This window comes from Streptomyces sp. NPDC008317 (assembly GCF_042955955.1).
In the GTDB taxonomy this organism is placed as follows: domain Bacteria; phylum Actinomycetota; class Actinomycetes; order Streptomycetales; family Streptomycetaceae; genus Actinacidiphila.
On record NZ_JBIBFQ010000005.1, the window covers coordinates 1 to 56,575 of the forward strand.

Consider the following 56,575-nt stretch of genomic DNA (forward strand, 5'->3'; position numbering starts at 1 on the left):
CCGGCCGCTTCACCAGCCAGGACGCACACTCCTTCCTCGCCGACCCCGCCCAGGGAAACCGCTACGCCTACGCAGGCGACGACCCCATCAACAACACCGATCCCACCGGGCAATTCGGACTGTCGTCGGTGACTAGTGGCCTCGCAAAAGGGCTCGACGCTTATGACTGGCTGCAGGCAGGCACTAGCCTGCTGAGCGGAGACATTTCAGGAGCGGGGTCTGGGTTCGCCAGCATCAGCGCAGGAGTGGTGGCCGGTGCCGTATGTGAGGCAGCAACAGCCCCTGAATCCGCCGGACTTTCCACCGTAGGCTGCTATGCGTTCGGTGTGGCCGCATCATATTCAGTGCAGGTAGCTCTGTCGTGAATTAGATCGCTGGGGAGCGCTCTCTCCAGGAGCTCCCCCCAGCCCCCTTCGAGAGGTGATATTAATTTCCGATAAAATCGAGAAAAACTCCGCTCGCGGCTGGCTGTACCTCGCTGCGGCTTTCTTAGGCTTCTACGTGATCGTTGGATTCATAATGACCGCCAGCGGAAAAAGCGCGGCTTCGGCCTGGGGCGGCACGCTCCCTGTATTGATCGCCCCACTCCTGGGCATCGGATTCGTCCGATACCGAAGGCAAAAGCAAAATGGCCTCCGATAGGCCCGACACGAGTAAGCATGGCATCCAATACAAGCGGCAGGAGTCAAAATGACGACAATAAACTTCGCCGCCGGAGGGACGAGCCTGCCCAGTAGCACCGGAACGGATATCGCAATTACCTGCGTGTGCGCCGTCGTAGCAGGCGTAATATTCTTCATCTTCAGGTTCAAAAATAAGAAGTAGCGCGACACTGCAACTCGGGTACGAGGCTGGTCTCGCAACATCGGGGTTAGTACTCCAGTCGTAGTTCGTGATCTTCAAGTCTGAGTTGCTTGTCGTCGGTAGCGGCTGGTCTGGGAGCGGGCCTGGTGGTGACGTCGCCAGTCGGACCAGCCGAGCCGGTGGTCCGTGCCGTAGACGGGTTGTTCGTTGCAGGTGAGCGGGGTGCGGGTGTCGGGTGCGGGGTGGCGGTCGCCGTCGTCCGCTCGGACGACGGCGAGGAAGGCGCACCCAGCAGGTGATCTGGCCAACCGTCCGGGGACTCCGTACTGGCTTTCTCGCCAATAATAGAAAACGGGAAAAATGAGCAAAGACGCAACACGAACGTTGGTAATATTTGTAATTGTTTGCGCAGCACTGGGAATCGCTGGCATCACTCAGGGGGTAAACGGAAATGCCGTAATCCTAGCAGCAGGGATCGTCGCTCTTGCTTGTGCCCTTGTGGTGCTTTTTCTGATTACTCGAGGACCCAAAAAAGAGTAGCTTTACTCCAATCGCGGATTCCAGAGCAGCCGCTGGTGCGTCGGCGGTTTCGATAGCAATGTCACCCACCACGCCGAAAAGAGTGCCGAATGGGAATACCGGGTCCGAATATGGCGCGGCGAATGGTGATCTTCATCATCATCACGTTCATTGCTGCCGTATTTCTTATCATCCAGGGAAGTAACGAGGAGGGCGCAGGCGGAGTGGCATTCATCTGCGTGGGAATCGTTACGCTCGCAGCCGCCGGAACGCTGACCTATCTCATGCTGCGCGGTCCGCGGCGTGAATGATTCGCGGCGGAAGCACTTCGCCGCGTGCTGCGGATATGCAGATGCTCCCGGTGCTCGGCACCGGGAGCATCGAAGAGCAGGGCCGCTCGCTCAGCCTTGCCGGGTCTCTCCAGGGCGGTCGACCCGGGTGACCACGGGCGGGTCGTCGCTCTTCTTCTCCGTGACGACGAGTGCCGGGTTGGCGAAGGTGTCAGCGAAACTCTGCTGCTGAGCCGGTGGCGGCGGTGCCTGACCGGGCTCCCTCGTTCTGTGCGTCGCTCATGGTCACCAGTGTGGACCATGAGGGCGACGAATTCACTATTTGGTTAGGTGAAAAAATTAATGCACGTATTATTCGAAGTGCTGTTGGTGGTTGCTGGAATAGTTTTCATCGGTGGAGCGCTCTTTCGATGGCGCAACCGTCAATCGTACGGCGTGAAGTCCCTTTCAGCATCTGTCATGTTGGGTTTGACAGGGTGCTTTGCCCTGGCAGCAGCGGCCTGGCCACCTCTGCTTGGAGGCATGGTTTTGACGGGAATCGCCTTCTGGGCATTCCAGCGAAAAGAGTGACTTTCCCCGGGTGCTGGCGCGGTGGTTGCGCCAGCACCCGGCCCTGCCTATGGCCGTGATCCCGTGCCGTTCGGATCCGTGGTCACCGCGTCGACCAACACCGGCACGTGCGTCTACGCCCCAGCAGGTGATCTGGCCAACCGTTCGGGGAGTCCGCACTGGCTTCTCGCCAATGATAGAAAACGGGAAAAATGAGCAAAGACGCAACACGAACGCTGGTAATATTCATAATTATTTGCGCAGCGCTGGGAATCGCTGGAATCACTCAGGGGGTAAACGGAAATGCCGTAATCCTAGCAGCAGGGATCGTCGCTCTCACTTGTGCCCTTGGCTTCAAGGTGCTTCCGCGGCGCTGGGTCGTCGAGCGGACGTTCGGCTGGCTCATGCACCACCGCCGGCCCGCCCGCGACTACGAAACTCACCCTCACCGCTCCGAAGCCCATGATCAACATAGCGATGATCGACCTCATGAGCCGCAGACTGACCCGGGAATCGATCCACAACTGGCGCGACAACTGAACGGCGGCAGAGCCGGCCTCCTGCGAATCACAGCAGGTAGGGCCACAGGCTGACGCTGTTCCGCTCCACACTGATCTCGACCCACGTTCCATCGACAGCAGTCGATGGCGGCGGGTCGGCAAGGTCGAACAAGATGTGGGTTCCAGCTACTTCCAGCATGGCTCCGCCATCGCCCGTCAGGCCCAGCCGCCCCCGAAAGACAATCCGACCGCCTTCCTCCTCATCCACCCCCGGTGAAAATGAAGTGGCCGGTCGAGTGTTGCCGCCCCAGGCCACGTCCTCTTCAACGGTCCACTCCACATGATGTTCGCGGCCCACTCCCGTCGGATCGCCGCACCAGAACGCCGCAGCGGCACCCACCTCCGAGCGCACCCGAACCGTCGCGCGCCCGTCGGCGACCTGCCTCACCGCTTCCACTTGGATCAACACCCCGCAATCATCCACGGCAGCACCGCGCTGCCAAACACTCCCGCCAGGACAAAACGCTCTTTCAGGGCAAAGGATGCCTTGGCGTCCACTTGCCCCGTCCACTCGCCGACGGCGCCGTGGATCCGCCAGGCGGTCTCCCGGGCGTCCTCACTGCTCACGGCTTGGACCACCAGGAGGACTTGTAGCCCTGCCAGCCGTCGAGGCCCGGCTGACCCACCGAGCGCCCCTTGCCGGCAGCTCGAATGCTGGGACCGGGGCGCCGTCGTACGGGCCAGGTCAGCCGATGCCGTAGTTAATAGTGCGGCGTTCGGGTGACGGGTTCCTGCGGGGCGGGCCCGCCGTACGTGTACTCGCCCTTGTTGCCCTCTTTGTACGGCGGCCGCGATGACGCTTGGCGACGAACATTCCCCGGTCGAACTGGGCGAAGACACCCATCATCTGGCGCATGGTGGTGCGCATCGGGACCTCCGGGGTCGTCGGGCATGATCTCGCCCTCTGTTATGAGTTCTTACGACGCCGATTTTTTCGGAAGTTCGCCCCCTTCCGTCTCATCAGCGGGCCCAAAAAGGCCGCTGCAGCGATCACTGCAATGATCACAATCAGAGTGCTCACGTGACTCCTTCAGATTGCGAAAGGAAGCCCGAAGGCGGCGCCTCCGGGCAGATGAATTGAATAGATATTCAGTGGTCTTGGTTATTTTTCTTTCTTTTCTTTTTCCGACCACAATAATAATGGCGAATATGACGATTAGGCACATAATTCCTATGAGATCGAATACGGGACCGCCCGGCATTCGGGTTCCGCCTACTGCAATATCAAAACCACTATTCAATTTCTACTCCTATGGTTAGCGGTGACGAGGGCGGCCACCGATGGTCGGGGCCGCCCTCACCTCGCAGGTTAGTCGGATACCAGGCCGGAGACGTAGTCGCCCGCCCTTTTAGCTTTCTACTGTTTGCACCGCTCAAGCCATGCATAGGTGGACCATATGGCGAACATCAGGACTGCAAAGAACAAGCACGTCCAAATTGCTTGATGTGCCCCATTGTCCGTGGCGAAAAAGTCCACGAGGCCGGCGACCACCCCGACCAAGAGGGCGAGTATTCCCCGCATGCTACTTTTCCAGTCATGTTCACCGCCGGTATAGTTGGTTCATTTGTTATGGACCGTGGCCAGGTTTTCGCAAATCCGGCCACGGTCCATGGAGAATCTTCTACAATTTCCCTACCATTTTGAGGACAGTGCCGCCGGCCCCGCCCCCAATTGCGCCGCCAGCGCCGTACCAACACACGGCTCAAGGTCACCTTTTGTGCTTCCACTGCTCATGGAGCTGGCAGTCATTCCGCCCACACAACCACTGAGGAATCCGGCGACATACGGGTTTTGAGTCACCACCACCGCTGTAACTCCGACTGCGGTTCCCAGTACGATTCCCATCGTATCCCCCAGACTGAATGTGCCGTTGGGGTCGGTGTGGTTGGTGGGGTCGTTGCCGAAGGCGGTGTAGGGGTTGGTTTCCTGGCCGGAGGGGTCGGTTTGGGTGAAGCGGCCGAGGGTGGGGTCGTAGTAGCGGGCGCCCATTTTGTTCAGGCCGGTGGGGTCGAGATAGGTGCCCTGGAAGCGGTAGGGCTGGGGCACCGCTTCGACGGGAGTCGAGGCCTCCTGGCCGTAGGGGCTGTGGGTGCGGGTGCGGGCGGTGTTGGCCAGGCCGAGGACGGAGCCGTCGACGTCGGTGAGGTAGTAGTACGAAGTGCCCCCGGTCCTCATGGAGTTGAGTGTGCCCTGGGGATCGCGGGTGTATCCGGTGTCGGTTCCTGCGGTGGTGGAGGCGGCGAGTCCTTCGGGTCCGTTGTGGAAGGTCGTCGCGCCGAGGCGGGTGCGTTCGCCGTTGTCGGTGCCGGAGTACGCGGCGGTGAGGGCGGTGAGCTGGTTGAAGTCCGACCAGGTCTCGCCGTTGCGGGCCACGGCGCTGATGCAGGGGTTCGCGGCTGTTTCGTCTCCTGCTGCGTTGTAGGACCAGCCGGTGGAGGAGCCGTTCTTGGAGATGAGCTGGCTGGCGTCGTTGTAGGCGTAGGTGGTCCTGGTGTCGGGGCACGTGGAGAGGGCGCCGACGCCGGTCATGTTGCCCGCCGCGTCCAGGCAGTAGTGAACGGGGGTGGGGGTGTCCGCTTCGGTGAGCCGGTTATGGCGGTCGTAGGTGTAGGTGAAGTAAGACGCCCTGCGGCGGCGTAGCCGTAGTCGACAAGGCCGGTGGGATCGGTGTAGGTGTCGACGTGGCCGTGGGGGGGTGTAGGTGAGCAGTGTGGTGGAGCCGTCGGTCAGGGTTCGCAGGGTCTCGCGGTTGAGCTTGTCCATCGCGTACGTGGTGGTGCCGGTGGCGTCAACGCGGGAGCGCTGGTTGCCGTCACCGTCGAAGGTGTAGGTGACACTGGCGCCGCCGGATGTGACCACCTTCGTCGTGCGGGTGTCGGTGGTCTTGACGAGGTTGCCGTAGCCGTCGGTGTCGAACACCGCGGTGCGGCCGTCGCTGCTCATCGGCGGCCGCGGTGTGCTGGTGGGGGTCGGTGCCGGTCAGCTGCCGGGCGCGGTGGAGCAGGCCGGTGCCGTAGATGCGTTCCGCGGCCGCTGCCCGGCGCATCTGCCGGATCTCTGTCGCGGTCGTGTCCTGCGGGCCCGCCAGCTCCGGCAGCCCCTCGATGCCGGCAGCCGGGGGCTCGGGTGTCAGGGCCTGTTCGAGCAGCTGGTCGGCGTCACGCCATGCGGTGGCGCTGTGCGGCTTCTGTCAGGTGCTCTCGCTGCGTTCTTGCTGATTGCGAAGCTGTGTGCTGCGGTTCTCGGGGGCGTCGACGGCGGCGTGGCGGTGGTCGACCTGTACGGGGCGCTGCTGGCGGGTGGTCCAGCCGGGCATGGTAGCCATGCCGCGCGGCCCGGCGGCGAGGAACCCGGACGCACGCCGTACGCCGCCGGGCGGTTCCTGGCGCAGGTCCAGGGTTGCCAGGACAACATCGGCGGTCCAGACCGCGTCGGAGACCTCGTTGACCGCCCACGCGATCCGGGCCTGGTCGGCGGCCCGCGGCCATGGCAGACGCCGCATCAGCTCTTCGGCCAGCGCGAACCGTTGGCCGACGTGGTTGTGCTTACGTGGCCCGCGCTTGGCCTTCTTCTGGTGAGACGACTTGCGCTTCCCGCTGGCGGGCTTGCCCTCGGAGGGATCAGGGGTACTACCGGCAGTGGAGACAGTTGAGGTACCACCCCGCAGTGGGGGTGCAACGGCCCTCGCCCAATCCGGGCCGGACACCGCTCCTGGCCGTGCTCCCCGGGCCTCCGTTGCACCCCGCGCCGACGTTGTCGGCGAGGTCTTCGCCGACCGCCTTGGGACCGTCTTCCTCGCCATCACAGCAAGCCGGACACCTCACCCACACGCCAACCGTACGAGCCAGGGTCAGGGAACCACGGCGCGGCGCGGAGTGTCCTTCAGGGCATCCGCACCCGCGGGAGACCCTGCGGGCAGAGACGAGGATGATGAGGATGCCGGTGAGAGGTCGTATGACGAGATGTGTGATCGCGGGGGCATCGCTGGCCATCGCCCTGGCCGCTCTGACCGGGTGCGCAAGCGACAGACGCGGGACCGGGGACTCACCCGTGGCGAACCACAAGGGTGACAACGCGCCCGCCGACGTCACCAACTTCCCCGACCACTACGCCAACATCGCCACCAAATGCGTCGCGGGCGCACCCGGCTACCGCGCGTTCGTCACCACCCGCGACGCCGCACCCGTCATACTTCCCGACCCCGGCTGCAAAGGCTGACCCCTCACCGCCGCGCCGGCGGGTGCGGGATCATGGGGGGATGCGCGCTGCCCGGCTGATCCGTATGGCCCTGCTGGTCCAGTCGAGTCCCGGTATGACCGCCGCCGCGATCGGCCGGGAACTGGGGGTCAGCGAGCGGACGGTGATCAGGGACGTACAGGCGCTGCAGGAGGCGGGAGTCCCCGTACGGTCGGAGCGGGGACGGGCGGGCGGATACCGGCTGGCGCCGGGGTACCGGACCCGGCTGACCACGCTCGGTCCCGGGGAAGCCGAGACGCTCTACCTCACCGGACTGCCCTCGGCCCTGCGGGACCTCGGACTGTCCGACGCCGCGGACACCGCACGGCTGAAACTGTCCGCGACCCTGCTGCCGTCGCTGCGCGCGGCGGCCGAGTCCTCAGCGCACCGCTTCCACCTCGACGCACCGGCCTGGTTCCGCGAACCGTCGGCCTGCACGCTGCTGCCCGAACTCGCCCGCGCCGTATGGTCCGACCGGACGGTCGAGCTCACCTACACACGGCCGGGACGCGATGGCACACCGCCCGCCACCGTGACGCGGCACCTGGAACCGTACGGCCTCGTCCTCAAAGCCGGGGTCTGGTACGTCGTGGGCCGCGTCCCCGGCCCACCGGCAGAACACGAAGACCCGTGGCGGACCTACCGCGCCGACCGGATCACCGCCCTGTCCCCCCGCGCCGGCGAGCCCTTCACCCGCGACCCCGCCTTCGACCTCGCCGAGCACTGGCGGGCCAGGGCCGCGGAATTCGCCCGGGCACTGCTGCGCACCACCGTCACCGTCCGCCTGACCCCCCGGGGACTGGACCGCCTGCCCGCCGTCACCGACCCCGCCGCGACCGGTGAGGCACTCGCCCGCGCCGACGCCCCCGACACCGCGGGCCGCGTCACGCTCCGCCTGCCCGCCGAAAGCGAAGACGTCGCCTTCACCCAGCTCACCCAACTGGGCGCCGACGCCGAGGTATTGGCCCCGCAGGGCCTGCGCGCCCGCTTCCGCGACCACGCGCAGGCCCTCAGCGACCTCTACGGCCCCCCGCCGCAGGATCAGCGGTAGTCGTCCGCCGTACCGGCCTTCCCCCCGTACCGCACATCCTCGAAATACCCCCACCCGTCCGGCTGGCTGCCGTCGACGTCCCGCACACCGTAAACCCTCGCCAACTCCCCGCTCGAAGTCGACGTGCCGTTCCACCGCGCCGACCTCTCCGGATCAGCCGCCAGGGCCGCCACCGCCCGCGCGAGATAGTACGGCGACTCCGCGACCGCGAAATCCGGCTCCGTCAGGACAGCGTCACGCCAGTTCTCCTCCGACACGCCGAAATGCGCCAGCATCTGCTCCGACCGCAGAAAACCCGGCGACACCGCAACCGCCGTACCGCCGAACTCCGCCAGTTCCTCACCCAGCCCGAACGCCATCCGGATCGGGGCGTTCTTCGCCAGGTCGTAGAAGAGATTCTCCCGGTAACGACGGTTCGACACCGCCGTGCCATCCGTCACCTCCACCAGCAAAGGCTCCGCCGACCGCACCAGCAACGGCAGCACCAACGCCGCGGTGATCACGTGCGAGCGCACCCCCAGCTCCAGAATCCGCAGACCGTCCTCCAGCGGCGTCTCCCAGCTCTTCTTCCCGAACACCGAACCGGTCAGCAGATGCTCACCGCCCCACAGATCGTTCACGAGAATGTCCAGCCGCCCCCGCTCACGCCCGATCCGCGCCGCAAGAGCACGGACCTGCTCCACCACCAGATGATCAGTGGGAACAGCCACGCCCGTACCCCCCGCCGCCGTCACCAGCTCCGCCGTCTCCTCGATCGTCTCCGTCGCCCGGCCGACCTCGCTGACGCGCCCGCGCGTCGTACGGCCCGTCACATACACCACCGCTCCCGCACGGCCCAGCTCAACCGCCAACGCCCGCCCCGCACCACGCGTGGCCCCCGCCACCAGAGCGATCCTCCCGTCCAAGGAACCCGCGGAAAAACCGGCAGAAGAGGGATCCTGAATGTTCGTGTTCTTGTCCATCCCCCCAACCTCCACCCCAAAGGTGACAACCCCCGTCACCCTTTCCCAGCGGTCACAGAAACCGCGACGACGACAGGTCCAACAACGCCAAACCCACAGCCCTGACACCCCTGGCATCCGGCCCGGGCGACAGCGCCCGGAGCCGCGCTCACCGTCGACCTGGGCAAGGCCACGCGCGTCGGACGCACAGTGGTCCAGGCGTCCGGTGCCACGACCGCGTACCGGATCGACGTCTCATCCGACGGCGCCGCCTGGACGCCCTTCGGCGACCCCGTCGCCGCGTCGGGCCCCGCCACCTCGACGGTCACCGCGACACCGGTGACCGCCCGCTATGTCGGATACACCGCGCAGGGCCCGGCGGCGCACCATGTGGTGAGTCTTGAGGTCTATACCGGGTAGCCGCGGGCGACAATGCGCACAGGCCGGGTGACCGTCCGCGGGACCACCGCGGACCGCGCCCCCGCACACCGGTCCGGGAGGCCGACGTGAAGCTCCTCGTGTTCGGGGCCAACGGCAGGACCGGGCGGCAACTCCTCGCCCAGGGACTGGCCGCGGGCCACGAGATGACCGCCTTCGTCCGCCCCCGGGCCACCCCGCCGGAACCCCGGCCCCGGCTCCGCGTCGCGACCGGGGAAGTGACCGGGGACCAGGAGGCGGTGCGCGCCGCCGTCGAAGGGCAGGACGCGGTCCTGACCGCGTTCGGCAGCCCCACCACCTGGCACGGCCTGACGTCGCCCACCCTGACCGTCACCGCGATCCCGCGGATCGTGCGGGCCATGCGCGACACCGGAGTCAACCGGATCGTCCACCTGTCCGCACACGGCGTCGGCGACACCGCCGACCAGGCGCCGGCGGTGTACTGGGCCGTCTACAAGGCCCTCGGACCGATGTTCGCCGACAAGGCGGCCGGAGAGGAGATCCTGCGCGCCAGCGGCCTGGACTGGACCCTGGTCTATCCCGTGATGCTCGTCGGCGGACCCCTCACCGGCCGCTACCGGACCGGCGAACGCCTCCCGTTGCGCGGCATCCCCCGTATCTCCCGCGCCGACGTCGCCCACTTCATGCTCCGCGAGGCCGCCTACCCGGCCCACCTCCACACCACTGTCCAGCTCGCCAACTGACCCGCTCCACAGCTGCGTCGGGGCCGGACCGCACGCGCGCCGGTGAGCGCGGCACGGGCCCGCGCAAAGGAACGGATTCCGGGCCGCCGACCCGCTAGTAGGCGACAGTGAGCGCGAGGGACGCGACCGCCAGGGCCAGATAGCCGCCGGGGAACGCGATGTTGTAGAGCACACGGGCACGCACATGGGTGAGGACAGCGCCCACGAAGAAGACGACGAGGCCCGCGGCGGCGGCGACCCCGACGGGCCGGACGCCCAGGAGCCCGAGGAGAAGACCGGCGGCGCCGGCGGCCTTGAGCGAGGCCAGCCAGATGTGCCAGCTCTGCGGGACGCCCACCTCCGCCGAGTTCGCCAGGACGAACTCGGCGCGGGCGAGGTCCGCGACGGCGATGCCCGCGTTGGCCAGGATGGTGACGACGGTGATGATCACATACGCGGTGAACACGATGCTTGTCCTCGGGGTCGGAAACGTCATGGGCTCGAAGAAGGTGCGGGCGCCCGCGACCACCAGCCTCGTCACACTCAACTTTCCCGTCCAATACCTGCACCTATAACCTGGGGGCATGGACGTGGACACCCGGCTGCTGCGCTACTTCGTCGCCGTCGCGGAAGAGGGGACCCTCACCCGCGCCGCCGAGCGGCTCTTCGTGTCGCAGCCCGCGCTCACCAAGCAGATCAAGCAGTTGGAGAGTCAACTCGGGGTGCGGCTGTTCACCCGGTCCCGTACCGGCATGACGCCCACGGACGCGGGCCGTCTGCTGGCGCAGCGCGCGCCCGCGCTGCTGGCGGACTGGGACCGCGTGCTGACGGAGACCAGGAGCGCGGAGCGCCGGGGCCTGCGGCTGCTGCGGGTCGGCTTCCTCGCCAGCGCGGCCAATGAGGCGACTCCGCACATCATCGCGGAGTTCACGCGTCGCCGTCCGCGGTGGCGGGTGGAGATGCGCCAGGCGTCCTGGGCGAATCCGACCGCCGGGCTCGCCGACGGGGATGTCGATGTCGCGCTGGTACGGCTGCCGTTCCCGGGCCAGGAGGCGCTGCGGGTGGTGCCGCTGTTCACCGAGCCGCGCTGGGTCGCGCTGCCCGAGGCGCATCCGCTGGCCGCGCGGGAGACGATCGCGTTCCGGGACCTGTGGGACGAGCCGTTCGTGGCCGCTCCGGCGGAGACCGGCCGGTGGCGGGAGGAATGGCTGGCCGCCGGGGAGCGCGAGGGCCGTCCGGTACGGATCGGCGCCGTCACGGATCTGCCCGACGACTGGCTCAGCGCCATCGCCAACGGTTACGGCGTCGCTCTCGCACCCGCGTCCGCCGCCCGCTTCTACGCCAGGCCCGGTATCGCCTACCGCCCGGTGAGCGGCGTCAGCGACAGCGAGGTCGGCGTGGCCTGGGCACCGGCCGACGACGCCAATCCCGTGGTCCGGGACTTCGTCAGCTGCTGCACCGACCGGCCGTGGCCGGACGCGTCAGGGGCCTGACCACCACGGGCGGGCGCGCGAACGCGGTGCTCGGACGGGGAGACCGCGCACCCGGGCACGGGGAACGCGGCGCTCAGCGAAAAGCCCACCTGCACATTATTCCGTTTCCGGCCGCTGGGGATACCCATGGTCTGACAACGGCTAACACAATGAGTTGATCTGTCGTCGCGTGATGAGGCAGCAGGCGAGTTTGAGGAACGCTTCGTGGACGGCGGTACGGCGCATCAAGGGCCGTACCGCCGACCGCCGTTCAGGGATCTGACCTGACGTCAGGCGGGCAGGACGGCCAACGATCCCGAGTGCACGGTCAGGGTGACCCGGTGGGCGGCGCCGTTCCGGTTCGGGACCTTCACCTGGACGTCGGCGGAGGTGGCGGACGTGGTGACGGCGTAGGCGTCGCCCGACGGGACCGGGAGGCGTACGGCGGTCGAGGCGGAGGTCGTCACCACGGCGAGGGTGTCCGGTGCCAAGCTGAAGCCGAGGTCGGCGCTGCTGGAGGTCACCGCGAAGTCGGCGTGGGAGGGGTGCAGCGCGTGGGCGGTGAGGCGGTCAGAGGCGACATTGACGGTGAGTCGGCCGCCGAGTCCTTCGAGCAGCGTCTCGCCCGAGGTCTGCCGCAGCCGCAGGCCGGTCTTCTCGGGGACGGTGAGGGTCAGGTCGCCGTCGCACGAGCCCGCCGTGTCGCCCCCGACGTCGCCGCCGTCGTCGTCACCGCCGTCGTCACCGGTGTCCGTACCGCAGACCAGGGTGAGAGTGCGCAGGCCCGCCGCGTCGTCGACGACACCGCGCACCCGCGCCGCACCGCCGTCGGGGCGGTGATACGTGCCCGAGACCGTGTGGGCGCTCGCGTCGGCGGTGATCCGCACGCGACCCGAGACTCCTTCGAGGACCAACAGGTCGGCGGCGTCGGCGTGCAGACGGGCCGTGGCGTCGGGATCGGTGCTGCCGAATCCGGCGCTTCCCTGGTCGGCACTTCCTTGGTCAGCGCTTCCATCGCCGGGCGCGCCCTTGTCCGCCGGGCCGCCGGCTCCGGCTCCGCCGTGGTCGCGGCCGTGTCCGGTGAGGACCAGAGCGGCGGTCACGGCGAGGGCGATCACCAGTACGGCGATGAGGACGCCCGGCCGGGCGGTCCGTCGTCCTGCGGGGTGTACGGGCTGGTCAGCGGTCTCCATGCCGCCCGTCTGCCCCGGGGGCCACGCCCGAACCCCACCGGGATGCCGGTCGGGTCACGGGCGGGCGGGGTGCGGGCGCGAGGTCCCGGCGGCCCTATCGGGCCAGCGTGACCAGGACGGTCTTGCCGCCTCCGGGGCGGCGGGTCACCGCCATTGAGTGGGCCAGCCGTTGGATCATCATCCAGCCGAAGCCGCCTCTGGCGCCGTTCCAGTCGGGCGCGCGGCCTTGCGGCGGGGTGTCGCTGGGGTCGTCGATCGCCACGCGAAGGGTGTTCGCGGCGGCGCTCAGACGCAGTTCGCGTACCGCTCCGGCGTGCCGGAGGGCGTTGGCGGCCAGCTCGGAGACCACGAGGGTCAGATTCTGCAGGGTCCGTACGGCCAGCGGAGGGTGGAGGGTGTCCGCGAACTCCGAGGCGGCGACGCGTGCTTCCGCCGCGCTCATGGGCCGGGAAACAGTCACGGCGTGGGCCACCGGCGTTGCCGCCGGTGCCCCGCCATCGGACGGATCGCTCACGTGAATCACCTCTGGAGGAGATCCCGCGGCGCGTGCGACCTGAGGTCAGCCGCGCCGCAGCATCATGACGACGAGTACGACGACGACGATGAGAACGATGGTTCCGATACCTATGTACATGTGACGCTCCTGAACCAGATTGTCCGGCGGTTTGCTTCCTCAGGTCGCTTGCCCGGCTCGGACCGGTCTACCGCGTTCTTTCGATACAGGGGTAAGGGACCGGATCCGGGGAAGGACGCCGGGTCGGTCAGCGCGTGGCCGGGGGCAGTTCGCGGGCGGACTGCGCGATGAGCATGTCCAGGGCGTCGGGATAGGCGCTGCGGGTCATCCGGGCGGCGAGCAGGGGCGCGGTCGCGGCGATGTGCGGGTGGGTGCGGGGCGACAGGGCCGCGTACGTGTCCTGCCAGATCTCCTCGTCGGCCGCGCGGGCGGCGGCGGGCAGCGCCAGCGAGGCCGCGTCCAGGGCGGCGAAGGCCAGGCAGCCGTCGATGAAGACGTGGTAGACGCGTACGAGGCCGGGGCCGGTGAAGCCGGCGCGGTGCAGGATGCCCAGGATGGCCTCGTCCGCGGCCAGTTCGCGCTTCCCCCCGCTGACCCGGCTGGCGGTCAGCACCGCCGCCTGCGGGTGGGCGAGATACGCGCGGTGGATCCGCAGGCCCAGGTCGCGCAGATCGCGCCGCCACTGGCCGGTGGGCGTCCAGCCCGCCAGGGCCCGGCCCATCAGTTCGTCGGCGATGGCCAGGACGAGGGCGTCCATGCCGCGGAAGTAGCGGTAGAGGGAGCTGGGGTCGGCGCCGAGTGCCAGGCCGAGCCGCCGCGCGGTCAGCCCCTGCGCGCCGTGTTCCGCCAGCATGCGCAGGGCGGTCTCCACGATCAGTTCGTGGCTGAGCACCTCGCCCTGCCGCGTCGGCCGACGTCGTTGCCGCGCGGCTCCGTCCACCACCTTCTTGGCCACGGCCGGGAGCTTACGCCAACGGCATTGACCTTACGGCGCCGCCGGCGGTTCCATCACTCCACGGCGCGAGCCCCCCCGTGCGAGGGCCCCGGCCGCACCGCTCACCCGCTCATCCACTCGACCAGCGGAAGGAACCCCGCCATGCGCGTACTGCTCATCGGAGCCGGAGGCGTCGGAAGCGCCATCACCCGGATCGCCGCCCGCCGCGGTTTCTTCGAGCACATGGTCGTCGCCGATTACGACCCGGGCCGGGCCGAGGCGGCCGTCGCAGCACTGGGCGAGGCGGCGGACCGGTTCAGCACGGCCAGGATCGACGCCTCCGACCAGCTCTCCGTGGAGGATCTGCTGCGGGAGCGGCGGTGCGACGTGCTGCTCAACGCGACCGACCCGCGTTTCGTCATGCCGTTGTTCCAGGCCGCGCACCGGGCCGGGGCGACGTATATGGACATGGCGATGTCGCTGTCGGTGCCGCACGCGCGGCGGCCCCACGAGGAGTGCGGCACGAAGCTCGGCGACGACCAGTTCGCGCAGGCGAAGGCGTGGGAGGAGGACGGGCTGCTGGCTCTGGTCGGCATGGGCGTGGAGCCGGGCATGTCCGATGTCTTCGCCCGCTACGCCGCCGACCACCTCTTCGACGGCATCGACGAGATCGGGGTGCGCGACGGCGCGAATCTCACGGTGGACGGCTACGACTTCGCGCCGTCGTTCAGCATCTGGACCACCATCGAGGAGTGTCTGAACCCGCCGGTGGTGTGGGAGAAGGACCGCGGCTGGTACACCACCGCGCCGTTCAGCCAGCCCGAGATCTTCGACTTCCCCGAGGGCATCGGCCCGGTGGAGTGCGTGAACGTCGAGCACGAGGAGGTGCTGCTGATCCCGCGCTGGGTCGACGCCCGCCGGGTGACGTTCAAGTACGGTCTCGGCCAGGACTTCATCGACAAGCTCCAGACCCTCCACGACCTGGGCCTGGACCGTACGGACCCGGTCACGGTCGCCACCGACCGGGGTCCGGCCCGGGTCTCCCCCAGGGACGTCGTCGCCGCCGTGCTGCCGGACCCGGCCGCGCTCGGCGACCGGATGCACGGCAAGACCTGCGCGGGCACCTGGGTGAAGGGCACCAAGGACGGCCGCCCGCGCGAGGTCTACCTCTACCACGTGGTCGACAACCAGTGGTCGATGCGGGAGTACGGTTCCCAGGCCGTCGTCTGGCAGACGGCGATCAATCCGGTGATCGCCCTCGAACTCCTCGCCGACGGCACCTGGAGCGGCAGCGGTGTCCTCGGCCCCGAGGCGTTCGACGCGCGGCCCTTCCTCGACCTGCTCGTCGCGTACGGGTCCCCGTGGGCGATGCGCGAACAGGCCGGGAACGCGCAGGATCGGGACGCGGCCCCGGCGCCGAACGCGTAGCGCCCGCGGCCGTCGGGGCGGATGCCCCGAGGTGCCCCCGGACCTGGGGCGCCTGTGTAGCCAGGGAGGACAGGGGCAGGCGTGGCATCACACGGTGATTGAGTACGACGGGGTCGGTCTTCCGGCCCCAGGACGCACGGAGGTCCCACGATGCGCAGCCTGTCCGTACGCGTGATGGTGCCCGCCGCGGCTCTGGCCACGGCGGCCCTGACCTTGACGGCTTGTTCGGACGACGGCGGGTCCGCCGCTCCGGCGGGCTCGTCCGTCTCGGTCAGCGCGGCGCCGTCCGACTCCCCGTCCGCCGGTGCGCCGTCCACGACGGACGACGGTACGCAGAGCGCGCCGGGCGGTACGCCCACGTCGTCGGCGGACGGCTCCGGCGGCGCGTCGGCCGAGGCGGCGGGGCCGAGCGCGTGCGCCAGCGACCACCTCAGCGTGGCGCTGAAGGACGCCGAGGTCGGCGCCGGGCAGTACCACGCGAAGGTCGTCTTCACCAACACCGGCAGCACGGCGTGCACGCTGACGGGCTATCCGGGCGTCTCGTACGTCAAGACGGCCGGGGCGCAGGCCGGTCCCGCGGCCGACCGTGACGGCGGTTCGCACGGCACCGTCTCGCTGGCGCCGAAGGCGACCGCGTACGCGGAGCTGCACGACAGCAACGGTCAGGGCGGTTACAGCGCCGACCAGTGCAAGCTGACGAAGGTCGAGGGGCTGCGGATCTATCCGCCGAACCAGAAGGCGGCGCTGTTCCTCGCCGACAAGACCGAGCACTGCGCCGGTACGGGCATCCACCCGCTGACCATAGGCGCCGTGCGGCGCTGACGACCGGTCGCCTGACGCACCGTCAAGGGCCCGCGCGGGCCCGGATGGTGGACCGCCGCGGACCCGCCGCTTCCCGGTCGCTAGCCTGCGTGCAAGGACGCGGCACCGTGATGTGCCAGGTCATGGCGGCGGACAGCCCTCGACGCGGGCAACGGGACGCGCCTTGACGGGAGTTGCCCGACCCGAGAGAGGCGCAGCGCATGTTCACGACCAGGCCGACCCTCCAAGGCACCTTCGGCATGGTGGCCTCCACCCACTGGCTCGCCTCCCAGAGCGCGATGGCCGTACTGGAGGGCGGCGGCAACGCGTACGACGCCGCCGTGGCCGGTGCTTTCGTGCTGCACGTCGTGGAGCCGCACCTCAACGGTCCCGGCGGCGAGGTGCCGATCATCGTCGGGCCCGCCGAGGGGGAGGTACGGGTGCTGTGCGGGCAGGGGGTGGCGCCCGCGGGCGCGACCGTCGCCCACTACCGCTCGCTCGGCCTGGACCTGGTGCCCGGTACCGGGCCGTTGGCCGCCGCCGTGCCCGGCGCGTTCGACGCCTGGATGACGTTGCTGCGCGACTACGGCACCGCGTCCCTCGCCGAGGTGCTGCGTTACGCGATCGGGTACGCGGCGGACGGTCATCCGCCGGTCGAGCGCGTCACGGCGACCGTCGAGACGGTGCGTGAGCTGTTCGAGACGGAGTGGACGACGTCCGCGGAGCTGTATCTGCCGGGCGGCAAGGCGCCGCGTCCCGGCGAGCTGTGGCGCAATCCGGCGCTCGCCGCGACCTGGCGGCGGCTGATCGCCGAGGCGGAGGCGGACGGCGGCGGGGACCGGGTCGCGCAGATCGAGGCCGCGCGCCGGATCTGGCGGGAGGGCTTCGTCGCCGAGGCGATCGTCGCCCAGGCCGCCCGTCCGACCATGGACACCAGCGGCGAGCGGCACACCGGGACGCTCACGGCCGGCGATCTGGCGGGCTGGTCCGCGTCGTACGAGGAGCCCGCCACGTATGAGTGGGACGGCTGGACGGTCTGCAAGGCGGGTCCGTGGAGTCAGGGCCCGGTCTTCCTCCAGCAGCTCGCCCTGCTGCCGTCGCGCGCCGCCGACCTGCCCGCGTACGGGTCCGCCGCGTATGTCCACCGGCTGGTCGAGGGCACGAAGCTCGCCATGGCCGACCGCGAGGCGTGGTACGGCGACGCGTCGGACGTCCCGCTCGACGCGCTGCTGTCCACCGCGTACAACACCGGCCGCCGCCAACTCATCGGTGACCGGGCCTCGTACGAACTGCGGCCCGGCGGCCCCGAGGGTCGGACGCCGAAGCTGAGCGCGTACGCGACCGCCGCGGGGCAGGGCGCGGGGGCGCGGGTGGCGCCGGCCGGGGCCGGGGCGGGCGAGCCGACGGTCGCGGTCGACGGCGGCACGCGCGGCGACACCTGTCATATCGATGTCGTGGACCGCTGGGGCAACATGATCTCGGCGACGCCCAGCGGGGGGTGGCTCCAGTCGAATCCGGTGATACCGGAGCTGGGCTTCCCGCTCGGCACGCGGCTCCAGATGACCTGGGTCGAGGAGGGTCTGCCCAACTCCCTGTCCCCCGGCCGCAGGCCGCGCACGACGCTCAGTCCGTCGCTGGCGCTGCGCGACGGGGTGCCCGTCCTCGCCTTCGGCACCCCCGGCGGCGACCAGCAGGACCAGTGGCAGGTGCACTTCTTCCTCGCCGTGGCGCTCCGCGACCGGGTGCGCGGCGGCTACGACCTGCAAGGCGCCGTCGACGCGCCGAACTGGCACACCGACAGCTTCACCGGCTCCTTCTACCCGCGGGCCATGGCGCCGGGCAGCCTCACCGTCGAGGAGCGGACGGGTCCCGATGTCGTGGCCGAACTGCGCCGCCGGGGGCACGCGGTGAGCGTCGGCGGCGCCTGGTCGGAGGGGCGGATCTCCGCCGTCGCGCGCGATCCGGAGACGGGCGTGCTGTCGGCCGCCGCGAATCCGCGCGGCATGCAGGGCTACGCCGTGGGACGTTGAAGCGTCCGGACGGCGGCGCGCGGCCCTGCGGAATCCTCAGCCCATGCCCACGCTCTGGTGCTCGGGCTCGATGAGCGCGACCACGAGCTCGTTGTCGCGCGAGTAGGGGCCGCCGGTGTACTTCGTCGCCATCCGGTCGATGATCTCCCAGACGGCGTCGCCCTCCAGCCATTCGACGACCTTGCCGCGGATGACGACCGGCTGGAAGGGGTTGTCGGCCGGGGTGAGGGAGAGCGCCACGCGCGGGTCGCGGCGCAGATTGCGGGCTTTGCGGGACCGCGGGCCGGTGAAGATCGTGACGCGGTCGCCGTGGGTGCCGATCCAGACGGGGACGGTGTGCGGGGCGCCGTCGGGCAGGACGGTCGCGATGTGGGCGAGTGAGGTGCCGTCGAGGACGCGGCGGACGTCGGGGTCGAGCATCGTGGTCAGCTCCTGATGGCTGGTGCGGGTGCGCCGGTGAACGGGTCGGCGGCTCTGGTGGTGTACGCGGACGGCCGCCCAGGGCCGCGTCCGGGGACGTATCCGTGGACCGACACGCGTGCACACTGAGAACCCTGCCAGGTCCGCGCGACCTCGGCATCCCGCGCGAGGCGCCGGCCGAGCGGCTGAACCGCCTCGTCGACGAGAACGTCCTGGAGCGGCGCCCGTACGGCCGCCGGGGGCGAGGCCGGTCCGCCGGGGCTCCGCGACCTGACGGACGCTGCGCGACCGCGGCGCGGTCATCGCTCAGGCGGTGTGCTCCGCCACGAGGCCGATGATCTCGGGCCACAGCTCACGGGGGCGGTCGTGGCCCATATCGGGGATCAGGACGAGTTCGGCCCCTGGCACCAACTCCGCGGTGCGCTCCCCGCCGCTGGGGCCGATCAGGGTGTCGTCCAGGCCGTGGATGACGAGGGTCGGCACCTCGAGCTTCCGGAGTGCGTCCGCGCGTGAGCCGCCGAGGATCATCGCGCCGAGCTGCCGGCCGACGCCGGAGGGGTGATAGGCGCGGTCGTAGCTGCGGGCGGCCAGGTCGCGCAGGGCGTCGGCGTCGCCGTAGCGCCGGGAGGCCCACACCAACTCCCTGTCCGCTGCGGCGACATAGCCTTCACGGTCGGCCGGTTTCGGGGCGAAGAGCACCGCCTGCGCCTCGGGGGTCGGCCGGCCGTATTGGGACTCGCCGGTCGAGGACATCATCGAGGTCAGGGTCAGCACCCGCGACGGCCGGTGGATGGCCATCGTCTGGGCGATCATGCCGCCCATCGAGGAGCCGAAGACGTGGGCCCGGTCGATGCCGAGCGCGGTGAGCAGGCCGAGGCCGTCGTCGGCCATGTCCTGGAGCGTGTAGGGGACCATGGCCAGGGCGGAGGCGATGTCCCCCGAGCTGACCGCGGCGATGAACCGGCCCATGTCGACGGGGTGGGCGTCGAAGGAGGTGGACAGCCCGCAGTCGCGGTTGTCGTACCGGATGACGTGGCGGCCACGGTCCGCGAGCGCGCGGCAGAAGTCCTCGTGCCAGGAGATCATCTGGGCGCCGAAGCCCATCACGAGCAGGACGGCGGGATCGGCGGGGTCGCCGAAGGTCTCATAGGCGAGGGACACTCCGGGCGCGACGTCTGCATGGGGCATGTGCGGAGTCTGCCAGTCGGCCGATCGCCTCGCATCCGGCTTTCGGCCGGGGCTGACCTGCGTCTTCTCCCGCACTTTCAGGTGCCGGGTCGGGCGGGCAGGGGGCGCGGATGCCGGTGGCGGCGCCCCCTGCCCGGACATCGGGCGGCTAGCCGGTGATCTTGACCGCGTCGATCACCCAGTACCAGTTGTTGGAACCGGTGTAGTGGAAGCGGAAGCTGACAGTGGAGGCGCCCGCGGGCGCGGTCAGGGTGAGGGACTCCACCTTGGCGACCGTGTCGGCGGTGTAGGTCTTGACGACCGTCGGGGTGCCGCCGTTCCAGGAGCCGAGGATCTCGGCCTTCTGGCTGCCTTCCTGGAGGTAGTGCGTGACGTAGTCGAGGGTCACCTTGGAGCCCGCGGTGACCGCGTGGGCGGGGGTGACGAGCGTCGAGTCGAACGTGCCGGAGAAGGACTTGTCGGCCCACTCGTCGGAGTCGGCGACCGCGAAGACCCCGCGCGAGCGGACGTTGAGTTCACGCGACTGGTCGGCCTGGGCGCGGGACCAGAACTCGTCGGTGGCGAAGGACCAGCCGCGCCACTCGGTGACACCGCCGGTGCCCATCGCGGAGTTGATGATCGACCAGCCGCTGGGCGTGGTGTGCGTGTAGCCCAGGACCCCGGCGGGGATGCCGGTCTCGTCGGTGCGCGGTGAGAGCGTCAGCGTGTCGAAGGGATCGGTCGAGCGCTCCTGAACGGGCTTGCCGTCCAGACCCCAGGAGGCGGCGGGGACGATGCCGAGCTGCTTGAAGACCGTGGCGGCCACGTCGACCAGGCGGGTGTCGATGGGCCGCAGGCCCGCCGCGATGCCGGGCCCCTGGGCGAGCACGAAGGTGCGCCGCTCCTCGATGGTGGAGCCGCCGTGGCCGCCCGCGTCCAGGTGTCCGTGGTCGGTGGCGACGATGACCGTCCAGCGCTCGCTCGCGTAGGTGGGACGGGCCTTGACCGCGGCGAGCAGGCGGCCGAGGTAGCCGTCCTGGGTGGCGATGGCCTTGAGGTACGCCTGGCTGGCGGCGCCCGAGGCGTGTCCGACCTCGTCGGTGTTGCCGAAGTAGACGAAGGCGACATCCGGGTTCTGATCGCGCAGGACGGATTCGGAGTCGGCGACGATCTGGGCGTCGGTGACGGTGTAGTCGGCTGTGTCGCCGTCGTAGACGACCTTGCCGTCCGCGCCGTCGGTGAAGGTGCCCTGCGCGTCGAGCGGCTTCCAGTCGACGGCCACGTAGGTGGACAGGGCCGGTTTCACGGACGCGATGCGCTTGATGAAGCCCGGGTAGGCGCCGTAGTTCTTGCCCGCGAAGGTGTTGTCCTTCACGCCGTGCTTGTCCGGCCACACGCCGGTGGCGATGGTCGACCAGCCGGCGCCGGAGACGGTGGCCGCCATCGGGCTCGCGTAGAGCAGGCTGGTGCCGTAGGTGCCGTTCGCCATCAGGGACTTGAGGTGGGGGGCGGTGGCCGCGTCGATCCTGTCGTGGCGCAGGCCGTCCATGCCCACGACGAGGACCTTGTCCTTGCTGGTGCCGTTCGGCAGCGTGGGGGCCGCGGCGGCGGCCGGGGTCGCAGCGGTGACGCCGCTGACGGCGACGGTCGCGCCGACGGCGGCGGTGGCCGCGAGGACGCTGCGGCGGGAGATCCCGTGGTCGGACATCTGTTGCTCCGTTCGACATGGCGGAGGTGGCGGAGACGCGCGGTGCGGGAGGGCACCAGTGGGACCGAACGCCCCGGAACATCGAGGCTGTTCGGTCCATACCTGTTATCTTTCCGTGACGCATGGGCGGAGGCCAGACCCCTGCGGAAGACGACCTGTTGAACGGTCGGCTACCAGTGGCCGACGTCCGGATTCGCCACGCTCCCCGTTCCGGGGCCGCCGGGGTACGCGGCGTTAGCATGCGTCCCATGCCCGATGCCCCGCCCCGCCCCGAACCCTTCACCCCGCGGGCCGACGCCGCCGCGCTCGACGACCTGCGGACCCGGCTGCGCGCGACGCGCTGGCCGGACGCGCCCGAGGACGCGGGTTGGTCGCTCGGAACCGACCTGGACTACCTCCGCGAACTGGTCGCCTACTGGGCGGACGGCTTCGACTGGCGGGCGCAGGAGGCGGCGCTGGCCCGGCTCCCCCGGTTCCGGGCCCCGATCGGCGGGCTCGGCATCCACTTCGTCCACGCCCGCGCCGTCGCGCCCACGGGGCCCGTCCTGCCGCTGGTCCTCAGCCACGGCTGGCCGGACTCCTTCTGGCGGTACGCGAAGGTCGTCCCGCTCCTCACCGATCCGGCCGCGCACGGCGCCGACCCGGCCGACGCCTTCGACGTGGTCGTGCCCGACATGCCGGGCTACGGGTACTCCGACCGCCCCGCCGCGGGACGGCCGCTCGACTCCGTCGCCGTCAGCGGCCTGTGGGCGGAGCTGATGGACGTCCTCGGCTACGCGCGGTTCGGCGCGGCGGGCGGGGACATCGGCAGCCATGTGAGCCGCTATCTCGGGCTCGACCACCCCGACCGGGTGGTGGCCGTCCACCGCACCGACGGCGGCCTGCCCGTCTTCGCGGGCGATCCGGCGGAGCTCACACCCGAGGAGAGCGCCTGGTTCCAGCAGACCGCCGCCTGGGGCGCGGCCGAGGGCGGATACGCCGCCATGCACCGTACGAAGCCGCAGACCGCGGCCGTCGGGCTCCAGGACTCGCCCGCGGGGCTGGCCGCGTGGATCGTGGAGAAGCTGCGGGCGTGGAGCGACTGCGGCGGCAACATCGAGCGGAGCTTCACCAAGGACGAGATCCTCACCAACGTGACGATCTACTGGCTCACCGGGACGATCGCCTCGTCGATGCGGATGTACCACGCGAATTCCGCGATCCCGTCGGCCCAGCTCACCCGCCGCGTCGAAGTGCCCTCCGGCTTCTCGCTCTTCCCCGGCGACATCGCCCGCCCGCCGCGGGCCTGGCTCGAGCGTACGGCCAACGCCGTACGCGTCACCGAGCCCGCGCGCGGCGGCCACTTCGCGGCGTTCGAGGAACCCGAGCTGTACGCGCGGGAGTTGCGCGAATTCTTCCGCCCCTACCGGGCGGCAGCGGGCTGAACGGCGGTCCTGCGTAAGGGCGTCAGGGCCGCGTCACAGACCGGTCACCGCGCTCGACGCGCTGACCTCGTAGACGAGGGTGATCTCGCGGCGCTCGCCGGGAGCCAGGCGCTGGACGTAGCGGACGATGCCGTCGTCGTCGGTCTCGTCGGGCGCCGGGCGGCAGCGGTCGGGCAGGGTGCGGACCTCGACGGCCGAGACCTCGGAGACGGGGACGCGTTCGCGGATCACGACCTCGCGGGTGAGGTCGGCGCCCGGCCGGTCGGCGTCGCCGGGGTGCTCGGCGCTCGGCTGGTCCAGGCGGGAGACGAAGAGCCGCACCTGACGGGTGATCACGGTGCGCTGGTTGATCCCGGCGAGACCGGTGGTGTCGCGCTGCTCCTCGGTGTGGCGGACGACCCGGAAGGTGTCCTGGCTGCCGAAGGACAGGCGTACGTCCTCGCCCGTACCGGCGAAGGGCATCGTGGCCCGGCCGGTGTAGCCGCTGTCGCGCACCAGGTCGACGGGGCCGGCCAGCAGGACGTGGCCCGCGGCGTTGGGGAACCGCGCGGTGGTCACGACCAGCGGCGACAGTTCGGGGGCGCAGGTGTCCTCGGTGCGGCAGGCGGCGGTGAAGGCCGACAGGTGGACGCGGTGCGGGCGCCGGTCGGAGGGGACGGTGACGGGGCGGGGCGCGTGCAGGACGCGGACCGCGCCGCCGTCGTGCAGGCCGGGCAGCGGTCCCGCGCCGCCCGCGGTGTCGGCGGCCGAGTCGCCGCCCACGGTCGTGACGTCCTCCTCGCGCAGGTCCACCTCGACGGTCCGGCGCTCCTCGACGGTGCGTTCCCTGAGGGTCAGGACGTCCTCGGTCAGCTCCGGCGGGGCCGCGGCGAGCGTCGGGCGCGCGGTGGACAGGGACAGCCGTACGCCGTTCCAGTCCTCGCCGGTGTCCTGCCACACGAAGGCGTCGGTCTCCAGGGTGACGCTGTCGCGGTCGGCGGCGAGCGTCGCGCGGTAGGCGGGGCGCCACAGCGCGCACGGGACGAGGCTCACGACGCGGATCCGCGCGGAACCGGCCTCGGGCGCCTCCACGACGAGTTCCACGAAGGCCGTGAGCACCGGGGGTTCGGTCTCGGTGGCCGCCAACGCCGTACGCGCCGTGCGCAGTTCCTCGTTCAGGTCGTGCTCGCGGCGGCGCAGCCGGTGGAGTTCGCCGATCCGGGTCTCGGCGTCCTCGTCCACGCGCTCCAGGCGGTCGGCCCAGCGCTCGGGGTCGGCGGCGCCCGCTCCCGCGCCCTGCACGATGTCGCGGTGCAGATCGGCCTTGGCCTGGTGGACCACGGCCAGCGCGCTCTCCAGGCGCTGCCGCAGCTGTCCGACCTCGCGCATCTCCCGTTCCAGGGAGTCGACTTCGCGGCGCAGCTCGGACGCGTCGGGACCCGGCGCGCCGGGAGGCGCGGGGGTGTAGGTGCGGATGACGCGGGCGTCGAACACGCGCGGACCGTCCGCGCCGAGGTCCGTGTCGTCGTCCCCCTCGGTGTGCGCGGAGATCTCGGCGCGCAGGGAGCGGTCGACGGTCAGCGGGGTGACCGGGCCGATCCGCAGGCGCTGGACGCCCGCGGTGAGCCGCGCGGTGCCGGTGCGTTCGACCTGGGCGCGGTCCTCCAGGCAGGTCACGGTGGTGACCGGGAGGAAGAGCGCGTCCGGCTCGGCGGGCGTGTCATCGGCGCCGGGCGCGCCGGTCCCGTCGGTCAGGGTCTCCGGGGTGGTCACGGTTCACTTCCTCCGGTTTCCGCCGACGACCGACTTGCCCGCGGGGAGGCGGACCTCGAACCCTCCGGTGAGCTTCGTGGTCCGGCCGGGTGCCAACTCCACGCGCCACACGCGCGCTCCGCGGACGTACGAGCCGTCCTGGCCCGTGAGCGGTTCCTCGGGTTCCGTCCAGGCCGGTCGCGCCCGGTGCTCCTCGATACGGACGTCCTTGTCGGTCGACACCGGTACGCGCTCGCGGACCTCGACGACGACGGGGTACGGCAGGCGGTTGGCGACCTCGATCTCCACGGTGTGGTCGAGGACGGTCGTGCCGCCGCGCAGTCCCGCGGTGGACTCGCGCATGTGGGTGCGGCGGGCCACCTGGACGCTCTCGGCCACGCCGACGCCGACCGCCTGCCGCTGTCCGGGGGCGAGGGTCGGCAGGGCCGCGGTGACGACGAAGTCGCCGTCCACCATGACGTCGGCCGGACCGGCGAGCAGCGCGTGCGGGGAGGTGTTGGTGACCAGGACGGTGCCGAAGACGGCCGTGTCCACCGCGGGGACGCACACGTGCAGCGACTCCGTGACGACCGGCACCTCGCTGACCGGCACGATGTGCCACGCGCCGTCGGACACCACGTCCGCGGGCGCGGCGGTGTCGAAGCGGTAGTCGAAGGAGCCGGCCGAGGTCCGTACGTCGACCGCGTGCGCGGGCCGCGGGAGGCGGCCGACGGTCTCGGCCCTGCGCCGGTACTCGGTGACCACGGTGGCGATCGGGGCGGCTTCCGGTCGCAGCGTGCCGCGCTCGGCGCCCGCGTCGGGACCCGCGACGGTCAGGCGGCCGTAGTCGAGCATGTCCGCGGACGGCGCGGTGGACGGCGGCGGTACGGGCGGCGCGGAGGCTTTGCGCCGGGCGCTGCGGGCGACGGGCGCCGACCTGCCGCGTGCGCGGTCCGTCGCGGGCTCGGCGTGCGCCTGGGACATGGGCGCCGCGGCGGCGAGCGGAGCCGGGGGCGGCGCCGCTCCCGGTGCGGGCACCGGGCCGCCGAACGAACCGCCGTAGCCGACGGCCTCGGCCGCGCCGCCGGGCTCCGCGGGTCCGTACGCGCCGCCCGCCGCCAGGTCCGGCGAGAGGTCGGCCTCTTCCAGGTCGTCCTCGACGCCGCCGAGCCACGCGTTCATGGACCTGGGGGCGCCCGGGCCCGACGGCCGGGCCGGACCGCGCGACGCGGCGGGGTGCGCCGCGGCGGCGCCGTCATAGCCGGTGAACAACTCGGCGAGCCCTGGCGGCGGTTCGCGCCATCCGGGGGTCTGCGGTTCCTGCTGGGCGCGGCCGATCCGCAGCGACCGCAGTTCGGGCAGGTCGGAGCGGCGCAGCAGGTCCGCGGTGGACAGCGCGAGACGTACGCCCGACCAGTCCTCGCCGGTGCGCTGGGCGACGCAGGCGCGCAGGACGAGCGTGCCCGCGCCGCTGGTGCCGTCCAGGCGGAGTTGGTAGGTGGGGACCCAGGTGGCGCCGGGGACGTGGTACTCGACCTCGACCTCCACGTCGATCTCGGCCGGGGCGTCGGCGGGTGTCCCGGCCTCGCCGGTCGGGGAGGTGTCCTCGCGGGTTTCGGGCGCGTCCGGTGCGTCGGCCGACGCGTCCGGTACGTCGGTCGCGTCGGTCACCTCGGAGGCCAGCGTCACGACCGCGCCGACGGCCGGGTCGGTGCGCTCGGCGCTCAGGGCGGTGGACGACTGGTGCAGTCGCGCCCGCAGGACGTCCACGTCGTGGTCGGCGCGCGCCAGTTGGTCCTCAGTGGCCCGCAACCGCTCGTGCAGGAAGCCGAGTCGGGTGTCGACGAATCCGGCCAGGGCGAGGAAGGACTCGACGGGCGCCCAGCGGGGCGGGTCGCCCCTGCGCGGCTGCGGCGGCTCCGCGCGCAGCGCCGCCACCTCCTCGATCTCGCTCTCCAGCCGGTACTTGCGGTCCTGGAGCCGGGACTGTTGGTCCTCGGCGTCCTCCAGATCCAGCCGCAGCGAGGGCAGTTGCTCGCCCCGGTGCACGGTGGCGCCGACGTCCAGCCGTACGTCGGTCACGCGCAGCCCGCGCGGTCCGTTCACCACCCGGCCGCGCAGCGACTGTTCGTAGAGCGTGGGCGGCAGGCCCTCGACGCGGACGGTGGTCTCGGCGGTTCCGGTCGGCACCGTGACGCGCGCGCGGCGGGTGACGACCGCTCCGGAGGCGTGCACGACGACCGAGGTCACCTCGGACTCAGCGGCGGACGGCTCGTTCGGCTCATCCGTGCCGCTCGGAACGGCTGCGCCCACCTTGTCTCCCCCACGCTCGGCCCGCGGCCGGTCTGCCCTGTAACGTCTCGGGGCCCGGACTCGTCCGTACCCTAGCCGAGTCCTCCTGGGCACGCCGAGGGTCGGTGCCGGTCCGGCGGCGCGGGAGGTCCGGCCGGTGACGGACGATCGCGAACGCCGTGTCTTAAGGGCCGGTTAAGAGCGGCTTATCAGCGCCTCGGGCCGATCGGCGTCCTCGCAGTTCGGGCACGTCACGGGCGTGCGGGCGGCTGTCCGGGCGGGTTGGCGGGCAGGGTGACCGTGCGTAGCATCGGGGCCGTCGGCGGCGGTCGTCGCTCCCGTGAGAGCGCTCCCCCGGCCACGGCCCCCGCCTCCCCCGACGCCGTACGCCCGGCCGCCGCCGACGCGAACCCTGATCTCCCCCACAGACAAGGTACGTAACCCATGGCTGCACACCGCGCACGCAGATGGTCGCTCGGCGGACTGGTCGTCCTGGTCGCCGCCGCTCTGGTGGCCGCCGTCCTGGTGGCGACGACCGGTCCCGGCACGTCGAGGGCGGACGCCGCCGAGGGCCGGCAGACCTGGTCCGACGAGTTCGACGGCCCCGCGGGCAGCGCGCCCGACCCCGCCAAGTGGACGCATGAGAAGGGTGGTTCAGGCAACGGCAACAACGAGTTGCAGTACTACACCGACAGCACCTCCAACGCCGCTCTCGACGGCGACGGGCACCTGGTGATCACCGCACGGCCCAACTCCGACACCGGGCTGTCCTGTTGGTACGGACCCTGCAAGTACACCTCGGCGCGGCTGAACACGGCCTCGACCTTCACGCAGGCGTACGGTCACTTCGAGGCCCGCATCAAGATCCCGCGCGGCCAGGGCATCTGGCCGGCGTTCTGGATGCTGGGCAGCGACATCGGCAGCGTCGGCTGGCCCCACAGCGGTGAGCTGGACATCATGGAGAACATCGGACGGGAGCCCGGCACCGTCCACGGCACGATCCACGGCCCCGGCTACTCGGGCGCGGCCGGTATCGGGTCCCCGTACACACTGCCCGGCGGCGCGGCCTTCGCGGACGACTTCCACACCTTCGGTGTGGACTGGAGCCCGAGCGCGATCACCTGGACGGTGGACGGCACGGTCTACCAGACGCGTACGCCGTCGGACGCGGGCGGCAACACGTGGGTGTTCGACCACCCGTTCTTCCTGATCCTCAACCTGGCGGTCGGCGGTGACTGGCCGGGCTCGCCCGACGGTTCGACGTCCTTCCCGCAGACGATGACGGTCGACTACGTACGGGCGTCGCAGTGGGACAGCGGCTCCGGCACGACGGCGGGCGGCGGCACCGGCGGGTCTGGCGGGTCTGGCGGGTCTGGCGGGTCTGGCGGCTCCGACCGGGTCGGTTCGATCAAGGGCATCGGCGGCATGTGCGTGGACGTGGCGGGCGGCTCGTCGGCCGACCGTACGCCGGTCCAGCTCCACGACTGCACCGGCAATGTGGCCCAGCAGTGGACGCTCGGCGCCGACGGGACGGTACGGGCGCTGGGCAAGTGCCTCGACGTGGACGGCGGTTCGACGGCGGACGGCGCGGTCGTGCAGCTCTACACGTGCAACGGCACCAAGGCGCAGCAGTGGAAGTACACCGACGCCCACGACCTGACGAACACGGGCGCGGACAAGTGCCTTGACGCGAAGGACAATGCGTCGGCGGACGGGACGCGGTTGCAGACCTGGACGTGCGGCGGGGCCGCCAACCAGAAGTGGATCTTCGGCTGACCCCTGGTCCGACGGCGTGGGGCGTGCCCGGTCCACCGGGCGCGCCCCGCGCCGTCTTTGGCCGGTTTCGGCGGTTCGCCCGGTTCGCTCGTGGGAGTACGGTCACCTTCCGGGAGCACCGACCGACAAGGAGTACGCCATGTCATGGGTGACCAGCGGCCTTCGGGCGCTCAGCGGCGAGATGCGCGCACGGTGGCACGGGTACTTCGTCGGCTACGGGCAGCAGGACTGACGCCCGCAGCAGGACCGGGCACCACTCGGACCGACAAGGAGGACGGCCACGATGTCATGGATCGTCAGGAGCCTTCGCGCGCTCAGCGGTGAGGCGCGTGCGCGGCGCAACCAGTACGGCGACAGGTACGGGCACAACGCCTGACGTCTTCTCCGCGCGGGGACGGGACGGGCGGCCGTACGCGGCGCGCGTTCCGTCCCGTATCCGACAAGGCGGGCGACCCGTGTTCCTCGACAGGAAGAGTCTGTGGCCGGACCTGCGGCGGTGGGAGGAGCAGGCGGCAGGCCGTGACGGGCCGTTCCGGCTGCGCTTCGGCACCCTGTTCGTGGCCGACGGCGGCGCGGCCCGTGACGTGCTGGTCGAGCAGGCGGGCGACTATCTGTCCCAGTCCGGATTCTTCCGCCTCGGGCCGGAGTCCCTGCCCCCGGCGGTCAGGGGCGAAGCCTCGCGTGAACTGCTCAGGGTCCTGGCCCGGCACGATCCCGCGTCGTCCTTCGACCTCGACGCGGCTCTCGGCGAGGTGTGTGACGGTCGCGGCCGTCTGCGGCACCAGCACTGGGGCGTCGAGGTGGTCCGGCGGTACTTCGCCCCCGTCATCGCGGACCGGAGCCACACCGCGATCAACGCGCTCGTCGACACGTATGTGACGTCGAGTGTGGTCGCCGACGACGTCGTCGGCCATGTGCTGAGACGCTCGCACCGTACGGTGCCCGCCGTCCGGGCCGGGCTCGCCGAACAGCTCGGGCGGCTGTCCGCTCAGGAGGATGGAGCGCGGGATCTGGTCGACCTCGTGCTGGGGCTGCCCGGCGAGCTGTCGACGGCCGATCGCGCGCAGGTGCTGCAACGCCTCGTGCTGTCCACGGTCGGCTTCACCGGCGTGACGCTCGAATGGGTGGTGCTGCTCGGGGTCCGGCACGGCTACAACACCCCGACGGTGCGGCGGGAGCAGGTCCACCACCTGGTCAGGGAAGCGCTGCGCCTGTATCCGACCGCCTGGCGGCTGATGAGAGTGGCCGCCGCCGACCACGAGATCGCCGGGGCCGAGGTCCGCGAGGGCGAGCACGTCCTCATCGGCACGCACGCGATCCACCGGTCGGCGGCCGTCTGGGAGGCGCCGCTGGACTTCCGCCCCTCGCGCTGGGAGCGGCCGACCGACGAACAGCGGCGGTCCTACCTGCCGTTCGGCAAGGGCGAGGGCATGTGTCCGGCGAGCGGCTTCGCCGTCAGGGCGCTCGAACACCTCGGCCACCTCATCCTGAGCGGCTACCGGGGCGAGGTGCGGCTGCGCACGCGCAGGCCGCATGTGCGTACGCTTCTGGCGCCGCCCGCCGGCTGGACCCGGCTCACCGCGCGAGCGGTACCGGCTCCCGAGCGCTGATTCGGCCACCGCGGCCCACGCCCTCGGCCGCGGGGCAGGACTCCTTCGTGGCCGCCGCGTCAGACCGGCGACTTGCGCAGGCGGGCCCGCCTGCGGTGCAGCGGTCCGCGCTTGGGCGGCGGTGAGGCGAGGCCGAAGCGGACGGCGACGCGGGTGCCGCCCATCGGGCCGCGGTCGATGTCCAGCGCGCCGCGGGTCGCGGCGGCGGCGCGGCGGGCGATGTCGAGGCCGAGGCCGGTGGACGCGGTGCTGGCGCCGCGGACGAGGGCGTCGTCGGGGTCCGGGATGCCGGGGCCCGCGTCCTCGACGGTGAGGGTGACGGACTGGGCGGCGCGCACCAGGCGCAGCGCGAAGGCGGTGCCGGGCGCGGTGTGCCGGAAGACGTTGCCGACGAGCGCGTCGATGACGGCGGCGAGGTCGTCCTCCGGCAGGTCGATCAGGGCGTCCTCGCCGGTCACTTCCACCAGGCAGGGGCGGCCCTGCTGTTCCGCGAGCGTCGTCCAGAATCCGGCGCGGCGGCGGACGATCACCGTGGCGGCGCACAACACCTGCTCGGGCCGGTCGAGTTGGGGCGCGCCCATGTGTCCGACGGCCAGCGGTGTGCGGGCCGCGGTGATGACGGCGTGCAGTTGTGTTTCGAGCTGGGCGACCGCGGCGGCCACGGGGGCGGCGTCCGGTCCCGTACCCATGCGTTCGGTGGCCAACTGGAGGGCGGTCAGGGGTGTCCTGAGACGGTGGGACAGGTCGGCGACCAATTCCCGCTCGACGGCGAGGAGTTCCAGCATGCGGGCGGCCATGGCGTTGAACGCCTGCCCGGCCTCGCGCAGTTCCGGCGGCCCCATGGGGTCGACGCGGGACTCCAGGTCGCCGCGGCCGAGCGCGTTGGCGGCGCAGGAGAGGTTGCGGGAGGACCGTACGACGCGGGAGGCGAGGCGGTCGGCGACCAGGACGGAGCCGACGACCAGGCCGACGGCGAGCAGCGCCATCACGGTCAGCGACGCGTTCACCCCGCGGTTCAGCTCGGCTTCGGGGACGAATTCCTCGACGACGGCGACCCGGCCCTGCGGCAGCACGACCGGCTGGAGGTAGACCCAGCCGCCGCCCGGCAGGTCCTGCGCCAGTGACTCGCCGTCGTGCTGTGCGCGCACCAGCAGGGAGTGGGGTGCGTGGCCCGCGCCGATGGAGCGGCCGTCGGGCTGGTGGACCGCCAGGTTTCCCGACGGGTCGAGGCCCGAGACGGCCTGCCGTACGGCGGCCGGGTCGTCGGTGAGCGTGAGGACCGGCGCCAGGGCGGCGGCGCGCTGCTCGGCTGCGGTGATCGCCTGGTTGCGGGCCTCGGAGCGGACCAGCAGGCCCAGCGGGATGAGGAAGGACAGGGCCACCATCGAGGTGACGGCCAGGGCGACCCTGGCGAGGGTCCCTCTCACCGCGGGGTCACCAGTTTGATGCCGACGCCGCGCACCGTACGCAGCAGGCTCGGCGCCGCCGCGCTCTCGCCGAGTTTGCGGCGCAGGGAGGACAGGTGGACGTCGATGGTCTGGTCCTCGACGTAGGGGTCGCGCCAGACCTCGGTGAGGATGTGCCGTTTGGACACGACGGTGTCGGCGTTGGCGGCGAGGAAGGACAGCAGGTCGAACTCGCGGCGGGTCAGGGGGACTTCGTGTCCGTGCAGGTGGACGGTGCGGGGTCCGGGGTCGATGCGCAGCGGTCCGAGGGTGACGGGCTCGCGCAGATTGGGGGCGCCGGTCCTGCCGTCGGGGCCCGCGGAGCGGCGCAGGACGGCGCCGAGGCGGGCGGTGAGCTGTCCGCCGGAGAAGGGTTTGACCAGGTAGTCGTCGGCGCCCGCGTTGAGGAGCCGGATGATCTCGGCCTCGTCGTCCCTGGCGGTGACGATCAGGACCGGTACGCGGGAGATGCCGCGGATCATGCGCAGCGCGTCGCCGCCGTCGAGGTCGGGCAGGCCGAGGTCGAGGATCACCGCGTCCAACGGCGTTCTGGTCGCCTCGCGCAATCCGCTGAATCCGTCGGCGGCGCTGCGGACTTCGTGCCCGTCGCGGGTGAGTATCCCGATCAGTTCGGCACGTATGCCGGGATCGTCTTCTACGACAAGGACGCTCGCCATGCGGCACACCGTAACGGATCGGCCATGATGGCCCGGTGCCCCGGTCCTTGCGCCATTTCCTGATCTGGCTGTCGTGCACGGTCCTCACCGTCACGGCGGTGTCGTTGACCGTGCGCTTCGTGGTGGGTTCGACGGCGCCGCTGCCGCCGTCCGCGCGGGATGTGGCGGCCGGGATCGCCACCAACTCGCCCAGTTCCGTGGTGATCGGCTCGCCGACGGCCACGCCCCGGCAGTCGCCGACGCGGACCCGCAAGCCCACGGTGTCGCCGTCCCCCTCGACCCGTCGCCCGACGGCGACCGCGACCAGCCCGTCCTCCGCGCCGGCCGCGCCGCCGTCGACCGCCTCCCGGCCGCCGGACTGCGAGGGGGGCGCCGGGACGCACAGTTTCGAGTCGACAGGCGGTCAGGCGTCGATACGGTTCGGCGCGGACGCGGTGTGCCTGGTCTCGGCGGTGCCCGCGATCGGCTTCACCACGAACACCCGGCAGAGCGCGCCGGACACCCTCACCATCACCTTCACCGGGGCGCGCCACCGCTCGGAGTTGACGGCGACGCTGCGTCCGCAGGCCAAGGAGGTCACCAGCGAGGTGTCCTGGTGAGGCGCGGTGTCCGCGGTTCTTCGCCCGCCCGGCCGGGGGCGGGGCTCAGCGGTGTCCGCGGTCCTGCGGACGCCCGGCCGGGGGCGGGGCTCAGCGGAATCTGCGGCTTTCCTTAGGGGAACGTGAAGTTGGGCTCGGCCGGCGGATCGGACGGCTCCGGCGGCCTAGGGTCGTGCCCGCCGGACCGTTCCTGTGAGCGGGTCCCCCTCACGACACGTCTCCCCCACCACGAGGTGCCAGCGATGAGTTCGTCCCGCCGTGCCCACTCCCGTAACTCCGCCCATGGCCAGCACAGGGCGAGGCGCAAGCCGCGGATACGCATGGCGGTGACCGGAGCCGCGGCCCTGGCCGTACTCGGTGGCGGCACCGCCTTCGCCTGCCTCGGGGCACCGCATCAGGGGTCGCCCACCGCCGGGCACAGCGGCTCCGGCTCTGGCTCCGGCTCCGGCGACACGAGCGCGTCGGCCGGACACAGGCCCGGCGGCAAGCCGGCCGGTTTCCGGCCCACCGCCCCCGCCGCGACCATCTCCACCACGCACCGCCCGCGCCCCGGACGGCCGAGCCCCAAGCCGACGGCCACGCCGACCGGCACCCCGGTGACCACCGCGCCCACGACGGCGGCGCCCAGCCCCTCGGCGACGACTCCCGCACCGCCCGCCACGACGAACCCGCCGGGCGCCGGGGACGCCGTGCGGCAGGTGCTCGACCTGATCAACCGCAATCGCGCCGCGGAGGGCCTCGCCCCGTACACGCTGCTCGAAGGGCTCAACAAGAGCGCCGCCGCGCACAATCAGGTGATGGCGTCCGGCTGCGGCCTGTCCCACCAGTGCCCGGGCGAACCGGCCTTCGGTGACCGCGAGACGGCCGCCGGGGTGCACTGGACGTCGGCGGGCGAGAACATCGGCGAGGGCGGCGGTGTGGGCTCCTCCGCCTCCGCGATCGCCGCGAGCGCGGTCGGTCTGACGCAGATGATGCTCGACGAGAAGGCCCCCGACGACGGCCACCGCCGCAACATCCTCAGCAGCGGCTACACGCACATCGGCATCGACGTCTACCGCGACGGTTCCGGCACGGTCTGGATGACGCAGGACTTCTCCAACTGACCGTCGCCGCCCCCTACTTCCTTCCCGCCCGGTGCCGCGAACCCCACAGCGCGGCACGTTCCCGTCGGCCGGGGCCGACCTCCCCCCGGCCCCGGCCGACGGATGTCCGACCGGCCGCGCCGTTCCCTCGCGGGTCTCCGGCAGGGGTGAACGGGCCGCTCACGCGGTGTGGTTGTCCGGCTGGAGGGCGGCGGCCAGGGCGGTCGGGCCGTGGGCGGTGGACCCTTGGGCGTACGCGGCGGCGTACGCCTGGTCGCCGAGCGCCGCGCGGGCCGTCTCCTCGCAGCGCTCGCGCACCAGTTGGAGTTCCGGCGCGCCGCGCTGCGGGTGGCCGACGCTGCGCCAATAGGCGCCGCCGGTGCCGTAGACCGACGCGGCCTGCTCGGCCCGGCCCTCGGCGGCCAGGGCCGCGGCGAGCAGGTCGAGGCCGAGCGCGATGCCGAAGGCGTCCCCGATGAGGCGTTTGCTCTCCAGCATGGTGCGGGCGTAGCCGATGGCCTCGGTGGGGGCGCCGGAGAAGAGGGCGACGACGGAGAGCTGGTAGTCCAGGTAGGAGCGGGTCCAGACCTCGCCGGTGCGTACGCAGTGCTCGCGCAGTTCGAGGGCCCGCTCGCGGCCTTCGGCGAAGTCCCCGAGGGCGGTGAGGGAGAGCACTTCGACGAGGTTGCAGCGCAGCCGGTCCGGGGAGTCGAAGGCGAAGCCGGGCGCGCCGCCGAGCGCCGCGCGTACCGCGTCCAGTGCCTTGCGCGGCTGGCCCATGAGCAGACCCAGCAGGCCGGTGAGGCAGGCGGCGGCGATCCGCTCCTCCTGGTCGCCGCCCGCTTCGGCCGCGGCCTCCACCTCGGCGCTGATCTCGGTGGCCAGGGCGTAGTCCCCTTGGAGGGTGACGGTGGCTCCGAGGCCGGTGAGCGCGCGGGCGCGGGCCCGGTCCTGCGCGGTGTGCAGTTCCAGGGCGCGCTCCAGATAGGAGCGGGCTTCCTTGAGGTGGCCGCAGCAGGTCCAGAAGTAGACCAGCAGCCCGGCCAGTTCGGCGGCCTGCGCCGGGTCGTGGACGAGCCAGTGGTCGAGGGCGGAGCGCAGGTCGGGGTGGGTGTCCTCGATCACCCGGTAGCCGAGGAGCTGGTCGGGGCTCGACCAGCTCCCGTCCGCCCAGCGGGCGAGGCCGGTGAAGTAGTCGGCGTGACGGCGGGCGGTCGCGGCGGACTCGCCCAGCTCGCGCAGCCACTCACCGCCGTACTCGCGGATCGTGTCGAGCATGCGGTAGCGCTCGCGGTGTCCTGCGCCGCTCGACGCGTCCTCGGCGGGGGCCGTCCTGATGATCACCGACTGGGTGACCAGCCGTTCCAGGGTCGGCGCGACGTCAGCGGCGCGCAGCGGGCCGCCGGTGGCGACCGCTTCCGCGGCGGCCAGGTCGAAGGCGCCGCGAAAGACGCTGAGCCGGGCCCAGAGCAGCCGTTCCTGCGGGGTGCACAGCTCGTGGCTCCAGCCGATCGCGGTGCGCAGCGTCTGGTGGCGCCGGGGCCAGACGAAGCCGGTGCGGGACAGGACGTCGAAGCGTGAGCCGAGGCGGTCGGCGACGTCGGCGACGGTGGCGGGGCCGACCTGGGCCGCGGCCAGTTCGATGGCCAGCGGTATCCCTTCGAGGCGGCGGCAGATGGTCGCGGCGGCCTCCGCCGCGCCGGGTTCCGCGAGCGGGGTGTGGCCGAGGCGGCCGGTGACGCGCTGGTTGAAGACGGCGAGCGCGTCCTGTCCTTCTGCCGACAGCGGTGCGACGTCGATCAGTTCCTCCACGGCGGAGGCCAACGGGCGGCGGCTGGTGGCCAGTACGGTCAGGCCGGGCGCGGCCGTCAGCAGTTCTCCGACGAGGTGGGCGCACGCCTCGACCAGGTGCTCGCAGGAGTCGAGCACGAGTAACAGGCGCTTGTCGGCGAGCCATTCGCACAGTGCCTCGACGGGCCCCCGCGGTGAGTGGTCGGCGAGGTCGACGGCGTCGCTGACGGTGGCGAGCAGCAGGTGGGGGCTGTCGAGGGTGGCGAGGTCGGCCCACCAGGTGCCGTCGGGGAAGCGGGAGGAGTCGGTGTCTTCCGCAGAACCGATTCGCCGGTCCGCGCCCGGCTCCTGTTCCGCGGCGACTTCCACGGCGACGCGGCCGACCGACGCGCGCGCCGCCGCCCGCAGCGCGAGCCGTGTCTTGCCGACTCCGCCGGGCCCGGTGAGGGTGATCAGCCGGCGGTGTGCCAACGCCATGTCCAGCCGCGCGAGTTCCGCCGTACGGCCGACGAAACTCGTTGTCTCCTGCGGAATGTGCCCCTTCATGGCCACAGCCTGACACCGACCGACCGCGGAGGGAAACGGGCCGTCGTGGTGAAGCTCGGCGCGAGTGCCTCATGAGGGCGCGTCAGGCGGCGTACGCGGAACCGGACTCGGGCCGGTCCCGCGGGTCGCGCGCTTCACCCGTACTGACGGAGAGTCACCCGGTGAACCAGGGGTTCCCGCCGCCGAGGGACCAGACGGAGACTTTGGTGACGCCCAGTGAGGTCAGCGCCCCCAGCTTGGAGTTGAGCGCGGTGCTGTCCACGTAGTCGTAGAGCTTTCCTCCGGAGACCCAGCGGATCTCTCCGGAAGAGGCGTCGCGACGGGCGGCGATCGTGCTCGGGTCGGTGGAGAAGCCGGGGCTGTGCTTCATGTCGCTGAACTGGATGTTGCCGGTGACCGCGTCCAGGTCGCACGGGTCGGGCGCGCTGATGCCGTACGAGGGCAGGGCGATGACCAGCCGCGACGGGTCCGGGATCTTGCTCTGCGCGTACCGCGTGACCTGCTTAAGCCAGGCGAGCGGGGTGATCGGCAGGCAGCGGCTGCCGGGCGCGGTGTCGAACTCCTCGTCGTACGCCATGATGTCCAGTTCGTCGACGCCCTTGGCGCTGACGGCGGCGTAGTCGTAGAAGGCGGCGTCCTCGGTCATCGCGGGCGCGTCGACCACGAGCTTCTTGCCCTGCGCGTGCAGGGAGGTCGCGAGCTGGCCGAGGAAGGTCTTGTAGTTGGTGAAGTCGGCGGCGCTCCAGGACCAGTAGTCCTCCATGTCGACGTCCACGCCGGTGAGTTGGTTGGTGACCACGAAGGAGGTGAGCTGCGAGACGGCGTCGCTTCGGTTGGCACTGCTGCTGACCAGGGCGTGGACGTCGGCGGTGGTCATGCCGGAGACGGTCGGGTACTGGTAGGCGGAGTGCGCCTTGAGGTCGGCGACGTTGGCGGCGCTGTAGGTGTTGCAGAGCCCGGCGGCCGTGGTCTCCAGGCTGACCTTGCCCTTGCCGGTGACGCTCCAGTACTCGGGTTTGAGCGCGCCGTTCTTGACCCGGTTGTCGGCGTATTCGCTCGGCGCGGTGCAGGTGGAGTCGCCTGCGGAGCCGGGGTAGAGCCAGGTCTGTAGCTGTACGGCGGAGGCGGCGGTACGGGCGGCGGGCGGCCGGTGGGCGGCGCCGCTCGACGCGGCGGCCGACGTACCGGGTCCGGACGTACCGCTGTCGGTCGTCATGGCGCCCGCGGCCATGGCACCGGCGAGGGCGGCCGAACAGGCGGCGGCCGTGGCGAGGATGAGCCTGCGACGAAGCATGATCCGTCCCTTCGGGGCGTGGGGGTGCGTCGCGTCGGCCGGGGGCGGCGGCGCGGGGTGGGGGGTGACGGAGGAGTCGTAGGTGGGCGCGGGGGCTACCCGTTGTCGTTCCAGTAGGGGTCGAGGACCAGGGTGTCGGCGCCCGGTACGCGCGAGGCCGCCGACCAGGAGCCGCCCAGGACGCGTCCGCTGTCGGGCTCGGGGGCGAGCGACAGTTCGGTGAGGATGCGGTACCGGTCGCCCCGGTAGACGGAGCGGGTGAACTCCACGACGCGCCCGTCCGCGTCCCTGGCGGCGCGTTCGAAGAGCAGGGCCGGGGTGTGGACGGGCACGCCGAGCAGTTCGGCCTCGGCATCGTCCACCACGGTCGGTTCGATGAGCTGTGAGGCGCGGGTGAGCAGGATGCCGTACCGGCTGCCGAGCAGGCGGTAGAAGGAGTCGGTCTCCAGGTCGTGGGCGGTGAGGCCGGGGACCAGCGCCAGCGGTACGTGCAGCGTCTCGACGCACATCGGGTCGCCGTCGACCAGCCGCAGCCGGGCGATCCGCAGGATCCGGTCGGCCGGGGCGGCGCCGAGGCGGCGGCCGATCCTGGGTCCGGCGGCCATGGCGGTGAACTCCACGGTGCGGCTGGTCCACGCGCCGTCCACACCGCCGACGCCCAGGCTCGGTCCCGGCCCCGCGGCCGGGCCCAGGCGCTGGGCGACCTTGTCCTCGGCGACGAAGACGCCGCGCCCGTGGGCCCGGATCAGCAGTCCGTCGCGCACCAGGTCGTCCATCACCGAGCGCAGCGTCGGGCGGGAGACCTCCAGGGTCTCGCAGAGCTGGCGCTCACCGGGCAGCGGTCGTCCGGTCGCGGTCTCCTCGACGAGGTCGAGGAGGTGAGTACGGATCCGCTGCCGCTTCTCCCAGCGGCTCTCGCTGCTGACCATGGGCCCACCAGTCCTGTCCGCGCGGGGCGGGTGCCGGTGTCTCGGCGTCCGGACGCCGAGGTGTTCGGCGACGCACCGATGATGGACCCCGTTCTTACCACTGGTCAATATGTGGTCAACGAATCCGCGCCGGAGTCAGCGGACAAAGGTCGGGGGACAAAGGTCAGCGGGTACGGGTCAGCGGGAAAAAGGTCAGCGGGTACGGGCGGCGCGCTCCGCGTTCTTCTCCTTGATCCGCACCGCTTCCTTGCGGACCTCCGCCTGCACGGCACGCTCCTCGACCAGCCACTGCGGCTGGTCCCGCTTCAGCGCCTCGATCTCCTCGGTGGTGAGCGCCTCGGTCACGCCGCCGCGCGCGAGACCCGCGATGGACACGCCGAGTTTGGACGCGACGACGGGGCGGGGGTGCGGTCCGTTGTGCCGCAGTTCCACCAGCCACTCGGGGGGATCGGCCTGGAGCGCGTTGAGCTCGGTGCGCGAGACGACACCCTCCTGGAACTCGGCGGGTGTGGCCTGGAGGTACACACCCAGCTTCTTCGCCGCTGTCGCGGGCTTCATGGTCTGGGCGGTCTGCTGCGACGTCATGCCGTCAAGGGTAACGAGCGCGTGCGCCGCCTCCGACCACCAGCGGATAACCTGCTGGGGTGACAGGTTCGGAAGTACCTCCTTCGTTCCGGCTCGCATACGTTCCGGGCGTGATGCCGACCAAGTGGGTGCGGATCTGGAACGAGCGACTGCCGGAGGTCCCGCTCACCCTGGTCCCGGTGCCCGCCGCCGAGGCGTTCGGCGCGCTGCGGGACGGCGGCGGGTCCGGCGCGGACGCCGGATTCGTACGGCTGCCGGTCGACGGCGCGGACCTCAGCGCGATCCCGCTCTACACGGAGACGACGGTGGTCGTCGTCCCCAAGGACCACGCGGTCGCGGCGGTCGACGAGGTGTCGCTGGCCGATCTCGCGGACGACATCGTGCTGCGTCCCCTGGACGACACCCTCACCTGGCAGACGCCGCCGGGGCGGCCCGCGAAGGAGCGGCCCGCCACCACGGCGGACGCCGTGGAACTGGTCGCGGCGGGTGTGGGCCTGCTGATCGTCCCCCAGTCGCTCGCGCGGCTGCACCACCGCAGGGACCTCACCTACCGTCCGGTCCCGGACGCGCCCGAGTCCCGCGTCGCCCTGTCCTGGCCGCAGGAGGAGACCACGGATCTGGTGGAACACCTCATCGGCATCGTGCGCGGTCGCACCGTCAACAGCACGCGCGGCCGGCCGCTCCCGGAGCGGTCCGCACCGGGGGCGAAGGTCGCGAAGGCCACGGACAAGGCGAAGGACAAGCGCCCGGACAAGGTGTCGCAGGCGCGCCGCAAGCCCGCGCCGGGCCGGGGTTCCGCAGGCAAGGGCGGCAAGAGCGGCGGTACGGGCGGCGCGAAGCGCGGCAAGCCCCGCCGCCGCCCGTAGCCGGACCGGGGTCCCGGTCCCCCGTACGGCAGCGCGGTCGGGCCGGACCCGCCATCGAGGCACCGTCCGGCCGACCGCGATCACGTGGACGATGCGTGCCGGAGGCGGGTCGTCAGCTCGCGGGCGTCACGACGATGGCGTTGACCTGGGCCTGGTTGGCGGAGCCGCGGGTGAAGTCGAGGGAGAGGGTGCCGGAGGCGTCCACGGTGACGGGGAAGTCCTTCTCGACGCCGAAGGCTTCCTGGCCGTCCGCGCCCGCCGCCACGGCCGCGCCGATGATGTCGAAGTCGGTCAGGACCTTGGCGCCGTCGATCGTGACGTCGAACTCACGCTGACCGGAGTGGGTGTAGTACCAGTCCATGAAGTAGAGACGGACCTGGAAGTCGGCGCCCGGGGTGAGACCGGGGATGCTGGAGGAGGAGTCCCCGACGCGTGAGGTGTTCCAGATGTCGGCGGGGATCGGGTGGGCCACGGTCCGTCCCCAGTTCGGGAAGCTGGGAGCGCCTGCGGGAATGGTGTCGGGCCTGCCGCCGGTGCCGGTGTCCGCGATGAAGTCGCCGCCGCCCGCGCCGCCGAGGTCGATCGACACCCCTGGTGCCACGTCGGCGTGAGCGGTCCCCGCGGTCACGAGACCGCCCAGCACCATGCTCAGAGGGAGCCTCCGGCCGGGCGCCTCGCGCGGCCGACGAGGTGGCGCGCGGGCCGGACCGGCCCCTGCCGGCCCATGGATCACCGGCGCCCGGACGGCGATACTGGGGGCATGACGTTCGTCGTTTTCATGACCCTGCCCGGTCTGGTCATCCTGCTGACCCTGGTGGCCTTCGCCGATCAGATGCTCATGCGGGCCGGGCGGGCCGGAATCCTGCCGTGGCGCGGTCCTGGCCGCCAGGGGCAGATCTCGTCCACCGGCTTCGAGATGCTGCACGCGAGCTTCTCGCCGGGCAAGCAGAACGAGTTGAAGGAGCGGCAGTCGGCCCTCGTGCTGCGGGACGACGAGGAGGACGGCGCGCCCGCGAACCGTACGACCGTCGATCTCCAGCGCGGGACCGCGGTCGTACGGATGGCGCGGCCCCACTCCTGAGGCGCGGCCTTTTCGGAACGCCTCTCGCCTAGGACGGCACGCGGCTCGCGACCGCCGCGTCCAGTCGGCTCACTTCGTCCTCCCCCAGGTGCAGTTCGGCGGCGCGGGCGGAGTCGAGGATCGTCTCGGGGCGGCGGGCGCCCGGTATGGGGATGAGGGCCGGGCTGGTGGACAACAGCCAGGACAGCGCGGTGCGTTGCGGGCTGGCGTCGTGGGCGCGGCCGATCTCGGTGAAGGCGGCGGTGAGTTCGTCGTCCTTCGTGCCGATGGTGCCCAACGGCCGCCAGGCCAGGAACGCCAGACCGAGTTCCTCCGCGCGGCGCAGGACCGCGCGGTGCTGTACGGCGCTGGGTGAGAACTCGTTCTGCACGGCGACGAGGGCGTCACCCAACAGCTCGTGTGCCTGGTCGAGTTCGGCGACGGTGACGTTGGAGACACCGACCGAGGTGACGGTCCCGTCCGCGACCAGCCGGAGCAGCGCCGTCAGCGAGTCGGCGATCGGCACCACGGGGTCGGGTGCGTGCAGGAAGAACAGCTCGATACGGTCCAGGCGGAGCCGGTCGCGGGACGCGGCGGCCGAGCGGACGAGGTGGTCGGGGCTGCTGTCGGTGAGCCACCGCCCGTCGCCCGGTCTGACCCGGCCCGCCTTCGTCACCACCGTGACTCCGGAGGCGTCGCCGTCCCAGCTCTCCAGCGCGTCGGCGATCAGCGTCTCGTTGTGGCCTACTTCGTCGGCACCTGTGTGGTAGGCGGAGGCGGAGTCGATGAGGGTCACTCCGGCGTCGAGCGCGGTGTGGATCGTCGCCGTGGCGCGGGCGCGGTCCGGGCGCCCTTCGATGGACAGCAGCATGCCGCCAAGGCCGACCGGGAAGACCTTCGAACTCCCGCACGCGCGGGTCGGGTTGGTGAGGTGCGGTGGGTGGTGCATACGGCTCCCTGTCTCGTGTGATGGTGCTGCCGCGTGCGGCGCCGGGGCCCTGGCGGCGCCTAGCGGCGTACCGCGAGGCGGCCCCGTGAGAAGACGGCGGCGACCTCGGCCTCCGGGTCCGCCAGCCGCTCGACGTGGACAGCGGGGTTGTGGCGGGTCAGGACGATGTCGGCGCGGGCGCCGGGCGCGAGCACACCGAGTTCACCGGCCGCGCCGAGCAGCCGGGCGCCGGTGGTGGTGGCGCTGCGCAGCACCGCCCAGCCCGGCTGCACCCTGGCCCGCAGCGCGAACTCCCGCGACTGGTGGACGTGCATCGCGCCGAGCAGGTCGGTGCCGAAGGCGATCGGGGCGTCGGCGGCGTGGGCGTGGGCCAGCGCGGTGAGGCCGCTGTCCCGGACGGCCGCGACCTTGGCGGTGCTCGCGGGCGGAAGCCCGTGGAGCGGACCCTCCTGCGCCAGCACCGTGTACGTCACCAGCGTCGGCACGTAGTACGCGTCGTGCTCGGCGAACAGCCGGGCCTCGTCCGGGCCGATCAGATTGCCGTGCTCGATGGTGCGTACGCCCAGGCGCAGCGCGCGGGCCACCGCCTGCGGGGTGTAGGCGTGCCCGGCGCAGTAGACGCCCGCCCGCGCGGCCTCGTCGACCGCCGCGCGGATCTCGTCCTCGCTGTACTGCGGGGTGTCGATCCGGTCGGTGGGGCTGGAGATCCCGCCGGAGAGCATGAGTTTCACGAACGACGCCCCGGACCGTACGCCTTCGCGTACGGCGGTGCGCAGTGCGTCGGGTCCGTCGACGATCCGGCCGATGCCGGGCACGGCCGGATGGTCGTCGGCGTGGTAACGGCCACGGGGGCGCAGGTCGCCGTGGCCCCCGGTCTGCGACAGCGCCTTGCCGCACACGTACAGCCGGGGTCCTGGCGCCAGCCCCTCGTCCAGGGCGTCGGCCAGCCCGGCGTCGGCGCCGCCCGCGTCCCGGACGGTGGTGAAGCCGCGTTCGAGCATCGCGCGCAGTTCCCGTAGCGCGTGGGCGGTGACGTAGCTGGGCGCCATCCCGGTGTCGGCCCACTCGTCGGCGGTCACCGAGGTGACGTGCACGTGGCAGTCGATGAAGCCGGGGACCGCGTACAGGTCGGTGCCGTCCACGTCGCCGGGCGCGAGTGGGTCGGGGGTGTCGGCCGTGACGGCGGTGATCCGGTCTCCTTCCAGGGTGATCCGCCGGTCCCTGAGGATCTGTTCGCTCTCGGGGTCCACCACGTGGACGTGTCTGATGTCCATGCCGGTACGCCGCTCCTCGTCTCCGCTACACCGGTCGCCCGCTGGCTCGCGCCCCTGCGCTCAGGCGCCGAACAGCTCGTCGACGGTGGTCGTGGTGCCGGCGTTGCCGACCATGAAGCCGTAGTCGCCCGGCGCGGTGCGGGAGTAGCCCTCGCGGCTGAGCACCAGGATGTTGGAGTCGTACGGCGCGACGAGCTGTTCCAGCGTCTCGAAGGTGTACGGGTCCACGACCTCGCCCAGCACCGTGCCCCCCTTGATGACCTCGCCGAGCCGGTCAGGGGTGAAGTGGGAGATCATCGTGCCGCCCTTGGTCGGGCGCAGCGTGACGAGTTCGGTCATCACCGTCTGCTGCTCGACGATCGCCTCGGGGGCGCCTTCCAGCATGCCGATGCCCTTGAGCATGTTGCGGCCCTGGCGTACGGCCTTGTCGAGGAAGGCGTCGGTGAGCTGCCCGCCGCCGCCCAGTTCGCAGACGGTCGAGGAGATGCCGTTCTTGATCGCCCAGGCGTTGGAGGTGCCCTCGTAGGGCTCGTGGTGGTAGAGCAGCGCGGCGCCGAAGGACGTGGCCATCTCCCGGCCGTCGTCCATGATGTAGGAGTACTCGACCGTGGAGTACAGGCCGCTGGAGTGGAAGTCCACGAAGTAGTCGGCCTGGAGCATGATCTCGGCGAGCACGGCGGCCAGTTGCTCGGTGACCGAGCCGTTGCGGTCACCGGGGAAGATGCGGTTGAGGTTGAGGCCGTCCTGCGGGGTGAAGCGGGACATCGCCGCGTACGCGTACGGGTTGGCCACCGGTACGGCGACGATCGTGCCCGCCAGTTCGGCGGGGTCGACCGACGAGACGAACCTGCGGATCTCCTCGGGTCCCATGGCCTCGTCGCCGTGGACGCCGCCGAAGGCGACCAGGGTGGGCCCCGGCCGGGCGCCGGTCAGGCGGTGGACGGTGAGCGCGAGGTCGTGCCCGTTGTCCACGCGGGTGACGGGGACGGTCTCGACGGTGTGGCCGGGCTGCGCGGCCGGGGTACCGGTGGCTGTGGTGTCGCTCATCCGCTGTGTCTCCTTGCTGATACGGGTACTGATACGGGGATCGGTGCTCGGGTTCTGGTCGTCGCCGGGGCCGGGGACGGTGTCCCCGGCCCCGGCGGGGGTCACCGCATGTCGCCGATCGCGGACGCCTCCTGGCGCAGCGCGGGAACGGCTCCTTCGGCGAGGTCGAGGGTGAAGCGGGCGGCGGGTCCGCTGATGGAGAGTCCGGCGACCGCGACGCCGTCGGGGCCGACGACGGCGGCGGCCCGGCAGCGCAGGCCCACGCTGTAGGTCTCCTCGTCCACGGCGTAGCCGCGCCGCCTGGCCTCCTCCAGCTCCGGCTGCATCTTCTCCAGCGTGGCCTCGGGGTCCGCCACGTCGGCGCCGCGCAGCAGCGCGAGCTGCCGGGCGCGGGGCAGCCGGGACATGATGGCCTTGCCGAGCGCGGAGTTGTCGGGCGGTATGAACTCGCCGATGCGGTTCACCGCGCGCAGCGGCTGCTCGGACTCGGTGCGGGCGATGATGAACATGCTGTTCCCGACGATGCGTCCGGCGGTCGTGCTCTCGCCGGTGACGCCGGTGAGCAGCCGGGTGGCCTGCTGGAGGCGGTCGTTGCTGTAGAGGTGTTCGCTGACGGCCGCGGCCATGGCGGCGAGCCGTCGGCCGGGCACGAAGCGGTGCGAGGTGGTCTCGTTGAGGAAGCCCCAGGTGACGAGCTGGGCCGTCAGCCGGGACACGGTGGACAGCGGCGCGTCGGCCGCCGCCGCCAGTTCGGTGAGGGTCAGCGGTGCGCCCTCGGCGACCACGGACTGCTCCAGCAAGTTGAGGATGCGCCCCATGTAGCTGGGTGACTTGGTGTTCTCGCTGGGGGCCGGTACGGGGACTTCGGTGTCCTCTGCCATGGGTACGTGCGTCTCCTGTCGTCCCAAGTCGGTTGCGTTGGGCGGCTGTTCGGGCGGGTCGGTCACCATCCCGTGGCCCGTCCCGGGCGCCGCGGGTCGCAGTATCCGTGGCGGTGGCCGTCCGCGTCGACTTCCACCGCGTGGACGGATCCGAAGTGCCAGAAGTAGGGGGTGGTCAGTCGTACGTCGGCGCCGTAGCGGGTGGCGAGCGCGTCGAGCACCCGCGGGTCGACCCGTGCCTCGACGGTGAACGGCTGGTCGGTCTGGACGCCCTGGAAGCGCGGCGCGTCGATCGACTCGGCCAGGTCGAGGCCGTATCCGAGATGGTTGGCCAGGACGATCGCGGTGGCGCGCGCGGACAGGCCCGGTGACCCGAGGGCCAGGTGCGGGGTTCCGTCGCGGGCGACCATGGTGGGCGGGAAGGGCGACAGGACGCGCCGCCCTTCGCCGTCGCCGGTGCCGGGGAAGCTGTTCCCGCTGTTGACGTGGACGCCGTCCACGACCAGGCCGGTGCCGAAGGTGGTGCCGTAGACGCTGTGGGTGAGCGACGCCATGTTGCCCGCGCCGTCCACCGCCACGACGTGGTCGGTGTTGTGGGTGTGCGGCGCGCCGGGCGGCCGGACCGTACCGCCGCTCGCGGGCGCCGGGTCGCGTCGGGTGTTGCCGCGGATCAGCGCGGCCAGCGACGCCGTGAAGTCGGGCGAGAGGAGTTCGTCCACCGGGACGTCGAAGGACAGCGGGTCCTTCACGAAGCGCTCGGTGAAGAATTCGGCGAACGCCATGGCGCGTCGCAGCACTTCGAGGGCTTCGGCGTCGCGGGTGTAGTGGCCCAGGGCGGGCAGGTCGAAGTGTTCCAGGATGCCGAGCACGAGGCCGATGAGGATGCCCGCGGACGACGGGGGCGGGGCGCCGACGATCTCGTGGTCCCGGTAGGCACGCCGCACCGGGCGGCTCGCGCGGGCGGTGTAGTCGTCGAGGTCGCGGGCGGTCACGGTGCCGCCGGTCTCGCGGACCGCGGCCACGAAGCGCGACGCCCACGCGCCGCGGTAGACGTAGTCGGGGCCGTCGGCGGCGATCCGCCGCATCGTCTCGGCCAGCGCCGGGCGGACCAGCCGCTCCCCGACGGGCGGTACGTGGCCGTCGGGCAGGAATTCGGCGCGGCCCGAAGGGTGCGCCGCCAACCGGCCCGCGGCGGCCTCGAATGCCTCGCCGTACAGGAAGGAGTACATCGGGAAGCCGGCGGCGGCGACCTCGACGGCGGGTGCGAAGTAGTCGGCCCAGGGGATGCTGCCGTGGCGTTCCATGGCCAGGTGCATGCCCGCGACCGCGCCGGGGACCGCGACGCGGCGGCCGGAGGAAGCGCCGAGGGCGCCGTCCACCGTCACGTAGTGGTCCCAGGTGGCGGAGACCGGCGGGCTGTCGCGGGTGTGGTCGAGTTCGCCGTCGATGTAGTCGTAAGCGCGCCGGGCGGCGTCGTAGTAGAGCACGGACATGCCACCGGCCAGGGTGGTCATCTGCGGTTCGACCACGCCTTGCAGGGGGACGGCCGTGAGCACCGCGTCCATGGCGTTGCCGCCGCGCCGCAGGACGTCGAGCATCGCGTCGGCGACGGCCGGGTGCATGGCGGAGACCATGGCGGTGCCGCCGTGGGCGGAGTCCTTCCGCCCCTGTTCGAGTGCCCGGTCCACGACCGGCCGCTGGCCCGCCGTCATGCCGGTCCGCTCCCCTGGTCCGCCGGTGCGCCAGGACCCGGCTGCGGGAGCGGCGCCGGGCCGATGCCCATCGCGGAGGCCACCAGGCCGACCGGCGGGGAGCCGAAGGCCATCAGCTCACGGTGGAAGCGCGGCAGCGTGAAGCCGCTGCCCCACGCGGTCTTCGCCTGGTCGCGCAGCCGCCGCATGAGGACCTTGCCCCAGGTGTAGCGGATGTACGTCGGCTCCCACACACCGCGCAGCGCCTCGGCCCGCGCGGCCGGTCCCGCCAGGAACGCCTTGCGTTCGAAGAGGGCGATGGCGTCGTCGAGGGTGAGGGCGCCGGTGTGGATGCCGAGCGCGGCCTGGACGCGGACGACCCGCATCATGGCTTCCTGCGCCATGCCGAACTGGTAGAGGGGGCTGTCGTCCTGGTAGCCCTCCTCCCACATCATCTCCTCGGCGTAGTGCGCCCAGCCCTCGAAGAACAGCTCGGACCAGAGCGTCTTGCGGATCGGCCGGTCGACCTTGCCCATCATCAGGGCGTGGCTGCAGTGGCCGGGGCCGATCTCGTGGACGGCCATCACGGCCATCGCGGGCCGGTTGAACCGGGACAGCCAGGCGCGGTGGTCGTCGAGCGACCAGTGCGGCGAGGGTCCGGTCACGTGGAAGAGCGAGTGGCCGCGCGTCTCCCACGGCGCGGTCCAGCTCACCCGGCCCGCGGCCCAACTCCGCGCGGGCGGGCTGGGTTCGATGACGCACGCCTCGTCGACGATGGGCACCAGTTCGCGCTCGCGCACGAAGCGCGCGGCCAACGCGACCTGGGCCTGGGTGTCGGCGAGGATGCGCGGGAAGTCGCCGTGGTCGGCGCGCACCCGGGCGCTGAGCCGCCGGGTCCTGGCGGCCGGGTCGTCGGCGCCCGCGGGGTCGAGCCGGGCCGCGGCGTCGTCCAGGATGTCGCTCATCCGCGCGTACTCGCTGTCGGCCATGGCGGCCAGTTCGTCCAGGTCCACCGGGACGCGGTCCTCGCAGCCGAGGAGCGCGGTGAGGTCGGCCCTGCCGAGTCCCGCTGCCGGAGCGGCCTCGCGCGCCGCGCGTTCGAGGTGGGCGGTCAGCCGTTCCAGCGCGGCCAGGGCGCGTACGCCGTCCTCGCCGTCGTCGGCGCGGACCTCGGCGGCCATTCCGCGCGCCGCGGGCAGGAACATCCCGGCGACGGAGGACGACAGTTCGTCCAGCGCCTCGATCGCGTTGTCCACGGCGTCCGGCCAGAGCCGCAGGTGGCGGCGCCTGGCCCGCACGCGTACCGCCTCGTCGTCGTAGGGCCGGTCGTACGGCGACAGGTCCAGCGCCTCGATGTGGACCCAGGGGTCCCAGCGGTGCTGACGGATACGGCCGAACCGGGTCCGCATCGCGTTCTCGGTGGCGGCGAGCTGTGCTTCGTCGTGCGCGTCGTCCAGCGCGGGACCGCCCAGCGCGGCCAGCGCCGAGGCCACCCCGGCAGGCGACAGGTCGACGATCGTGCCGTCGTACTCGTCGTGCAGTCCTGAGTATTCGCGCAGGTAGGCGGCGTCCAGGTCGCAGACGTGGCGCAGCCGTGGGAACAGCTCAGCCATCGGTGGTCTCCTTGGTCGTACGAAGGCGGGTGGTGTGCGGGTACGCGGACGCGGGTGCGGCGTGGCCCGATGCGGTGGTGGCGGTCGGTCACAGCTCCAGTCGTCGGCCGCGCTGGACGACACGCAGGAGCAGGGCGCCGAGTCCGACGACGAGCACCGACAGCGCGGTCATGATCGTGGACAGGGCCGCGGGGGTCGGGTCCTGGTAGTTGTTGAGGTAGCCGTACATCCACACCGGCAGGGTCTGCTGGTCGGAGGTGAGCAGGAAGATCGACAGGTCGATCTCGTTGAAGCTGACGAGGAAGGCGAAGACGCCGCTGATGAGCAGGGCGGGCGCGATCTGCGGCAGCGTCGTGCGCAGGAAGGCGCGCAGCGGCGAGGCGCCGAGGTCGATCGCCGCGTAGTCCAGGGTGCGGTCGGCCCGGGTCAGGGCGGCGGACAGCAGCACGATCACGAACGGCACGGTCGCCACGGTGTGGGCGAGGACCACCGCCCACCTGCCGGAGGGCAGACCCGCCCGGGCGAGCAGCATGAACACGGCGAAGCCGAAAGCGATCTTGGGCACCACGACGGGTGAGAAGAGCGCCGACTGCACCACCCCGCTGCCCCGGAAGCGGTAGCGGACCAAGGCGACCGCGCCGGCGGAGCCGAGCAGGACGGCGAGCACCGCGACCAGCGCCCCGATCCACAGGCTGCCGACGAAGGCGTCCATGACGCCGTCCTGGTGGTAGAGGTTGGTGTACCAGCGGGTGGAGAAGCCGGGCGGCGGCCATACCCCGTAGGAGACCGACGACAGCGAGCTGATCACGACGATCGCGGCGGGCACGAGCTGGAAGGCGTACAGCACGGCCATCCACACGCCGAGTCCGCGGATGCCGCGGGGCGGCGAGGGGCTGATGGTGACTCCGCCCTGGTCGGCCTCGGCGAACCGGCGCTGGAGGAGGACGAACGCTCCGGTGGAGACCAGCGCCAGGATCAGCAGCACCAGGGCGCAGACGGAGGCGCCCGGATAGTCCGTGGTGCCGACCAGGGAGTAGATGCTGGTGGACAGGGTCGCGACCCGCCCGCCTCCCAGGAGGCTGGGGGCGGTGAAGCTGGAGATGGTCAGGGCGAAGGTGAGCTGGCATCCGGCGATCAGGCCCGGCGCGCTCAGCGGCAGGGTGATCGAGCGGAAGGTGCGCCAGCGGGAGGCGCCGAAGTCGTCGGCCGCGTCGGCGAGGGTGCCGTCGATCTGCCGGAAGGTGCTGCTGATCGGCAGGACCATCAGCGGCAGCAGGGTGTGCACGAGGGCGATGACGACGGCGCTGCGCTCGTAGAGCAGGTGGACGGGGCCGATGCCGAACAGGCCGAGCGCGGAGTTGAGGAAACCCTCCTGGCCGAGCAGCAGTTGCCAGGCGTAGACGCTGGCGATGCCGGAGAAGACCAGCGAGGAGAAGACCACCGCGTATCCGGCGTTGCGCCAGCCGGTCCGCTTGGTGTGGTGCAGTGCCAGGGCGGTGAGGTAGCCGACGACCGCGGTGATCGCGGTGACCAGCAGACCGACGAGTACGGTCTGCCAGATCACCGACCAGTAGTAGGAGCTGGTGAGGACTTTCGTCCACGTGGCCAGGGTGTTGGTGGTGTTGACGCCACCGGGTTGGTACTTCTGCAGGGAGTACTCGACGAGCGACTCCATGGCGAAGGCGAACACCGCGAGCAGCAGCACGATGCTGGGCGCGAGCAGGAGCAGTGCGGTGCGCCGGTCGCGGCCCTTGCCGGTGAAGGCTTTGGGCTGCGCTCGGCGGGGTCCCGGCTTCTCCGGGGCCGGGCTCTCCGCCGTGGCCGTCGCCGCCCCGCTCACCGGGGCGGCTTCTCGTATGCCGCCTGGAGGGTTGTCCGCCATCGTGCAGGTCCTTCCGGTCGTGGGGTGGACGTCGTCGGGGCTGAGCCGTGAGAACCGGGCTGTCGGAACCTGTCCGTGAGAGCTGAGCCGTAAGAACTGAGTCGTACGAACGGGGCCGTCAGATCTTGGAGACGACTTCCTCGTTCCACCGCGCGGTCCAGGCGGCCATGTTCTTGCCGACGGTGTCCCAGTCGACGTCCACGAACTTCTGGTCGGCGCCGGCGGCGATGGCCGGGATGGCCTGGAGCTTCGGGGTCAGCTTGGAGGTGCTGGAGGCGGGGATCTCGACCGAGGTGTCCACCCAGCGCTGGTTCCACTTGGGCTGGAGCATCTCGTTGACGATGTCGTAGCAGACCTCGAGCTGGTCGTCGGAGGAACCGGAGTTGATGTTGACGCCGACCGGGTCGAAGAAGGCGCCCTCGGTGGGGCGGCTGAAGCCCAGCGGCGCGCCCTGGGCGTGCCAGGCCGTCGAGGTGCCCAGGTAGTGCGAGGTCAGCGGGGCCTCGCTGGTGGAGAGCACGTTGAGGAACTGGGGGTTGGCCGTCACGATCGTGCGGATGTTCTTGGCGTGCTCGATCCACAGCTTGAAGCCGGGGTCCATGTTGTCCCAGCCGCCGCCGTTGAGCTTGGCGGCCATGCCGATGGCCCACCAGGGGATGGTGAAGAAACAGAGCTTTCCGCGCTGGTCGGGCGACCACAGGTCGGTCCAGGACGCGAAGCCCTTGGGGTAGGTCTTGGTGTTGTAGACCAGCCCCATCTGGTCGGCGCCGAACACCACACCGCAGTGGTCGCGCTCGACGAACTGGGCGTGCAGTTGCGAGGTGTTGGGGATCTTGCTGTAGTCCAGCTTGAGGTACATACCGGTGGCCTTGCCGGTGGCCGTCGCGCCGCCGTTGGAGAAGACCAGGTTGTTCAGCGGCTTGTGCGGGTTCGCCTGGTAGGCGGCGGTCTGCTTGGCGAGGTTGAGCGTGTCGTCGATCTTGATCTGCACGTTGGGGTGCTTGTCCTGGTACTCCTTGGCGAACTCCCTGGGCATGAGGCCGAGATCGGCGCCCGCGAAGGGGGTCATGGTGATGGTGAGCTTCTTGCCCGCTCCCTTGCCCGCGCCCGAACTCGCCGACGTGCCGGGCTGCTTGTTCGAGGCGCAGGCGGCCAGGAACAGTCCGGCCGCCACCGCGCCGCCGCCGGTCAGCAGCGAGCGCCGCGACACCGGGGTACGGCCGGTGCCTTCCCCTGCGGGCGACGCGGCTCCGGCCGCCGCCGCCTTGTCCCCGTTCGATCTGCCCGTGTTGCTGTGCATGGTCTCTCCCTGGGTGGTCACAGCACTTCTGGTGGTGGGCCCGCGCTCGGCCGGGACTGTCGCGCGGACAGGCCCGGTGGCCCGTCGCGCGGACGAGTCCTACGAGTCGGCGCCGAGCATGACGGCGGCGTCGGACGGCCAGCCGATCTCGACCTCGTCCCCCGTGGCGATCCCCCGTGCGTCCTTGGCGGGGAGTTGTACGACCAGTTCCTGCCTGGAGTCGGCGACGGCCACCTGGAAGCGGATGCTGGCTCCCTGGAAGGTCAGGTCCGTGACGCGGGCGGTGAAGCGGTTGTCGAAGGCGCTGGTCAGCCGGGGCCGCATGGCGATGGCCTCGGGCCGGACCGACAGCGCCGTGCCGGGCCCCGGCGTGCGGCAGGTGAAGCCGTCCGCGCGCAGCACCCGGTCGGCGACGGCGCCGCGGATGATGTTGGTGTCGCCGAGGAACGTGGCGACGAATTCGGTGGCGGGGCGGTCGTAGAGCTCGTCGGGCCGCCCGACCTGCTCGACACGGCCCTGGTTCATCAGGGCGATCCGGTCGGAGATGGTGAACGCCTCGGTCTGGTCGTGGGTGACGAAGACGAAGGTGGTCCCTGACTCCTGCTGGATCTGCTTCAGGGCGCGCTGCATCTGCACCCGCAGCCGCAGGTCCAGCGCGCCCAGGGGTTCGTCGAGCAGCAGTACGGCGGGCTTGTTGGCCAGGGCGCGGGCGATCGCCACCCGCTGCTGCTGGCCGCCGGACAACTGGGCGGGCTTGCGGTTGGCGTAACCCGCGAGGTCGACCAGGTCCAGCATGTCGGTGACGGTCGACCGGATCTCCGCCCGTGACTGGCGGCGTATCTTCGGACCGAAAGCGATGTTTTCGGCCACGGTGAGGTGCGGGAAGAGCGCCAGTCTCTGGAAGATCAGGTTGGTCGGCCGCTTGTTGGGCGGCACTCCGGTCATGTCCTTGCCCGCGATGGCGACGGTGCCTTCCGTGGGCTGTTCGAGACCGGCGAGTATCCGCAGTGTGGTGGACTTGCCGCATCCCGACGGTCCCAGGAGCGAGAAGAACTCGCCTCGCCTGACACCGAGGTTCATGCTGGTCACCGCGGTCTCGCCGCCGGGGTAGGTCTTGCTGACATTGGTCAATCGGGCGTCGAGGGCCGACGGATCGTCCGGGTTCACAGCGTTCACCTGAACTTCCATTCATTGGAACTTGGCTTCCACTGGGGTGAGCAGGACGCTAAGTGAGCGACAAGGGTGCGGTCAACGGTCGATCACGAAGTTCTTGAATCGGCGACGACGCACAGGGCACCGTTCAAGCCATCCGACCGGGCTCGCGAGCGGGTCGGGAAATCGTCGTCCGGGCGCTCAACGCCCGCCCGCCACCTGCGAGTTGACTCCCCCGGGCCGCACGGGGCCGAGCCCGCGCGGAGCGCCGCCGGGCGGGGAGAAAATTTCGTCCGATCCGCCCGGTAAAACCTGTGTTACGCGGACGGAAGGGACGTCAGCGCGCCGCCCAGAGCCCCCGGACATGCCCGATGTGCCGGTGCATCATCAGCTCGGCGCCCACCGCGTCGCCGTACTCCACGAAGTCCGTGAGCTGGTGGTGCTCCATCGCCGACTCGACGAGGCTGCCGTCGGCGAGCAGCGGCGCGAGGCCCAGCAGCCGGGTCCGCGCGCGCAGACCCGCGACGACGTTCACCAGGTGCCGGTTGCCGGTGTAGCCCAGCAGCGTGAGGTGGAAGATCCGGTCGGCCTCGACGTATCCGACCAGGTCACCGGCGCGCGCGGCGACGACGATGTGCTCGGCGAGCGTGCGCAGCAGGGGCAGGTCGGCGGCGGGGACCAGCGGGACGACGGCGCGTACGGCGGGCGGTTCGATCAGCAGGCGGACGGCGGTGATCTGGTCCAGGTCCTGGTCGGAGACCTCGGTGATCCGGAAGCCCTTGTTGGGCTGGGCCACCGCGAGCCCTTCCTTGACCAGGTCGAGCATGGCCTCCCGCACCGGGGTGGAGGACACGCCGAAGCGCGCCGCCAGGCTGGGAGCGGAGTAGACCGCGCCCGGGATCAGGTCCCCGGAGACCACGGCGGCGCGCAGTTCGTTGCGCACCCGGTCCCGCTGGGTCTCCCGGCCGTCGACGCTCTGCCCACCGCTCACGTGCCCCGCCCTTCGGCTCTCCCGCGCCCCGCCGCTCGGCCGGCGCATCGCCTGTCCGAGGTCAGGATGACAGCCGGGCGGGGTACGGCGGCGACAGGGCGGAGGGTCAATGAGGTTTCATTGTGCGGCGCAATGATATCCACGGACGCGCGAGCCGGGAACGAAAGGGGCAAAGGCGCACGTCCTCGCGCTGTTCGCTCGAAGATCCGTCGGGGTCTGGCGTCAGTGCCATTGCACAGCTACTGTGACAGCGCAGCGCCCACGGTCCCGGCGGCCGGTCCGTAGCCCGTTGCGCACCACCGATCCGGGCTCCCGTCGCGGCGCCCCCGTCAGCGTCCAGGCGCCCAACGCGCGGCCCGCGAGCGCTCGTTCGCCCGCCCGGCCCCCGTCGTCCTCGCACCGCCGAGGCGGCGCGTCCGCCCTTCCCGTGAGGAGAACCGCATGCCCGACACCCAGGCGCAGCCCTGGCACGGGGTCTACGTCGCCACCGCGCTCCCGTTCCGCCACGACGGTTCGGTCGACCTCGACGCGTACGGCGAGCACGTCCGGTTCCTGGCCGACGGCGGCTGCCACGGCGTGTGCCCCAACGGTTCGCTCGGCGAGTACCAGACCCTCAGTATCGACGAGCGGACCCGCGTGATGCGGACCGCGATCGAGGCGGCCCCCGAGGGGTTCGGGGTGATGCCCGGCGTGGCCGCGTACGGGTCGCGGGAGGTCTGCGGGTGGATCGAGCGGGCGGCGGAGGCCGACGCCGCCTCCGTCCTGCTGCTGCCGCCCAACTCCTACCGGGCCTCGCGCTCCGACGTCGTCGCCCACTACCGCGAGGCCGCGCGGGTCGGGCTGCCCGTGGTCGCGTACAACAACCCCATCGACACCAAGGTCGACCTCACCCCCGACCTGCTCGCCGAACTGCACGCCGAGAATCTGATCGTGGCGGTCAAGGAGTTCAGTGGCGATCCGCGCCGCGCCTATCTGCTGGCCGAGTCGGCGCCGGGCCTGGACCTGATCGTCGGCGCCGACGACATGGTACTGGAGCTGGGGCTCGCGGGCGCGGTCGGCTGGATCGCGGGCTACACCAACGCCTTCCCGGCCACCACCGTCGAGATGTTCCGCCTGATCACGTCGGACGACCCCGCCGACGTACCGGCCGGAATCGCCCTCTACCGCTCGCTGCACGCGCTGCTGCGCTGGGACTCCAAGACGGAATTCGTCCAGGCCATCAAGCTGTCCATGGATATGGCCGGACGGTACGGCGGCCCCTGCCGTCCGCCGCGCGGCCCGCTGCCCGACGACGTCGCCGCGCGGATCACCGAGCTGACGAAGGCCGCGGTCGCGGAGGGCTGCCGATGAGGGCGCGGCGCGTCTTCCACGCCGTCGACTCCCACACCGAGGGCATGCCGACCCGTGTGATCACCGGCGGCGTGGGCGTCCTGCCGGGCGGCACCATGGCCGAGCGACGTACGTGGTTCATGGCCAACAAGGACGATCTGCGCACCCTGCTGATGTACGAGCCGCGCGGGCACGCCGCGATGAGCGGTGCGATCCTCCAGCCCCCGACCCGGCCCGACGCCGACTGGGGCGTGCTGTTCATCGAGGTGTCCGGGGTGCTGCCCATGTGCGGCCACGGCACCATCGGGGTGGCGACCGTGCTGGTCGAGACCGGCATGGTGGAGGTCCGCGAGCCGGTCACCGTGATCCGGCTGGACACCCCGGCGGGGCTGGTCACCGTGGAGGTGGCGGTCGAGGACGGCGCCGCCCGGTCGGTGACGCTGCGCAATGTCGCCTCCTACGCGCACGCGCTGGACCGGACCGTCACCGTGCCCGGCCTCGGCGAGGTGGGCTACGACCTCGCCTTCGGCGGCAACTTCTACGCCGTCGTCGACCTGGAGCGGATCGGCCTGCCCTTCGACCGGCGGGAGGGCGGACGGCTGCTGGAGGCGGGCCTGGCCGTCATGGCGGCGATCAACGAGGCCGACGAACCGGTCCATCCGGAGCGCCCTGACATCCGCGGCTGCCACCACGTCTATCTCACCGCGCCCGGCTCCACCGCCCGCCACTCCCGGCACGCCATGGCCATCCACCCCGGCTGGTTCGACCGCTCCCCGTGCGGTACGGGGACCAGCGCGCGGATGGCGCAGTTGCACGCCCGCGGGGAGCTCGCGCTGGACACCGACTTCGTGAACGAGTCGTTCATCGGCACCCGCTTCGTCGGCCGTCTGGTGGAGGAGACCGAGGTCGGCGGCGTCCCCGCGGTGGTACCGACCGTCACCGGGCGGGCATGGATCACCGGTACCGCCCAGTACATGCTCGACCCCGACGACCCCTTTCCCGCGGGATTCCTCCTGTAGT

48 protein-coding genes and 4 pseudogenes are annotated in these 56,575 nt (G+C 71.4%); 20 read left to right on the forward strand and 32 right to left on the reverse strand.

Going from position 1 to position 56,575, the window contains the following annotated elements; all coding sequences use genetic code 11:
- A pseudogene (locus ACFY9V_RS17130) lies at nt 1-365 on the forward strand (RHS repeat protein); the annotation flags it as partial.
- Between the two features lie 534 nt (nt 366-899).
- Here the strand turns inward: ACFY9V_RS17130 and ACFY9V_RS17135 are convergent.
- Nucleotides 900-1,088, reverse strand: a pseudogene (locus ACFY9V_RS17135) (IS701 family transposase); the annotation flags it as partial.
- Between the two features lie 378 nt (nt 1,089-1,466).
- Here ACFY9V_RS17135 and ACFY9V_RS17140 point away from each other — a divergent pair.
- Together ACFY9V_RS17140 and ACFY9V_RS17145 are read left to right on the forward strand one after the other, a co-directional pair.
- On the forward strand, nt 1,467-1,634 hold the full coding sequence (locus ACFY9V_RS17140; protein WP_391049368.1) for a hypothetical protein: 168 nt from the start codon (nt 1,467-1,469) through the stop codon (nt 1,632-1,634).
- A gap of 878 nt (nt 1,635-2,512) precedes the next feature.
- Nucleotides 2,513-2,702: pseudogene (locus ACFY9V_RS17145) on the forward strand (transposase); the annotation flags it as partial.
- Between the two features lie 27 nt (nt 2,703-2,729).
- Here the strand turns inward: ACFY9V_RS17145 and ACFY9V_RS17150 are convergent.
- The 4 genes from ACFY9V_RS17150 to ACFY9V_RS17165 all read right to left on the reverse strand — a co-directional run bounded on the left by ACFY9V_RS17150 (nt 2,730) and on the right by ACFY9V_RS17165 (nt 6,225).
- Nucleotides 2,730-3,131 carry a hypothetical protein gene (locus ACFY9V_RS17150; protein WP_391161758.1) on the reverse strand — a complete coding sequence of 134 codons (402 nt, stop codon included), beginning with the start codon at nt 3,129-3,131 and terminating at the stop codon, nt 2,730-2,732.
- Nucleotides 3,125-3,289 carry a hypothetical protein gene (locus tag ACFY9V_RS17155; RefSeq protein WP_391050036.1) on the reverse strand — a complete coding sequence of 55 codons (165 nt, stop codon included), beginning with the start codon at nt 3,287-3,289 and terminating at the stop codon, nt 3,125-3,127. The genes ACFY9V_RS17150 and ACFY9V_RS17155 overlap by 7 nt, the downstream gene beginning before the upstream one ends.
- Nucleotides 3,290-4,355: 1,066 nt before the next feature.
- The gene (locus ACFY9V_RS17160; RefSeq protein WP_391161759.1) at nt 4,356-5,666 is read right to left on the reverse strand and encodes an RHS repeat-associated core domain-containing protein; all 1,311 of its coding nucleotides are present in this window, start codon (nt 5,664-5,666) and stop codon (nt 4,356-4,358) included.
- Nucleotides 5,667-5,913: 247 nt separating this feature from the next.
- Nucleotides 5,914-6,225, reverse strand: a complete 312-nt coding sequence (locus ACFY9V_RS17165; RefSeq protein WP_391161760.1) for a hypothetical protein — start codon at nt 6,223-6,225, stop codon at nt 5,914-5,916.
- 548 nt (nt 6,226-6,773) lie between these two features.
- Here ACFY9V_RS17165 and ACFY9V_RS17170 point away from each other — a divergent pair.
- Together ACFY9V_RS17170 and ACFY9V_RS17175 are read left to right on the forward strand one after the other, a co-directional pair.
- Nucleotides 6,774-6,941, forward strand: a complete 168-nt coding sequence (locus ACFY9V_RS17170) for a hypothetical protein (RefSeq protein ID WP_355348527.1) — start codon at nt 6,774-6,776, stop codon at nt 6,939-6,941.
- A 40-nt stretch (nt 6,942-6,981) separates the two neighbouring features.
- On the forward strand, nt 6,982-8,010 hold the full coding sequence (locus ACFY9V_RS17175) for a WYL domain-containing protein (protein WP_391161761.1): 1,029 nt from the start codon (nt 6,982-6,984) through the stop codon (nt 8,008-8,010).
- On the opposite strand, the gene ACFY9V_RS17180 is transcribed toward ACFY9V_RS17175, so the two are convergent.
- The gene (locus ACFY9V_RS17180) at nt 8,001-8,972 is read right to left on the reverse strand and encodes an SDR family oxidoreductase (protein ID WP_391161762.1); all 972 of its coding nucleotides are present in this window, start codon (nt 8,970-8,972) and stop codon (nt 8,001-8,003) included. The two genes, ACFY9V_RS17175 and ACFY9V_RS17180, sit on opposite strands and share 10 nt — an antisense overlap.
- A gap of 123 nt (nt 8,973-9,095) precedes the next feature.
- On the opposite strand from ACFY9V_RS17180, the pseudogene ACFY9V_RS17185 reads away from it, so the two are divergent.
- Nucleotides 9,096-9,371, forward strand: a pseudogene (locus ACFY9V_RS17185) (discoidin domain-containing protein); the annotation flags it as partial.
- 86 nt (nt 9,372-9,457) lie between these two features.
- Nucleotides 9,458-10,093 carry an NAD(P)H-binding protein gene (locus ACFY9V_RS17190; protein WP_391161763.1) on the forward strand — a complete coding sequence of 212 codons (636 nt, stop codon included), beginning with the start codon at nt 9,458-9,460 and terminating at the stop codon, nt 10,091-10,093.
- Between the two features lie 94 nt (nt 10,094-10,187).
- Here the strand turns inward: ACFY9V_RS17190 and ACFY9V_RS17195 are convergent, their stop codons facing one another.
- Complete coding sequence (locus ACFY9V_RS17195; RefSeq protein ID WP_391162205.1) at nt 10,188-10,568, reverse strand: DoxX family protein; 381 nt, start codon at nt 10,566-10,568, stop codon at nt 10,188-10,190.
- A gap of 88 nt (nt 10,569-10,656) precedes the next feature.
- Here ACFY9V_RS17195 and ACFY9V_RS17200 point away from each other — a divergent pair, with 88 nt between their 5' ends.
- A complete protein-coding gene (locus tag ACFY9V_RS17200; protein WP_391050021.1) occupies nt 10,657-11,565 on the forward strand; it encodes a LysR substrate-binding domain-containing protein in 909 nt (302 codons plus the stop codon).
- 269 nt (nt 11,566-11,834) lie between these two features.
- Here the strand turns inward: ACFY9V_RS17200 and ACFY9V_RS17205 are convergent, their stop codons facing one another.
- The 3 genes from ACFY9V_RS17205 to ACFY9V_RS17215 form a co-directional block, all read right to left on the reverse strand.
- Nucleotides 11,835-12,737 carry a hypothetical protein gene (locus tag ACFY9V_RS17205; protein WP_391161765.1) on the reverse strand — a complete coding sequence of 301 codons (903 nt, stop codon included), beginning with the start codon at nt 12,735-12,737 and terminating at the stop codon, nt 11,835-11,837.
- 94 nt (nt 12,738-12,831) lie between these two features.
- Nucleotides 12,832-13,179: an ATP-binding protein gene (locus ACFY9V_RS17210; RefSeq protein ID WP_391161767.1), complete on the reverse strand. Its 348-nt coding sequence runs from the start codon at nt 13,177-13,179 to the stop codon at nt 12,832-12,834.
- A gap of 319 nt (nt 13,180-13,498) precedes the next feature.
- A complete protein-coding gene (locus ACFY9V_RS17215; RefSeq protein ID WP_391161768.1) occupies nt 13,499-14,206 on the reverse strand; it encodes a TetR family transcriptional regulator in 708 nt (235 codons plus the stop codon).
- A gap of 141 nt (nt 14,207-14,347) precedes the next feature.
- Here ACFY9V_RS17215 and ACFY9V_RS17220 point away from each other — a divergent pair, with 141 nt between their 5' ends.
- From ACFY9V_RS17220 to ACFY9V_RS17230, 3 genes are all read left to right on the forward strand, one after another.
- Nucleotides 14,348-15,613, forward strand: coding sequence for a saccharopine dehydrogenase C-terminal domain-containing protein (locus tag ACFY9V_RS17220; RefSeq protein WP_391050014.1), 1,266 nt, complete (start codon nt 14,348-14,350; stop codon nt 15,611-15,613).
- 150 nt (nt 15,614-15,763) lie between these two features.
- A complete protein-coding gene (locus ACFY9V_RS17225; RefSeq protein WP_391050013.1) occupies nt 15,764-16,435 on the forward strand; it encodes a DUF4232 domain-containing protein in 672 nt (223 codons plus the stop codon).
- A gap of 200 nt (nt 16,436-16,635) precedes the next feature.
- Nucleotides 16,636-18,444 (forward strand): gamma-glutamyltransferase, encoded by a 1,809-nt coding sequence (locus ACFY9V_RS17230; RefSeq protein ID WP_391161769.1) that lies wholly within the window; start codon nt 16,636-16,638, stop codon nt 18,442-18,444.
- Between the two features lie 36 nt (nt 18,445-18,480).
- On the opposite strand, the gene ACFY9V_RS17235 is transcribed toward ACFY9V_RS17230, so the two are convergent.
- The 3 genes from ACFY9V_RS17235 to ACFY9V_RS17245 form a co-directional block, all read right to left on the reverse strand.
- The gene (locus ACFY9V_RS17235) at nt 18,481-18,864 is read right to left on the reverse strand and encodes a PPOX class F420-dependent oxidoreductase (RefSeq protein ID WP_355348495.1); all 384 of its coding nucleotides are present in this window, start codon (nt 18,862-18,864) and stop codon (nt 18,481-18,483) included.
- Between the two features lie 306 nt (nt 18,865-19,170).
- A complete protein-coding gene (locus ACFY9V_RS17240) occupies nt 19,171-20,052 on the reverse strand; it encodes an alpha/beta fold hydrolase (RefSeq protein ID WP_391161770.1) in 882 nt (293 codons plus the stop codon).
- A gap of 148 nt (nt 20,053-20,200) precedes the next feature.
- On the reverse strand, nt 20,201-21,739 hold the full coding sequence (locus tag ACFY9V_RS17245) for an alkaline phosphatase family protein (protein ID WP_391161771.1): 1,539 nt from the start codon (nt 21,737-21,739) through the stop codon (nt 20,201-20,203).
- Between the two features lie 248 nt (nt 21,740-21,987).
- On the opposite strand from ACFY9V_RS17245, the gene ACFY9V_RS17250 reads away from it, so the two are divergent.
- A complete protein-coding gene (locus ACFY9V_RS17250; protein WP_391161772.1) occupies nt 21,988-23,163 on the forward strand; it encodes an alpha/beta fold hydrolase in 1,176 nt (391 codons plus the stop codon).
- Between the two features lie 33 nt (nt 23,164-23,196).
- Here the strand turns inward: ACFY9V_RS17250 and ACFY9V_RS17255 are convergent, their stop codons facing one another.
- Both ACFY9V_RS17255 and ACFY9V_RS17260 read right to left on the reverse strand, forming a co-directional pair.
- Entirely contained in the window at nt 23,197-24,915 is a 1,719-nt protein-coding gene (locus tag ACFY9V_RS17255) for a mucoidy inhibitor MuiA family protein (RefSeq protein WP_391161773.1), read from the reverse strand.
- A 3-nt stretch (nt 24,916-24,918) separates the two neighbouring features.
- Nucleotides 24,919-27,207, reverse strand: a complete 2,289-nt coding sequence (locus ACFY9V_RS17260; protein WP_391161774.1) for a DUF4139 domain-containing protein — start codon at nt 27,205-27,207, stop codon at nt 24,919-24,921.
- 423 nt (nt 27,208-27,630) lie between these two features.
- Between ACFY9V_RS17260 and ACFY9V_RS17265 the strand changes: the two genes are divergently transcribed.
- Nucleotides 27,631-28,962 (forward strand): ricin-type beta-trefoil lectin domain protein, encoded by a 1,332-nt coding sequence (locus ACFY9V_RS17265; protein WP_391161775.1) that lies wholly within the window; start codon nt 27,631-27,633, stop codon nt 28,960-28,962.
- Nucleotides 28,963-29,417: 455 nt separating this feature from the next.
- Nucleotides 29,418-30,572: a cytochrome P450 gene (locus ACFY9V_RS17270; protein WP_391161776.1), complete on the forward strand. Its 1,155-nt coding sequence runs from the start codon at nt 29,418-29,420 to the stop codon at nt 30,570-30,572.
- Between the two features lie 59 nt (nt 30,573-30,631).
- On the opposite strand, the gene ACFY9V_RS17275 is transcribed toward ACFY9V_RS17270, so the two are convergent.
- Together ACFY9V_RS17275 and ACFY9V_RS17280 are read right to left on the reverse strand one after the other, a co-directional pair.
- The gene (locus tag ACFY9V_RS17275; RefSeq protein ID WP_355348472.1) at nt 30,632-31,999 is read right to left on the reverse strand and encodes a HAMP domain-containing sensor histidine kinase; all 1,368 of its coding nucleotides are present in this window, start codon (nt 31,997-31,999) and stop codon (nt 30,632-30,634) included.
- Nucleotides 31,996-32,694 carry a response regulator transcription factor gene (locus ACFY9V_RS17280; RefSeq protein WP_355348469.1) on the reverse strand — a complete coding sequence of 233 codons (699 nt, stop codon included), beginning with the start codon at nt 32,692-32,694 and terminating at the stop codon, nt 31,996-31,998. Before ACFY9V_RS17280 ends, ACFY9V_RS17275 begins: the two co-directional genes overlap by 4 nt.
- 35 nt (nt 32,695-32,729) lie before the next feature.
- On the opposite strand from ACFY9V_RS17280, the gene ACFY9V_RS17285 reads away from it, so the two are divergent.
- Nucleotides 32,730-33,293: a hypothetical protein gene (locus ACFY9V_RS17285; RefSeq protein ID WP_391161778.1), complete on the forward strand. Its 564-nt coding sequence runs from the start codon at nt 32,730-32,732 to the stop codon at nt 33,291-33,293.
- Nucleotides 33,294-33,613: 320 nt separating this feature from the next.
- Complete coding sequence (locus ACFY9V_RS17290; RefSeq protein WP_391161779.1) at nt 33,614-34,396, forward strand: CAP domain-containing protein; 783 nt, start codon at nt 33,614-33,616, stop codon at nt 34,394-34,396.
- 159 nt (nt 34,397-34,555) lie between these two features.
- Here ACFY9V_RS17290 and ACFY9V_RS17295 read toward each other — a convergent pair whose 3' ends face one another.
- The 4 genes from ACFY9V_RS17295 to ACFY9V_RS17310 form a co-directional block, all read right to left on the reverse strand.
- Nucleotides 34,556-36,712, reverse strand: coding sequence for an ATP-binding protein (locus tag ACFY9V_RS17295; protein ID WP_391161781.1), 2,157 nt, complete (start codon nt 36,710-36,712; stop codon nt 34,556-34,558).
- Between the two features lie 154 nt (nt 36,713-36,866).
- A complete protein-coding gene (locus ACFY9V_RS17300) occupies nt 36,867-38,006 on the reverse strand; it encodes a glycosyl hydrolase family 18 protein (protein WP_391161782.1) in 1,140 nt (379 codons plus the stop codon).
- A 95-nt stretch (nt 38,007-38,101) separates the two neighbouring features.
- A complete protein-coding gene (locus tag ACFY9V_RS17305) occupies nt 38,102-38,935 on the reverse strand; it encodes a UTRA domain-containing protein (RefSeq protein ID WP_391161784.1) in 834 nt (277 codons plus the stop codon).
- A gap of 192 nt (nt 38,936-39,127) precedes the next feature.
- Complete coding sequence (locus tag ACFY9V_RS17310; RefSeq protein ID WP_391161785.1) at nt 39,128-39,520, reverse strand: DUF5997 family protein; 393 nt, start codon at nt 39,518-39,520, stop codon at nt 39,128-39,130.
- Between the two features lie 59 nt (nt 39,521-39,579).
- Between ACFY9V_RS17310 and ACFY9V_RS17315 the strand changes: the two genes are divergently transcribed.
- Complete coding sequence (locus ACFY9V_RS17315) at nt 39,580-40,386, forward strand: LysR substrate-binding domain-containing protein (protein WP_391161786.1); 807 nt, start codon at nt 39,580-39,582, stop codon at nt 40,384-40,386.
- A 112-nt stretch (nt 40,387-40,498) separates the two neighbouring features.
- Here the strand turns inward: ACFY9V_RS17315 and ACFY9V_RS17320 are convergent, their stop codons facing one another.
- Nucleotides 40,499-41,014, reverse strand: a complete 516-nt coding sequence (locus ACFY9V_RS17320) for a malectin domain-containing carbohydrate-binding protein (protein ID WP_391161787.1) — start codon at nt 41,012-41,014, stop codon at nt 40,499-40,501.
- A gap of 132 nt (nt 41,015-41,146) precedes the next feature.
- On the opposite strand from ACFY9V_RS17320, the gene ACFY9V_RS17325 reads away from it, so the two are divergent.
- On the forward strand, nt 41,147-41,467 hold the full coding sequence (locus ACFY9V_RS17325; protein ID WP_391049977.1) for a DUF6191 domain-containing protein: 321 nt from the start codon (nt 41,147-41,149) through the stop codon (nt 41,465-41,467).
- A 28-nt stretch (nt 41,468-41,495) separates the two neighbouring features.
- Here the strand turns inward: ACFY9V_RS17325 and ACFY9V_RS17330 are convergent, their stop codons facing one another.
- The 10 genes from ACFY9V_RS17330 to ACFY9V_RS17375 all read right to left on the reverse strand — a co-directional run bounded on the left by ACFY9V_RS17330 (nt 41,496) and on the right by ACFY9V_RS17375 (nt 54,226).
- Complete coding sequence (locus ACFY9V_RS17330; RefSeq protein ID WP_355348439.1) at nt 41,496-42,395, reverse strand: aldo/keto reductase; 900 nt, start codon at nt 42,393-42,395, stop codon at nt 41,496-41,498.
- Nucleotides 42,396-42,454: 59 nt separating this feature from the next.
- A complete protein-coding gene (locus ACFY9V_RS17335) occupies nt 42,455-43,669 on the reverse strand; it encodes an amidohydrolase family protein (RefSeq protein WP_355348436.1) in 1,215 nt (404 codons plus the stop codon).
- A gap of 60 nt (nt 43,670-43,729) precedes the next feature.
- Nucleotides 43,730-44,716: a M14 family metallopeptidase gene (locus ACFY9V_RS17340; protein WP_355348433.1), complete on the reverse strand. Its 987-nt coding sequence runs from the start codon at nt 44,714-44,716 to the stop codon at nt 43,730-43,732.
- A gap of 101 nt (nt 44,717-44,817) precedes the next feature.
- Nucleotides 44,818-45,597, reverse strand: a complete 780-nt coding sequence (locus ACFY9V_RS17345; RefSeq protein ID WP_355348430.1) for an IclR family transcriptional regulator — start codon at nt 45,595-45,597, stop codon at nt 44,818-44,820.
- Between the two features lie 62 nt (nt 45,598-45,659).
- Entirely contained in the window at nt 45,660-47,309 is a 1,650-nt protein-coding gene (locus ACFY9V_RS17350) for a gamma-glutamyltransferase (protein WP_391161788.1), read from the reverse strand.
- Nucleotides 47,306-48,901 (reverse strand): DUF885 family protein, encoded by a 1,596-nt coding sequence (locus ACFY9V_RS17355; RefSeq protein ID WP_391161789.1) that lies wholly within the window; start codon nt 48,899-48,901, stop codon nt 47,306-47,308. Before ACFY9V_RS17355 ends, ACFY9V_RS17350 begins: the two co-directional genes overlap by 4 nt.
- An 88-nt stretch (nt 48,902-48,989) precedes the next feature.
- The gene (locus ACFY9V_RS17360; RefSeq protein WP_391161790.1) at nt 48,990-50,783 is read right to left on the reverse strand and encodes an ABC transporter permease subunit; all 1,794 of its coding nucleotides are present in this window, start codon (nt 50,781-50,783) and stop codon (nt 48,990-48,992) included.
- 118 nt (nt 50,784-50,901) lie between these two features.
- Complete coding sequence (locus ACFY9V_RS17365) at nt 50,902-52,083, reverse strand: substrate-binding domain-containing protein (protein ID WP_355348418.1); 1,182 nt, start codon at nt 52,081-52,083, stop codon at nt 50,902-50,904.
- A gap of 99 nt (nt 52,084-52,182) precedes the next feature.
- Nucleotides 52,183-53,259: an ATP-binding cassette domain-containing protein gene (locus ACFY9V_RS17370; RefSeq protein ID WP_391161792.1), complete on the reverse strand. Its 1,077-nt coding sequence runs from the start codon at nt 53,257-53,259 to the stop codon at nt 52,183-52,185.
- Between the two features lie 313 nt (nt 53,260-53,572).
- A complete protein-coding gene (locus ACFY9V_RS17375; protein ID WP_391161793.1) occupies nt 53,573-54,226 on the reverse strand; it encodes an FCD domain-containing protein in 654 nt (217 codons plus the stop codon).
- A 441-nt stretch (nt 54,227-54,667) separates the two neighbouring features.
- On the opposite strand from ACFY9V_RS17375, the gene ACFY9V_RS17380 reads away from it, so the two are divergent.
- A complete protein-coding gene (locus ACFY9V_RS17380) occupies nt 54,668-55,576 on the forward strand; it encodes a dihydrodipicolinate synthase family protein (protein WP_391161794.1) in 909 nt (302 codons plus the stop codon).
- On the forward strand, nt 55,573-56,574 hold the full coding sequence (locus ACFY9V_RS17385) for a proline racemase family protein (protein ID WP_391049962.1): 1,002 nt from the start codon (nt 55,573-55,575) through the stop codon (nt 56,572-56,574). The genes ACFY9V_RS17380 and ACFY9V_RS17385 overlap by 4 nt, the downstream gene beginning before the upstream one ends.
- Nucleotide 56,575: the final 1 nt, after the last annotated feature.

Bases quoted from the DNA above. Each gene is read 5' to 3' on its own strand.
- ACFY9V_RS17140 (WP_391049368.1), top strand. From the start codon at position 1,467: ATGGTGATCTTCATCATCATCACGTTCATTGCTGCCGTATTTCTTATC.
- ACFY9V_RS17160 (WP_391161759.1), bottom strand. From the start codon at position 5,666: ATGAGCAGCGACGGCCGCACCGCGGTGTTCGACACCGACGGCTACGGC.
- ACFY9V_RS17165 (WP_391161760.1), bottom strand. From the start codon at position 6,225: ATGCGGCGTCTGCCATGGCCGCGGGCCGCCGACCAGGCCCGGATCGCG.
- ACFY9V_RS17175 (WP_391161761.1), top strand. From the start codon at position 6,982: ATGCGCGCTGCCCGGCTGATCCGTATGGCCCTGCTGGTCCAGTCGAGT.
- ACFY9V_RS17180 (WP_391161762.1), bottom strand. From the start codon at position 8,972: ATGGACAAGAACACGAACATTCAGGATCCCTCTTCTGCCGGTTTTTCC.
- ACFY9V_RS17195 (WP_391162205.1), bottom strand. From the start codon at position 10,568: ATGACGTTTCCGACCCCGAGGACAAGCATCGTGTTCACCGCGTATGTG.
- ACFY9V_RS17200 (WP_391050021.1), top strand. From the start codon at position 10,657: ATGGACGTGGACACCCGGCTGCTGCGCTACTTCGTCGCCGTCGCGGAA.
- ACFY9V_RS17205 (WP_391161765.1), bottom strand. From the start codon at position 12,737: ATGGAGACCGCTGACCAGCCCGTACACCCCGCAGGACGACGGACCGCC.
- ACFY9V_RS17210 (WP_391161767.1), bottom strand. From the start codon at position 13,179: ATGAGCGCGGCGGAAGCACGCGTCGCCGCCTCGGAGTTCGCGGACACC.
- ACFY9V_RS17220 (WP_391050014.1), top strand. From the start codon at position 14,348: ATGCGCGTACTGCTCATCGGAGCCGGAGGCGTCGGAAGCGCCATCACC.
- ACFY9V_RS17225 (WP_391050013.1), top strand. From the start codon at position 15,764: ATGCGCAGCCTGTCCGTACGCGTGATGGTGCCCGCCGCGGCTCTGGCC.
- ACFY9V_RS17230 (WP_391161769.1), top strand. From the start codon at position 16,636: ATGTTCACGACCAGGCCGACCCTCCAAGGCACCTTCGGCATGGTGGCC.
- ACFY9V_RS17235 (WP_355348495.1), bottom strand. From the start codon at position 18,864: ATGCTCGACCCCGACGTCCGCCGCGTCCTCGACGGCACCTCACTCGCC.
- ACFY9V_RS17240 (WP_391161770.1), bottom strand. From the start codon at position 20,052: ATGCCCCATGCAGACGTCGCGCCCGGAGTGTCCCTCGCCTATGAGACC.
- ACFY9V_RS17245 (WP_391161771.1), bottom strand. From the start codon at position 21,739: ATGTCCGACCACGGGATCTCCCGCCGCAGCGTCCTCGCGGCCACCGCC.
- ACFY9V_RS17250 (WP_391161772.1), top strand. From the start codon at position 21,988: ATGCCCGATGCCCCGCCCCGCCCCGAACCCTTCACCCCGCGGGCCGAC.
- ACFY9V_RS17265 (WP_391161775.1), top strand. From the start codon at position 27,631: ATGGCTGCACACCGCGCACGCAGATGGTCGCTCGGCGGACTGGTCGTC.
- ACFY9V_RS17280 (WP_355348469.1), bottom strand. From the start codon at position 32,694: ATGGCGAGCGTCCTTGTCGTAGAAGACGATCCCGGCATACGTGCCGAA.
- ACFY9V_RS17290 (WP_391161779.1), top strand. From the start codon at position 33,614: ATGGCGGTGACCGGAGCCGCGGCCCTGGCCGTACTCGGTGGCGGCACC.
- ACFY9V_RS17295 (WP_391161781.1), bottom strand. From the start codon at position 36,712: ATGAAGGGGCACATTCCGCAGGAGACAACGAGTTTCGTCGGCCGTACG.
- ACFY9V_RS17300 (WP_391161782.1), bottom strand. From the start codon at position 38,006: ATGCTTCGTCGCAGGCTCATCCTCGCCACGGCCGCCGCCTGTTCGGCC.
- ACFY9V_RS17305 (WP_391161784.1), bottom strand. From the start codon at position 38,935: ATGGTCAGCAGCGAGAGCCGCTGGGAGAAGCGGCAGCGGATCCGTACT.
- ACFY9V_RS17310 (WP_391161785.1), bottom strand. From the start codon at position 39,520: ATGACGTCGCAGCAGACCGCCCAGACCATGAAGCCCGCGACAGCGGCG.
- ACFY9V_RS17325 (WP_391049977.1), top strand. From the start codon at position 41,147: ATGACGTTCGTCGTTTTCATGACCCTGCCCGGTCTGGTCATCCTGCTG.
- ACFY9V_RS17330 (WP_355348439.1), bottom strand. From the start codon at position 42,395: ATGCACCACCCACCGCACCTCACCAACCCGACCCGCGCGTGCGGGAGT.
- ACFY9V_RS17335 (WP_355348436.1), bottom strand. From the start codon at position 43,669: ATGGACATCAGACACGTCCACGTGGTGGACCCCGAGAGCGAACAGATC.
- ACFY9V_RS17340 (WP_355348433.1), bottom strand. From the start codon at position 44,716: ATGAGCGACACCACAGCCACCGGTACCCCGGCCGCGCAGCCCGGCCAC.
- ACFY9V_RS17345 (WP_355348430.1), bottom strand. From the start codon at position 45,597: ATGGCAGAGGACACCGAAGTCCCCGTACCGGCCCCCAGCGAGAACACC.
- ACFY9V_RS17350 (WP_391161788.1), bottom strand. From the start codon at position 47,309: ATGACGGCGGGCCAGCGGCCGGTCGTGGACCGGGCACTCGAACAGGGG.
- ACFY9V_RS17355 (WP_391161789.1), bottom strand. From the start codon at position 48,901: ATGGCTGAGCTGTTCCCACGGCTGCGCCACGTCTGCGACCTGGACGCC.
- ACFY9V_RS17360 (WP_391161790.1), bottom strand. From the start codon at position 50,783: ATGGCGGACAACCCTCCAGGCGGCATACGAGAAGCCGCCCCGGTGAGC.
- ACFY9V_RS17365 (WP_355348418.1), bottom strand. From the start codon at position 52,083: ATGCACAGCAACACGGGCAGATCGAACGGGGACAAGGCGGCGGCGGCC.
- ACFY9V_RS17380 (WP_391161794.1), top strand. From the start codon at position 54,668: ATGCCCGACACCCAGGCGCAGCCCTGGCACGGGGTCTACGTCGCCACC.
- ACFY9V_RS17385 (WP_391049962.1), top strand. From the start codon at position 55,573: ATGAGGGCGCGGCGCGTCTTCCACGCCGTCGACTCCCACACCGAGGGC.